This is a genomic window from Embleya scabrispora DSM 41855 (assembly GCF_000372745.1).
GTDB lineage: Bacteria > Actinomycetota > Actinomycetes > Streptomycetales > Streptomycetaceae > Embleya > Embleya scabrispora.
The window spans coordinates 285,942-341,451 of record NZ_KB889664.1 but is presented as its reverse complement, the minus strand read 5'-3'; the positions used below and the strand labels follow the sequence as shown (position 1 = coordinate 341,451).

At 71.6% G+C, this 55,510-nt stretch carries 54 protein-coding genes and 3 pseudogenes (2 of these 57 only partly in view); 21 read left to right on the top strand and 36 right to left on the bottom strand.

The genetic code is table 11. From position 1 onward, the window contains the following. The 7 genes in view from A3IC_RS0118920 to A3IC_RS0118890 are tightly spaced (at most 31 nt apart) and all read right to left on the bottom strand, a layout consistent with a single transcriptional unit that may run on beyond the window. Positions 1–1,033, bottom strand: the 5' portion of a protein-coding gene (locus A3IC_RS0118920; RefSeq protein WP_020551622.1) for a glycerate kinase. It extends 218 nt beyond the left edge of the window; the window shows 1,033 of its 1,251 coding nt (coding positions 1–1,033); its start codon is at positions 1,031–1,033; the stop codon falls past the left edge of the window. Next, complete coding sequence (locus A3IC_RS0118915; RefSeq protein WP_020551621.1) at positions 1,030–2,907, bottom strand: prolyl oligopeptidase family serine peptidase; 1,878 nt, start codon at positions 2,905–2,907, stop codon at positions 1,030–1,032. Before A3IC_RS0118915 ends, A3IC_RS0118920 begins: the two co-directional genes overlap by 4 nt. Beyond that, a complete protein-coding gene (locus tag A3IC_RS0118910; RefSeq protein WP_020551620.1) occupies positions 2,904–3,914 on the bottom strand; it encodes an ABC transporter ATP-binding protein in 1,011 nt (336 codons plus the stop codon). The genes A3IC_RS0118915 and A3IC_RS0118910 overlap by 4 nt, the downstream gene beginning before the upstream one ends. Beyond that, on the bottom strand, positions 3,911–4,909 hold the full coding sequence (locus tag A3IC_RS0118905) for an ABC transporter ATP-binding protein (protein WP_020551619.1): 999 nt from the start codon (positions 4,907–4,909) through the stop codon (positions 3,911–3,913). The genes A3IC_RS0118910 and A3IC_RS0118905 overlap by 4 nt, the downstream gene beginning before the upstream one ends. Beyond that, complete coding sequence (locus A3IC_RS0118900; RefSeq protein WP_020551618.1) at positions 4,909–5,841, bottom strand: ABC transporter permease; 933 nt, start codon at positions 5,839–5,841, stop codon at positions 4,909–4,911. Before A3IC_RS0118900 ends, A3IC_RS0118905 begins: the two co-directional genes overlap by 1 nt. Beyond that, positions 5,838–6,806, bottom strand: coding sequence for an ABC transporter permease (locus A3IC_RS0118895; protein WP_020551617.1), 969 nt, complete (start codon positions 6,804–6,806; stop codon positions 5,838–5,840). The genes A3IC_RS0118900 and A3IC_RS0118895 overlap by 4 nt, the downstream gene beginning before the upstream one ends. A 31-nt stretch (positions 6,807–6,837) precedes the next feature. After that, the gene (locus tag A3IC_RS0118890; RefSeq protein ID WP_079026527.1) at positions 6,838–8,556 is read right to left on the bottom strand and encodes a peptide ABC transporter substrate-binding protein; all 1,719 of its coding nucleotides are present in this window, start codon (positions 8,554–8,556) and stop codon (positions 6,838–6,840) included. 186 nt (positions 8,557–8,742) lie between these two features. Here A3IC_RS0118890 and A3IC_RS0118885 point away from each other — a divergent pair, with 186 nt between their 5' ends. Further along, the gene (locus A3IC_RS0118885) at positions 8,743–9,501 is read left to right on the top strand and encodes a TetR/AcrR family transcriptional regulator (protein ID WP_020551615.1); all 759 of its coding nucleotides are present in this window, start codon (positions 8,743–8,745) and stop codon (positions 9,499–9,501) included. Positions 9,502–9,537: 36 nt separating this feature from the next. Here A3IC_RS0118885 and A3IC_RS0118880 read toward each other — a convergent pair whose 3' ends face one another. Genes A3IC_RS0118880 through A3IC_RS0118870 form a run of 3 tightly spaced genes read right to left on the bottom strand, consistent with a single transcriptional unit; the run spans position 9,538 to position 12,634 of the window. Next, positions 9,538–10,665, bottom strand: a complete 1,128-nt coding sequence (locus A3IC_RS0118880) for a M20 family metallopeptidase (protein WP_020551614.1) — start codon at positions 10,663–10,665, stop codon at positions 9,538–9,540. Beyond that, the gene (locus tag A3IC_RS0118875; protein WP_020551613.1) at positions 10,662–11,570 is read right to left on the bottom strand and encodes an alpha/beta fold hydrolase; all 909 of its coding nucleotides are present in this window, start codon (positions 11,568–11,570) and stop codon (positions 10,662–10,664) included. The genes A3IC_RS0118880 and A3IC_RS0118875 overlap by 4 nt, the downstream gene beginning before the upstream one ends. Further along, positions 11,567–12,634, bottom strand: coding sequence for a tartrate dehydrogenase (locus A3IC_RS0118870; protein WP_020551612.1), 1,068 nt, complete (start codon positions 12,632–12,634; stop codon positions 11,567–11,569). The genes A3IC_RS0118875 and A3IC_RS0118870 overlap by 4 nt, the downstream gene beginning before the upstream one ends. Positions 12,635–12,884: 250 nt before the next feature. Here A3IC_RS0118870 and A3IC_RS0118865 point away from each other — a divergent pair, with 250 nt between their 5' ends. Next, entirely contained in the window at positions 12,885–14,447 is a 1,563-nt protein-coding gene (locus tag A3IC_RS0118865) for an FAD-binding oxidoreductase (RefSeq protein WP_020551611.1), read from the top strand. A gap of 172 nt (positions 14,448–14,619) precedes the next feature. Here the strand turns inward: A3IC_RS0118865 and A3IC_RS0118860 are convergent. Beyond that, positions 14,620–15,186: pseudogene (locus tag A3IC_RS0118860) on the bottom strand (YihY/virulence factor BrkB family protein); the annotation flags it as partial. Between the two features lie 223 nt (positions 15,187–15,409). Between A3IC_RS0118860 and A3IC_RS0118855 the strand changes: the two are divergent. Together A3IC_RS0118855 and A3IC_RS0118850 are read left to right on the top strand one after the other, a co-directional pair. Next, positions 15,410–16,156 carry a hypothetical protein gene (locus A3IC_RS0118855; RefSeq protein WP_158696002.1) on the top strand — a complete coding sequence of 249 codons (747 nt, stop codon included), beginning with the start codon at positions 15,410–15,412 and terminating at the stop codon, positions 16,154–16,156. A 228-nt stretch (positions 16,157–16,384) separates the two neighbouring features. Next, a complete protein-coding gene (locus A3IC_RS0118850; protein WP_026218437.1) occupies positions 16,385–16,918 on the top strand; it encodes a putative immunity protein in 534 nt (177 codons plus the stop codon). A gap of 81 nt (positions 16,919–16,999) precedes the next feature. Here the strand turns inward: A3IC_RS0118850 and A3IC_RS0118845 are convergent, their stop codons facing one another. Further along, the gene (locus A3IC_RS0118845; protein WP_026218436.1) at positions 17,000–17,914 is read right to left on the bottom strand and encodes an SDR family oxidoreductase; all 915 of its coding nucleotides are present in this window, start codon (positions 17,912–17,914) and stop codon (positions 17,000–17,002) included. Positions 17,915–18,179: 265 nt separating this feature from the next. Here A3IC_RS0118845 and A3IC_RS0118840 point away from each other — a divergent pair, with 265 nt between their 5' ends. Both A3IC_RS0118840 and A3IC_RS0118835 read left to right on the top strand, forming a co-directional pair. Continuing rightward, positions 18,180–18,623, top strand: a complete 444-nt coding sequence (locus tag A3IC_RS0118840; protein ID WP_020551606.1) for a hypothetical protein — start codon at positions 18,180–18,182, stop codon at positions 18,621–18,623. A 181-nt stretch (positions 18,624–18,804) separates the two neighbouring features. After that, positions 18,805–19,827 carry a sigma-70 family RNA polymerase sigma factor gene (locus A3IC_RS0118835; RefSeq protein ID WP_079026535.1) on the top strand — a complete coding sequence of 341 codons (1,023 nt, stop codon included), beginning with the start codon at positions 18,805–18,807 and terminating at the stop codon, positions 19,825–19,827. Positions 19,828–19,838: 11 nt separating this feature from the next. Here A3IC_RS0118835 and paaE read toward each other — a convergent pair whose 3' ends face one another. The 10 genes from paaE to paaN form a co-directional block, all read right to left on the bottom strand. Further along, the gene (gene paaE / locus A3IC_RS0118830; protein ID WP_020551604.1) at positions 19,839–20,951 is read right to left on the bottom strand and encodes a 1,2-phenylacetyl-CoA epoxidase subunit PaaE; all 1,113 of its coding nucleotides are present in this window, start codon (positions 20,949–20,951) and stop codon (positions 19,839–19,841) included. Beyond that, complete coding sequence (gene paaD / locus A3IC_RS0118825; RefSeq protein ID WP_020551603.1) at positions 20,951–21,472, bottom strand: 1,2-phenylacetyl-CoA epoxidase subunit PaaD; 522 nt, start codon at positions 21,470–21,472, stop codon at positions 20,951–20,953. Before paaD ends, paaE begins: the two co-directional genes overlap by 1 nt. After that, positions 21,466–22,296, bottom strand: a complete 831-nt coding sequence (gene paaC / locus A3IC_RS0118820; RefSeq protein WP_020551602.1) for a 1,2-phenylacetyl-CoA epoxidase subunit PaaC — start codon at positions 22,294–22,296, stop codon at positions 21,466–21,468. Before paaC ends, paaD begins: the two co-directional genes overlap by 7 nt. A gap of 10 nt (positions 22,297–22,306) precedes the next feature. After that, the gene (paaB, locus tag A3IC_RS0118815; RefSeq protein ID WP_020551601.1) at positions 22,307–22,606 is read right to left on the bottom strand and encodes a 1,2-phenylacetyl-CoA epoxidase subunit PaaB; all 300 of its coding nucleotides are present in this window, start codon (positions 22,604–22,606) and stop codon (positions 22,307–22,309) included. Next, a complete protein-coding gene (gene paaA / locus A3IC_RS55235) occupies positions 22,603–23,592 on the bottom strand; it encodes a 1,2-phenylacetyl-CoA epoxidase subunit PaaA (protein ID WP_020551600.1) in 990 nt (329 codons plus the stop codon). Before paaA ends, paaB begins: the two co-directional genes overlap by 4 nt. 102 nt (positions 23,593–23,694) lie before the next feature. Beyond that, entirely contained in the window at positions 23,695–24,513 is an 819-nt protein-coding gene (locus tag A3IC_RS0118805) for an enoyl-CoA hydratase/isomerase family protein (protein ID WP_020551599.1), read from the bottom strand. Next, positions 24,504–25,376, bottom strand: a complete 873-nt coding sequence (locus A3IC_RS0118800; RefSeq protein ID WP_020551598.1) for a 3-hydroxyacyl-CoA dehydrogenase family protein — start codon at positions 25,374–25,376, stop codon at positions 24,504–24,506. The genes A3IC_RS0118805 and A3IC_RS0118800 overlap by 10 nt, the downstream gene beginning before the upstream one ends. Next, entirely contained in the window at positions 25,373–26,146 is a 774-nt protein-coding gene (locus tag A3IC_RS0118795) for an enoyl-CoA hydratase/isomerase family protein (protein ID WP_020551597.1), read from the bottom strand. The genes A3IC_RS0118800 and A3IC_RS0118795 overlap by 4 nt, the downstream gene beginning before the upstream one ends. Beyond that, complete coding sequence (locus A3IC_RS0118790) at positions 26,143–27,354, bottom strand: thiolase family protein (protein WP_020551596.1); 1,212 nt, start codon at positions 27,352–27,354, stop codon at positions 26,143–26,145. Before A3IC_RS0118790 ends, A3IC_RS0118795 begins: the two co-directional genes overlap by 4 nt. Continuing rightward, entirely contained in the window at positions 27,347–29,062 is a 1,716-nt protein-coding gene (gene paaN, locus A3IC_RS0118785) for a phenylacetic acid degradation protein PaaN (RefSeq protein WP_026218434.1), read from the bottom strand. Before paaN ends, A3IC_RS0118790 begins: the two co-directional genes overlap by 8 nt. A gap of 304 nt (positions 29,063–29,366) precedes the next feature. Here paaN and A3IC_RS0118780 point away from each other — a divergent pair, with 304 nt between their 5' ends. After that, positions 29,367–29,987: a TetR/AcrR family transcriptional regulator gene (locus A3IC_RS0118780; RefSeq protein WP_026218433.1), complete on the top strand. Its 621-nt coding sequence runs from the start codon at positions 29,367–29,369 to the stop codon at positions 29,985–29,987. Between the two features lie 79 nt (positions 29,988–30,066). On the opposite strand, the gene A3IC_RS0118775 is transcribed toward A3IC_RS0118780, so the two are convergent. Next, a complete protein-coding gene (locus A3IC_RS0118775; RefSeq protein ID WP_026218432.1) occupies positions 30,067–30,567 on the bottom strand; it encodes an Lrp/AsnC family transcriptional regulator in 501 nt (166 codons plus the stop codon). 120 nt (positions 30,568–30,687) lie between these two features. Here A3IC_RS0118775 and pdhA point away from each other — a divergent pair, with 120 nt between their 5' ends. The 3 genes from pdhA to A3IC_RS0118760 are packed head-to-tail and all read left to right on the top strand — an operon-like array spanning position 30,688 to position 34,287. Further along, on the top strand, positions 30,688–31,803 hold the full coding sequence (pdhA, locus tag A3IC_RS0118770) for a pyruvate dehydrogenase (acetyl-transferring) E1 component subunit alpha (protein ID WP_052173589.1): 1,116 nt from the start codon (positions 30,688–30,690) through the stop codon (positions 31,801–31,803). Position 31,804: 1 nt separating this feature from the next. Next, positions 31,805–32,821 (top strand): alpha-ketoacid dehydrogenase subunit beta, encoded by a 1,017-nt coding sequence (locus tag A3IC_RS0118765; RefSeq protein WP_020551591.1) that lies wholly within the window; start codon positions 31,805–31,807, stop codon positions 32,819–32,821. After that, positions 32,818–34,287, top strand: a complete 1,470-nt coding sequence (locus A3IC_RS0118760) for a dihydrolipoamide acetyltransferase family protein (protein ID WP_020551590.1) — start codon at positions 32,818–32,820, stop codon at positions 34,285–34,287. Before A3IC_RS0118765 ends, A3IC_RS0118760 begins: the two co-directional genes overlap by 4 nt. Positions 34,288–34,487: 200 nt before the next feature. Here A3IC_RS0118760 and A3IC_RS0118755 read toward each other — a convergent pair whose 3' ends face one another. The 4 genes and pseudogenes from A3IC_RS0118755 to A3IC_RS0118740 form a co-directional block, all read right to left on the bottom strand. Further along, complete coding sequence (locus A3IC_RS0118755) at positions 34,488–35,057, bottom strand: GNAT family N-acetyltransferase (protein WP_063744847.1); 570 nt, start codon at positions 35,055–35,057, stop codon at positions 34,488–34,490. 105 nt (positions 35,058–35,162) lie between these two features. Next, a pseudogene (locus A3IC_RS55230) lies at positions 35,163–35,608 on the bottom strand (isochorismatase family protein). 65 nt (positions 35,609–35,673) lie between these two features. Further along, entirely contained in the window at positions 35,674–36,339 is a 666-nt protein-coding gene (locus A3IC_RS62405; RefSeq protein ID WP_245599347.1) for an NUDIX domain-containing protein, read from the bottom strand. A gap of 106 nt (positions 36,340–36,445) precedes the next feature. Next, positions 36,446–37,141 carry a class I SAM-dependent methyltransferase gene (locus A3IC_RS0118740; protein ID WP_026218429.1) on the bottom strand — a complete coding sequence of 232 codons (696 nt, stop codon included), beginning with the start codon at positions 37,139–37,141 and terminating at the stop codon, positions 36,446–36,448. 233 nt (positions 37,142–37,374) lie between these two features. Between A3IC_RS0118740 and A3IC_RS0118735 the strand changes: the two genes are divergently transcribed. Continuing rightward, positions 37,375–38,439: a DNA alkylation repair protein gene (locus A3IC_RS0118735; protein WP_020551584.1), complete on the top strand. Its 1,065-nt coding sequence runs from the start codon at positions 37,375–37,377 to the stop codon at positions 38,437–38,439. A gap of 186 nt (positions 38,440–38,625) precedes the next feature. Here the strand turns inward: A3IC_RS0118735 and A3IC_RS0118730 are convergent, their stop codons facing one another. From A3IC_RS0118730 to A3IC_RS0118720, 3 genes and pseudogenes are all read right to left on the bottom strand, one after another. Continuing rightward, complete coding sequence (locus A3IC_RS0118730) at positions 38,626–39,282, bottom strand: maleylpyruvate isomerase N-terminal domain-containing protein (protein ID WP_020551583.1); 657 nt, start codon at positions 39,280–39,282, stop codon at positions 38,626–38,628. Between the two features lie 118 nt (positions 39,283–39,400). Further along, positions 39,401–39,622 (bottom strand): hypothetical protein, encoded by a 222-nt coding sequence (locus tag A3IC_RS0118725; protein WP_020551582.1) that lies wholly within the window; start codon positions 39,620–39,622, stop codon positions 39,401–39,403. A gap of 176 nt (positions 39,623–39,798) precedes the next feature. Beyond that, a pseudogene (locus A3IC_RS0118720) lies at positions 39,799–40,557 on the bottom strand (SMI1/KNR4 family protein); the annotation flags it as partial. A gap of 628 nt (positions 40,558–41,185) precedes the next feature. On the opposite strand from A3IC_RS0118720, the gene gcvH reads away from it, so the two are divergent. The 5 genes from gcvH to A3IC_RS0118695 all read left to right on the top strand — a co-directional run bounded on the left by gcvH (position 41,186) and on the right by A3IC_RS0118695 (position 43,807). Next, positions 41,186–41,578: a glycine cleavage system protein GcvH gene (gcvH, locus tag A3IC_RS0118715; protein ID WP_026218428.1), complete on the top strand. Its 393-nt coding sequence runs from the start codon at positions 41,186–41,188 to the stop codon at positions 41,576–41,578. A gap of 208 nt (positions 41,579–41,786) precedes the next feature. Then, a complete protein-coding gene (locus A3IC_RS0118710; RefSeq protein WP_026218427.1) occupies positions 41,787–42,116 on the top strand; it encodes a DUF6087 family protein in 330 nt (109 codons plus the stop codon). A gap of 274 nt (positions 42,117–42,390) precedes the next feature. After that, positions 42,391–42,570 (top strand): ribbon-helix-helix protein, CopG family, encoded by a 180-nt coding sequence (locus A3IC_RS0118705; protein WP_020551578.1) that lies wholly within the window; start codon positions 42,391–42,393, stop codon positions 42,568–42,570. 1 nt (position 42,571) lies between these two features. Continuing rightward, complete coding sequence (locus A3IC_RS0118700; RefSeq protein ID WP_020551577.1) at positions 42,572–42,916, top strand: VOC family protein; 345 nt, start codon at positions 42,572–42,574, stop codon at positions 42,914–42,916. 33 nt (positions 42,917–42,949) lie between these two features. After that, positions 42,950–43,807 (top strand): class I SAM-dependent methyltransferase, encoded by an 858-nt coding sequence (locus A3IC_RS0118695; RefSeq protein ID WP_020551576.1) that lies wholly within the window; start codon positions 42,950–42,952, stop codon positions 43,805–43,807. A gap of 191 nt (positions 43,808–43,998) precedes the next feature. On the opposite strand, the gene A3IC_RS0118690 is transcribed toward A3IC_RS0118695, so the two are convergent. Further along, on the bottom strand, positions 43,999–46,455 hold the full coding sequence (locus tag A3IC_RS0118690; RefSeq protein ID WP_026218426.1) for an ATP-binding protein: 2,457 nt from the start codon (positions 46,453–46,455) through the stop codon (positions 43,999–44,001). Positions 46,456–46,666: 211 nt separating this feature from the next. Between A3IC_RS0118690 and A3IC_RS0118685 the strand changes: the two genes are divergently transcribed. Together A3IC_RS0118685 and A3IC_RS0118680 are read left to right on the top strand one after the other, a co-directional pair. Further along, positions 46,667–47,122, top strand: a complete 456-nt coding sequence (locus tag A3IC_RS0118685) for a carboxymuconolactone decarboxylase family protein (RefSeq protein ID WP_026218425.1) — start codon at positions 46,667–46,669, stop codon at positions 47,120–47,122. A gap of 212 nt (positions 47,123–47,334) precedes the next feature. Continuing rightward, on the top strand, positions 47,335–47,814 hold the full coding sequence (locus A3IC_RS0118680; RefSeq protein WP_020551573.1) for an iron chaperone: 480 nt from the start codon (positions 47,335–47,337) through the stop codon (positions 47,812–47,814). A 210-nt stretch (positions 47,815–48,024) separates the two neighbouring features. Here the strand turns inward: A3IC_RS0118680 and A3IC_RS0118675 are convergent, their stop codons facing one another. From A3IC_RS0118675 to A3IC_RS0118655, 4 genes are all read right to left on the bottom strand, one after another. After that, positions 48,025–48,546 (bottom strand): MarR family winged helix-turn-helix transcriptional regulator, encoded by a 522-nt coding sequence (locus A3IC_RS0118675; protein ID WP_020551572.1) that lies wholly within the window; start codon positions 48,544–48,546, stop codon positions 48,025–48,027. Between the two features lie 41 nt (positions 48,547–48,587). Beyond that, entirely contained in the window at positions 48,588–50,630 is a 2,043-nt protein-coding gene (locus tag A3IC_RS55220) for an MMPL family transporter (protein ID WP_020551571.1), read from the bottom strand. Positions 50,631–51,237: 607 nt separating this feature from the next. Then, entirely contained in the window at positions 51,238–51,564 is a 327-nt protein-coding gene (locus A3IC_RS64975) for a hypothetical protein (RefSeq protein WP_321184153.1), read from the bottom strand. Positions 51,565–51,620: 56 nt separating this feature from the next. Continuing rightward, complete coding sequence (locus A3IC_RS0118655) at positions 51,621–52,472, bottom strand: aldo/keto reductase (protein WP_020551568.1); 852 nt, start codon at positions 52,470–52,472, stop codon at positions 51,621–51,623. A 200-nt stretch (positions 52,473–52,672) separates the two neighbouring features. Between A3IC_RS0118655 and A3IC_RS72555 the strand changes: the two genes are divergently transcribed. Together A3IC_RS72555 and A3IC_RS0118645 are read left to right on the top strand one after the other, a co-directional pair. Then, the gene (locus tag A3IC_RS72555; RefSeq protein WP_020551567.1) at positions 52,673–53,755 is read left to right on the top strand and encodes a helix-turn-helix transcriptional regulator; all 1,083 of its coding nucleotides are present in this window, start codon (positions 52,673–52,675) and stop codon (positions 53,753–53,755) included. Positions 53,756–53,825: 70 nt separating this feature from the next. Then, positions 53,826–54,308 carry a hypothetical protein gene (locus A3IC_RS0118645; protein WP_158696001.1) on the top strand — a complete coding sequence of 161 codons (483 nt, stop codon included), beginning with the start codon at positions 53,826–53,828 and terminating at the stop codon, positions 54,306–54,308. A gap of 49 nt (positions 54,309–54,357) precedes the next feature. Here the strand turns inward: A3IC_RS0118645 and A3IC_RS0118640 are convergent, their stop codons facing one another. Further along, a complete protein-coding gene (locus A3IC_RS0118640; protein ID WP_020551565.1) occupies positions 54,358–54,819 on the bottom strand; it encodes a VOC family protein in 462 nt (153 codons plus the stop codon). A gap of 89 nt (positions 54,820–54,908) precedes the next feature. On the opposite strand from A3IC_RS0118640, the gene A3IC_RS0118635 reads away from it, so the two are divergent. Further along, positions 54,909–55,510: the 5' portion of a helix-turn-helix transcriptional regulator gene (locus A3IC_RS0118635; RefSeq protein ID WP_040876785.1), read on the top strand. It continues 403 nt past the right edge of the window; only the first 602 of its 1,005 coding nucleotides appear in the window; it begins with the start codon at positions 54,909–54,911; its stop codon lies beyond the right edge, outside the window.

Here is a 55,510-nt window from a genome sequence, read left to right as displayed (position 1 = left end):
GGCGGGCGCGGCGGGCAACGCCCAGCGGGGCCTTGCCCTGGAGGGTCTGCAGGTCCAGGGAGCCCTCGCCGGTGACGACCAGGGTGGCCGCGCGCAGCTCCTGTTCGATTCCCACCGCGTCGAGGACGACGTCGACGCCGAGCCGGCGGCGCGCGCCCAGGCAGGCCAGGGCGCCGAAGCCGCTGCCACCGGCGGCCCCCGCGCCCGGCAGCGACGCGACGCGCGCGGCATCCGGGCCCACGGCCGGCACCAGGATCTCGACCAATCGGCTGAGCCCGGCCTCCAGTACGGCGACATCCTCCGGCCCGGCGCCCTTCTGCGGCCCGTACGCGGCCGCGGCCCCGCCGGGTCCCAGCAAGGGTGCGTCGACGTCGGTGGCGAGCAGGAACTCGGTGCCCGCCAGCCGTGCGTCGAGGCCGGACAGGTCGGCGTCGGCGAGGCCGCGCAGGGCCGCGCCACCGTCGGGTATCACGCGCCCGCCGGCGTCGGTGAACCGAGCTCCCAGCGCGCCGAGCAGTCCCACTCCCCCGTCGGTACAGGCACTGCCGCCCAGACCCAGCACGATGGTGCGCGCACCGGTGTCCAGCGCCTTGCGCACGACCTCGCCGGCGCCCCTGCTGCTCGCGGTGAGCGGCGCCGGGATGCCGTCGGGCAGCCGGCCCAGTCCCGAACTCTGGGCGAGTTCCACCACGGCCGTAGTGCCACGTTGGGCAAAGGAGGCGCGGACGGCCCGGCCGGTGGGCCCACCGACGGTGACGACGCGGCGTCGGAAACCGCCCGAGTGGACCAAGGCGTCCACGGTGCCCTCGCCGCCGTCGGCGACGGGCAGACCGGTCACCGACAGACCGGGGCGGGCGCGGCGCAGTCCGGCGGCGAGATGGCGGGCCACCTCCGCGGCGCCGAGCGAGCCCTTGAACTTGTCCGGGGCGAGCAGGACATGCGGCAGGGGTGTGCCTTGCCACCGAGTGCCCGGTTCGGCGGCGGCGCCGCGGACGGGATCGCGTGGTTGCGGGAGGGGACGAGCCTTGGTCATGCCGGGCCTTGTCCGGACGGCGGTTCGACGGGTCCCCGGGACCAGGATTCACCGCGCAGGGCGGCCTGCACCAGGTCCGTCATCCGCTGCTGGTCGTCGATCTCCTGCCGGCGGCTGCTCGTCTCGTGACCGCCACTGAACCAGTCGATCCGGACGTCCCCGCCCGCGCGTTGCAGGGCCTGCGCGTAGGCGTACGCCTGCTTGGGCGGAGTACGGGTGTCGTGGGTGGCCTGCATGATCCATACGGGGGCGCGCACCGATCCCACGTACGTGATCGGCGAGGCGCGCCGGTAGCGGTCCGGGTCGAGGTCGGGGGCGGCTCCGAAGAACGCCTTCCAGGCCGCGCGCAGGGCCGGGTTCATGTCGTCATAGGCGGTCACCCAGTCGGCCATCGGAACGAAGGCCATCGCCCCCGCGAACAGGTGGGGCAGCCGACCCACGGACAGCAGGGACAGGAAGCCGCCGTAGGAGGCACCGGTGATGAAGATTCGCCCGGCGTCGGCGACACCGTCGGCCGTCAGTCGCCGGACCGCCGACTCGATGTCCTCCAGCTCCCGGTCGCCGATGGAGCCGAGAAACCCTTCACGGAACCGGCGGCCGAAGGTGACCGAGCCTCGGTAGTTCAGCGACGCGTACGCCACCCCCGAGGCGACCCATGCCTGTGCCTGCGGATTGTAGGAGTCGACGGAGACCAGGTTCGGGCCACCGTGCAGGTTCAGCACCAGCGGAAGCGGCCCTTCGGCGTGCGGAGGTCGACACACCCACAACTGCAAGGGGGTGCCGTCGGTGGAGTGCACGGTGAGCGAGGTGGCGCGGACGCCCGACGGTACGGGAGTCGGCAAATCGGCCGTCGGGATCCCACCCGTCGAGCAGTCGACGTGAAGGATCGTCAGGGGCTGGTCGAAGCGCTGGTGGAGCAGGCGGATGCGTCCGTCGGCGGCGTAGTGCGAGGCCCACTGGTTCAGGTGGGCCGCGGCCACGTCGGGCTCGAAGTACGCCCCGGCCGGATGGGGGACCGCCGTCAGCGCCCGGCTGCGCAGGTCGAACTCCATCACGTGGTGCAGGCCGTCGTCGACGTGGACCAGCAGGATCCGGGAAGCGTCGTCGGACCAGTCGAGGGCGACCAGGTCGCCGTGCAGATGCGGGGCGTCCACGTCGATCCGGCTGCCGTCGGCGGGGTCCCAGACGCAGGGGCGGGCGAAGCCGGTGCGCTCGGTCGACACGAGCAGGCGACCGTCACCGTCCACCGGGGAGAACCGCACCGCCCGCACGGGTGCCTTCGGCCCGTCGGTGAGGCAGCCCAGGACCTCCCCCGTGCCGGTCGTCACCACGGTCACGGCGAAGCGGCGCACTCCGGGGTTGTGGTCGGTGGTGTCGACACTGGCGATCCGCCCGTCGGCGGAGATCAGCCCGTTCCACGCCTCGTGGGGCGAGGTGAACAGCCGACTGGGCGCCGGCGTCCCGGAACTGTGGACGTGCCAGAGGCTGAAGCCGTCGGGGGCGGCGACGGTGATCACGGCGCCATCGCCGTGCCGGGCGGTGTCGATGCCCCGAAGCGTGTAGGGCGCGAGCGCGGGGGTCAGGTCGCGGCGGTCGGCCCCGTCCACGGAGGTCGCCCACACGTGTCCGACTTCCGAGCCGTTGTCGTCGTGCAGGCTCAACACCCACTCGCCGTCCGCGCTGAGCACCGCCTCGCCCGGGTCGCCGAAGTCGCCCGAAAGCGGCAGGCCGCTCCCTCGCTTCGCGTCCCAGCGGGCGAGGGTCGGGCCCTGCTCGGTGTCCTCGACCACCAGGCAGAGATCGCGCTCGCCTCGCCCGCGTCGCATGGACAGGATCCGGTCGGTGGTGAAGAAGCGGTGCCAGGACACGGTCATGGAGCGATCCTCTCGGGGGTGGTGTCGGCGTCCGGTTGCGGGAGGACTTCGGCGAAGTGACAGGCCGTCAGATGTCCTGCGCCCGTCTCGGTGAGCGGCGGGGTCACTTCCGCGCACACGTTCTGCGCCTTCCAGCAGCGGGTGCGAAAGCGGCAGCCCGAAGGCGGGTCCAGCGGACCGGGTATGTCACCCTCCAGCACGATCCGCCTGCGGGTGCGCTGGATGCGCGGGTCGGGAATCGGCACGGCCGACAACAGCGCCTGGGTGTAGGGGTGCCGTGCCGACTCGAACAGCGAGTCCACCGGGGCGTGTTCGACGATCCGGCCGAGGTACATCACCGCGACCTCGTCGCTGATCTGCCGAACCACGGACAGGTCGTGGGCGATGAACAGGTAGGTCAGCCCGAGCTGCTCCTGGAGGTCCTCCAGCAGGTTGACCACCCCGGCCTGGACGCTGACGTCCAGTGCGCTCACCGGTTCGTCCAGGACGAGTACGTCGGGTTCCACGGCCAGCGCCCGGGCGATGCCGATGCGCTGGCGCTGCCCGCCGGAGAACTGGTGCGGGAAACGGTGGGCGTGTGCCGGATCGAGGCCGACCAGGCCCAGCAGTTCGTGTACCCGCTCGCGTTCGTGCCCCGGGTGCAGGCCGTGGATGCGCAGCGGCTCGGTGAGGATGGCCTGCACGCTCATCTGCGGGTTGAGGGAGGAGTAGGGGTCCTGGAAGACGAGTTGGACCCGTCGTCGGATGCCGGACAGGGCGCGTCGGTTCGCGGTGGTGATGTCGGTTCCGTCGAGCAGGACCCGGCCGCCGGCCGGGGTGACCAGGCGGACCAGGCAGCGGCCGAGGGTGCTCTTGCCGCAGCCGGTCTCACCGACCAGGCCCAGCGTGCGGCCGCGGGCGATGGCGAAGTCCACGCCCGAGACGGCCTGCACGACGGCGGCGTTGCGGCCGCGCCCGGTCCGGTACTCCGCCACCAGCCCGGTGACATCCACTGCGGTCGTGGTCATCGCTTCACGCTCTCGATCTCGTGGAACCGCACGCAGGCCGTCGTGTGGGTGGCGTCGATGGCCAGGGGAGGTGCGTCGACGTCGCCGCAAACCGACGGAACCACATGCGGGCAGCGGGGCTGGAACGGGCATCCGGTGGGACGCTCGCTCGGCAGCGGGGGCTGACCGGGAATCTGCACCAGTCGTTCGGCGCGCCGGTCGATGCGTGGCAGTGCTCCCAAAAGGCCGGTCGTGTACGGGTGGGCAGGATGGTGGAACAGCGAGTCGACCGGGCTTTCCTCGAGCTTGCGTCCGCAGTACATGACCATGACGCGGTCGGCGATGCCGGCGACCACGCCCAGGTCGTGGGTGATCAGCAGGACCGAGGTGTGGGTGCGCTCCTGGACACGTTCGATCACGTCGAGGACCTGCGCCTGCACGGTCACGTCCAGGGCGGTGGTCGGTTCGTCGGCGATCAGCAGGGCGGGGTCGTTGGCGATGCCCATCGCGATCATGACGCGCTGGCGCATGCCGCCGGAGAGTTCGTGCGGGTACTGGTCGACGCGGTCCCGCGGGGAGGCGATGCCCACCAGGTCCAGGAGTTCGACGGTGCGCTCCCGCAGGGCCTGGCTCCCCCGGCTCGCGTCGTGCACGCTGACAGCCTCGGCCACCTGCGCCCCGACGGTCATCATCGGATTGAGCGCGGCGAGCGCGTCCTGGAAGATCACCGCGAGTTGTTTGCCGCGGATCGGCCGCATTTCCCGGTCGGAGAGGTCGAGCAGTTCCCGTCCGCGGAAGAGCACCGATCCCTCGGCGGTCGCGTTGCGCGGGAGCAGGCCCATGATCGCCATGGTGGCGGCGCTCTTGCCGGAGCCCGACTCGCCGACGATGCCCAGGGTCTCGCCGGGGGCCACGTCGAAAGACAGGCGTTCGACCGCGGTCACGGGACCGGAGTCGGTCCGGTAGGTGACGGTGAGGTCGCGCACGGACAGCACGGGGGTGGTGTCGGAGGTCATCACTGCCTTCCTTGGGGGTCGAAGGCGTCGCGCAGGCCGTCGCCGACGAAGTTCACCGCGAGCACGGTGATCAGGATCGCCAGGCCCGGTACGTAGAGCAGGTATGCCTGCGAGGTGCCGATCAGCCCGGCGGCCTGGCTGAGCATGTTGCCCCAGCTCGACTGGGGCGGCTGGATGCCGAACCCGAGGAAGCTGGTGGTGGATTCGAGGATGATGGCGGAGGCGACCGCCAGGGACACGTTGACGGCGATGACACCGGTCAGGTTGGGCAGCAGGTGTCGCACGACGATCCGCGCGTTCGAGGCGCCGATCACCCGGGCCGCCTGGATGAACTCCTTGTTGCGCAGGGTGAGTACCTGCGAGCGCACGACGCGGGCGATCATGGTCCAACCCAGCGCGGACAGGACCAGCACGATGGTCACCGGTGAGGGGCCCAGTGCCTGCAGGGCCAGGGCCAGGACGGCGATGGCGGGCACGATCAGGAACAGGTCGGTCACCCGCATGATCACTTCGTCGGCCCAACCGCCGGCGAATCCGGCGATCGCACCGACGGCCGTGCCCACGACGGTGGACAACAGGGCGACGCAGATGCCGACCGCCAGTGAGACCTGCCCGGCGAACAGCAACTCGCTGAGGTAGTCGCGGCCGAGCGCGTCCGTGCCCAACCAGTGGGCCGAGGAGGGCTGTTGAGCACCCAGCAGGAGGTCCTGTCGGTTGTGCGGGTACGGGGCGATCCAGTGGGCGCCGAAGCAGGCGATCGCCAGCGCGCTCAGGATCACCAGGCCCACCACGGCCAGGCGGTGGCGCAGGAATCGCTCCAGCACGATCCGGCGCCGGGGCTTGTCCTTGGCTGGTGCGGGCTTGGCCGGTGTGGGCGACGGGACGGTCGACGTCGTGGATGCGGCGATCCGAGGTGCGGCGGAGTCGTTCATCGCAGGGCCACCCTCGGGTCCAGGAGCGCGTAGGCCACGTCCGCCAGTAGGTTGAAGACGATCACGGCGACGGCCACCACGAGCATCCACGGGATCAGCACGAACACGTCGCCGGCCAGGATCGAGCTGAGGAAGAGCCGGCCCATGCCGGGGATCGCGTAGATCTGTTCGGTGACGACCAGCCCGCCGACCAGGGCGGCGGAGTCGAGGGCCACGACGGTGACGAACGGGGCGAGCGCGTTGCGCAGGGCGTGCCGGAACAGGATGCGGCGGCGTGGGACACCCTTTGCCCGGGCGGTGCGTACGTAGTCGCCGGCGAGGGCCTCGAGCATGGAGGTCCGAGTGAACCGGGACCAACTGGCGACCAGGCCGATGGTCAGCGTGACGACGGGAAGCGCCAGATGGCGGAAGTAGTCGAGGTTGATCCCGCTCTCGCCCACCGAGTGCAGTCCGACGAAGTACAACGGGGGTTCGCTCAGGCCGAATTGCTGCCTGGGCCACACCGCCAGGAGTTGGATCAGGACCAGGCCGAGCCAGAACGCGGGCATCGCGATGCCCACGTAGGAGAGCCCGGTGAGCACGTAGTCCCCGGCCGAGTACTGGCGGGCCGCGGAGTAGATGCCGATGCCCAGGGCGATCACGGAGGCGAACAGCACTCCCCAGAACATCAGTTGCAGGGTGACTTCGAGCGCGGAACCGATCATCGGCATCACGGCCCCGCTGGTCCTGGTGCTGGTGCCCCAGTCCCCGGTCACGAATGCCTTCATCCACAGCAGGTACTGCTCGGGCGCCGAGCGGTCCAGTCCGAGCAGCTCGGTCTGCCGGCGCACGGCGCCGGGGTCGGTGGACTGGCGCAGTTTGGCGAGCGGGTCGAAGGTGGCGCGGACCGCCCAGAACAGGATGAAGGAGGCGATCACCAGCACGGGCAGCGAGTAGGCCAAACGGCGCACGGTGTATCTCAACATGAGGTGTCCTCGGCGAGGGATCGGGCGCCGGTCATTTCGCCAGTCCCCATTCGGCGAGATTCCAGAACGGGCCCTGGACGGGATTGATGCCGATCGGGCCGCCGACCTTCTTGCCGGTCAGCAGGATGTTGGGGACCGCGCCCAGGGGCAGCGACGGCACGGTGTCGGCGATCAGCCTCTCGGCTTGGCGGGAGGCCTGCAGCCGAGAGGTCTCGTCGACCTCGGTGCCGACCCGGCCGAGCACCGAGTCCAGGCCGGGCACCTGCGCGCGGATGAAGTTGATGCCGGAATTGCCGTTGGCATCGCTGGGGATCGCCGTCGAGCCGAAGGTGGCGTCCAGGGTGGGTTCGGGGAAGGTGTCGGTCAACGTCCACAGTCCCAGTTGGAAATCCCCGGCCGGGGCGACCTTGCCGAACAGGTTCGCGGCGCTGGTGTTCTTGATCGTCATCTTGAAACCGGCCTGCCGCAGTTGCGACTGCAGGATCTGCTCGGTGAGTTCGCGGCTCTGGTTGCCGGCGAGGGAGACGATCGTGAACTGCGCGGCGCGGCCGTCCTTGGACCAGATCCCGTCGCCGTTCTTCGCCCACCCGGCAGCGGTCATGATCTGCTGGACCTTGGCGAGGTCGCGCTGGTAGACCGCGAAGTCCTCGGCCGCGAACGCGGACACCAACGGTGACAGGAAACTCTGCGCGGGCGCGGTCACGCCCAACGAGCCGAAGAGCTTGCGCACGATCGCGCCGCGGTCGATCGAGTGGGCGAGCGCCTGGCGGACCGCAACGGAGTCGAACGGGAACGCGGAGTTGTTCATCCACAGCGCCTGCAGGTTCCCGGTTCGGGTCTCCACCTGCATGTCGGCGCTGCCGCCGAGCGAGTTGATCTGGGCGAGCACGTCGAGCTGCGGCGTCGGATACAGGGCGTCGAGCTGGCCGCTGGCGAACGCCTGGAACTCGGCGGCGGTGTCGGTGGTGAACTGGAACGTCACCTTGTCCAGGTGGGGTTTGCGGCCCCAGTAGCGCTCGTTGGGGACCAGGGTGACGGAGGTGCCCCTGACCCAGGAGGCAATCCTCCAGGGACCGCCACTGAACGTGTAGCCGTTCTTCATCAGCGCGTTGCGGTCCTTGCCCTCCAGCAGGTGCGCCGGCAGTACCCCGTACTCGGCACCGAACAGCTGCCGCCAGTTGGCATAGGGGGACTTGAGGGTGAGGACCGCGGTCCGCGCGTCCGGGGTGGAGATCGAGTCGATGAGGTCGTAGCCGGTCTGGGTGAAGATGTCCTTGCCGTCGCGGATCTGCAGCGCGGTGTACTTCAGGTCGGCCGAGGTGATCGGTTGCCCGTCGGACCAGACGGCGGCGGGGTTGAGTCGGTAGGTGATCGTCTGCCGCCCGTCCACCATCGCGGTGGTGGGCGTGGAGGCCATCAGGTCGGACGCGACCGGGACCCAGTCCTTGCCCTGCGGTGCGACGGTGAAGACCTGCGGGATCGTCTGGGCCTGCATGAGGTAGGTGCCCCAGATGGAGCCGGCGCAGCTGGAGATCCAGTCCGCGCAGTCCGGCTCCTGCTCGGCGCCGATGACCAGGCTCCCGCCCTGCTTGACCGGGACATCGCGAATGGCGGTTCCCGGCGCCAGCGCCGGCGCGCCCGACGTGCATCCGGTGGCCACGAGAACGGCGAGTGCCGCCAGGGCACTTCCGACGGGGGTGCGCAGCTTTCCGGCTCTGGACGGTATCCGGTCGCTTCGTTCATGAATCATGGTGTTCGACCTTCCCTGTACGGGATGTCCCCGGGACTCGATGATCAAGGGTAAAGAGACGTGGACGGCATAGCAATACACCTAGGCTAGGAGTTAGCCAATGAGATTGACTTGAAATGTGGCCATGCCTCCGGCAGGCTCGGTATCACGGCGCCCACCGGCGCCGACTCCCCAGGAAGGATCCGCATGAGCGTCCCGAAGGCCGAGGACACGTCCGGTGCTCCAGGCAAGACCAGCACGGGCCCAGGGCGCCGTCGGCTTCCCCGCGACACCCTGAGCCGGCAGGTCATCCTGGAGGCCGCCGAGCGGGTCGCCGCACGGGACGGGCTCGACTCCTTCACGTTCCAGTCCCTCGCGAAAGAGGTGAACGCCCACCCGACGTCGCTCTACCGGCACTTCCGCGACAAGGACCAGTTGGTCCTGGAGTTGATCGACGACCTTCGGGCGCGTTCCTACGGCGGGCGGCTGGAGGCGACCGACTCCTGGCGCGAGGATCTGCGCACGTTGGCCCGCTACGTCCACGAACACCTGCTGCGCTACCCGCAGTTCGCCGTGCAGATGGCCGCGCGCACCACCCGCAGGCCCACCGAGTTCGCCAACGTCGAGTTCGCCCTGGACGCGCTGCTGCGCGCCGGCCTCGACGAGGAGGACGCGGCCATGTACCTGCGGGTGTTCGGCAACGTGGTCCGCTCGCTCGCCAGCATGGAGGCGGGCATGTCCGCCCTGGACCCGGAGACCCGCGACGGCGACACCCTGGCCTGGCAGTTGGAGTACCGCAGGCTGCCGGCCGAGCAGTACCCGCGTATCGCCGCGATGAGCGGACAGCTCAAGGACATCGGCGACCCGCAGGTCTTCGACACGGCGGTGGACCTGCTCCTCGACGCGATCGAGGCTCGTGCCGAGCAGGCCGGTCGGCGTTCGAAGCCCGCGCCGAAGGGGACGTGAGCCGAACCGGTCGGCGCACGGTCGGTACGACCGCGCTCAGCGGGCGGGCGGAGTGACGGCCGGTGCCCGGATCAGCCCGGCCACCAGCGTCGCGCGCTCCGGAAGGGAGCCCAGGTCCACCCACTCGTGCCGGGCATGCGCGCCGGCACCCGCCGGGCCGAGTCCGTCCAGAGTGGGAACGCCCAGCCCGGCGGTGAAGTTGCCGTCGGAGCCGCCGCCGACCCGGGCCTCCCCGATCGCGGCCAGCCCCTGCTCCCGGGCCAGCCGCTGTGCGGCCAGCAGGAGTTGCACCGACATCCCGCGTTCCAGCGGAGGCCGGTTGATGCCCCCCGCCAGTTCGACTCCGGCCCCCGGCAGCCGAGCGCACAGGACGCTCAGGGCCTCCTCGACCCGCTGCAACTCCTGCCGCTCCCAGGCCCGTACGTCGACCTCGACCCACGCCGACTCGGGCACGGTGTTGGTCGTGGTCCCGGCTCGGCCGACGGTGGGCGTCACCGTCGTGCCCCGACCGGTATCGCCGAGCACGCTGATCGCGAGCACCTGGTGTGCCAACTCCACCAGGGCGTTGACCCCGAGCTCCGGCTCCAGCCCGGCGTGGGCCGCGCGTCCGCGCACGCCCAGCCGATACAGCGCCACGCCCTTGCGAGCCGTCTTGAGGGCCCCGTCCAGACCGGGCTCCAGCACCAGCACCGCGCGGCAGCCGGCCGCCGCCTCCTCGACCAACGCGCGCGAGGTGGGTGAGCCCCGCTCCTCGTCGCCGGTGACCAGCATCCGCACGTCGTCGGCGCCGCCGGTCAACTCCAGCGCGTCCAGCGCCGTCACCAGGCCCGCCTTCATGTCGAACACCCCCGGCCCGGTCGCCCGGCCGTCCACCGCGGTGAACGGGCGCTCGGCCAGTGTGCCCAGCGGCCAGACGGTGTCGGCATGGCCGAGCAGCAACACCGGAGCCCTGGCCGGGTCGCTCACCCGCTCGTGCACGTACAGGTGCGGCACCCCGTCCCTGACCACGCGTTCGGCCCTGCCCAGCAGGCCGTTCGACCACGAGGCCAGCAACTCGTAGAGCGCGTCCAGCCCCGGTACGTGGCCGGACGGCGTCTCCAACTCGACCAGTTGCCGCAGCCGACGCAGGGAGCGGGCGGTGTCGACGTCGCGGGAAGTGTTCAACGGGACTCTCCCGATTCGGTGTGCCTACAGAACGCGGCCAGGGCGTGCGCCACCTCGTGGGGCGCCTCCTCGCACAGGTAGTGGTCGGCGGCGATCGCTGCCGCGTCGACGTGGCTCGCATGGGACGTCCAGACGCGCGGCACGTCGAAGTTGCGCCCCACGTAGCTGTGCGTCCCCCACAGTGCGAGCAGTGGCGCCTCGACCCGGCGACCCTGATCGCGGTCCCACCGGTCGTGCACCAGGTCGATGCCGGCCGCGGCCCGGTAATCGGCGCACGAGGCGCGGACCGTGGCGGGGTCGAAGCAGCGCGCGTACTCGGCCATCGCCGCCTCGTCGAGGGCCCGTCCGCCGGCGTGGCGACCGGCGAACCGGCTGCGCAGCCATGCCTCGGTGTCCGCCAGGATCAGCCGCTCGGGCAGCTCGGACTCCAGCGAGAGGAAGAACCAGTGGAAGTAGTCGGAGGCCATCGCCCGGTCCACGTTCTCGAACATGTGCAGCGTCGGCACGACGTCCAGGACCGCCACGGCCCGCACTCGCTCGGGAGAGTCCAGCGCCATCCGGTGGGCCACCCGCGCGCCCCGGTCGTGACCGACCACCGCGAAGCGCGGGAAGCCCAGCGACTCCATGAGCGACACCTGGTCGGCCGCCATGACCCGCTTGCTGTAGGGGTCGTGGGACGGGGTGTCGCCGGGTTTGTCGCTGTCTCCGTAGCCGCGCAGGTCCGCCAGGACGACAGTGTGGCCCGCCGCGACAAGTTCGGGGGCGACCCGGTGCCACATGGCCGAGGTCTGCGGGTAGCCGTGGAGCAGCAGGATCGCAGGACCCTCGCCCCCGACGAGTGCGTTGATCCGGACACCGTCGCGGGACGACTCCACGCGCCGCAGGCCCGGCAGAAGCGGGTTCACGCCATCGTCCCGGGCCGGCGCAGCTCCTCGATGAAGGCGTCGCACACCTGATCCGTCGACAGCGTGCCGCCGAGGTCCGGGGTGACCGAACCGGCGGCGATCACCCGGTCCATCGCCTGGACGAGTCGCCCGGCCGCCGCCGCCTCGCCCAGATGCTCCAGCATCAGGGCGCAGGACCAGATCTGGCCGATCGGGTTGGCCGTACCGGTGCCGACGATGTCGGGCGCGGAGCCGTGGATCGGCTCGAACATCGAGGGCCCGCGCCGAGTGGGGTCGATGTTGCCGCACGGCGCGACGCCGATGCTCCCGGCCAGAGCGGCGGTCAGGTCGCTGAGGATGTCGCCGAAGAGGTTGGAGGCCACGATCACGTCGAAGCGCGTGGGGTCCAGGACGAGCAGCGCGGCCAGGGCGTCGACGTGGTACGACGTCAACTCGACGTCGGGGAAGTCGGCGGCGACCTCGGCCACCACCTCGTCCCAGAACGGCATGGTGTGCACGATGCCGTTCGACTTGGTGGCCGAGGCCAGCCGGCCCGAGCGGGTGCGGGCCAGCCCGAAGGCGTAGCGGGCGATCCGCTCGACGCCCAGTCGCGTGAAGACGGCCTCCTGCACCGCGAGTTCGTGGGGACGGCCACGGTAGAGCCGGCCGCCGATCTCGCCGTACTCGCCCTCGGTGTTCTCCCGCACCACCACCAGGTCGAACGCTCGCTCGTCGCGCAACGGCCCGCGGACCCCGCGCAGCGAACGCACCGGTCGCAGCGAGACGAACTGGTCGAACTCCCGCCTGATCGGGATCAGCAGCCCCCACAGGGACACATGGTCGGGTACTTCCGGCGTGCCGACCGCGCCGAGCAGGATCGCGTCGGCACCGCGCAGCTGTTCGATGCCGTCGACCGGCATCATCGCGCCGGTCTCGGCGTGGAACGCGCACCCCCAGGGGTGTTCCGTCCACAGCAGTTCGAATCCGTGTGTCGCGGACAGTGCGTCGAGGACCCGCCGAGCGGCCGGCACGGTCTCCCGACCGATGCCGTCGCCGGGGATCGCCGCGATCCGATACGTGCGCACCTGAGCTCCCGTCATCCGTTAGCAACGCACCTAGCCTATGAGATAGCCACGATGAATTGCTATAGCCGGACGGATGTCGCTCGCGTCGGCGAGGACGGGGGCGTTCGCGTGGACCGCGCGGGCGAGAGTTCGCGTCCACCGATGGGCGCAAGCCAGCGCGCCGTCGGGCGATCACCGGGTGACGATGGCACCGATGCAGGGCTGCGTGGCCGGCACGCGGTGCGCATGGGTCGCCAGGAGATGTGAGCACATGACGATCGATCGACGGCGGTTTCTGGCTGCGCTGGGCGTCGGCGGCGCGACGGTGGTGACGGCAGGAGGGCTGGCCCGGGGCGTGGCATCGATCCTGCCGGCGTTCGACAAGCGGCCGACGCGAGGCATCGCCGGACAGCGGGTACCCGGGTCGCCGGCCGCGCCGCCGGACTGGTCGGCGTTGAGGGCACGGCTGGAGGGACGGCTGCTGTTGCCGGAGGACCAGGGGTACGGCGTGGCCCGGCTCGGATACAACGAGCTGTACGACGACCAACTGCCGGCGGCGGTGGCTCGCTGTGCCTCCGCGGCGGATGTACAGAGTTGCCTGGACGCGGCGCGTGGGCACGGGGTGCCGATCGCCGCGCGCAGCGGAGGGCACAGCTACCTCGGCTACAGCGTGCCCGACGCCGGACTGGTGATGGACCTGCGGCCGATGGCGCAGGTCCAAGTGCGGTCCGACGGGACGGTGCGCGTCGGGGCGGGAGCCCGGTTGATCGAGGTCTACGCGGCGCTGGCACAGGCCGGGCGACTGATGCCGGCCGGCTCCTGCCCGACGGTGGGGGTCAGCGGGCTGGCCCTGGGCGGCGGGATCGGGGTGCTGACCCGCAAGTACGGACTGACCTGCGATCGGCTGGTCTCGGCCGAGGTGGTCACCGCCGACTCGCGGGTGCTCACCGCCTCCGAGTACTCCGAGCCGGATCTGTACTGGGCACTCCGCGGCGGGGGCGGCGGCAACTTCGGCGTGGTCACCCGGTTCACCTTCCGTACCGAGCCCGCGCCCGCGCTCACCGTCTTCTCGCTGCGCTTCCCGGCCGGCTCGGCCGCCTCGGTCGTCGGGGCCTGGCAGGAGTGGGTCGCGGACGCGCCGCCGGAGCTGTGGTCGAACTGCGTGGTCTCCGGCGGCACGCCGCCCACCTGCCGGGTGGGCGGCTGCTACGTCGGGGCCGCGGGCGGGCTGAATCCGCTTCTGGATCGGCTGATCGCCGCCGCCTCGACGCAGCCGACCGCGCGCACCGTGCTGGGCAAGAGCTATCTGGACACGATGAAGTACATGGCCGGCTGTGCGAACGACACCATCGCGCAGTGCCACCCGACATTCGAGGGCGGGCGGCTGCCGCGAGCGGCCTTCGTCGCCGTCTCCCGGGTGCTGACCGCTCCACTGGACGCGCAGGGGGTGGTGCGGCTGATGGCCGGACGCGCCGGGATGGACCTGCTGCTGGACTCGATGGGCGGCGCGGTCTCGCGACTCGCCCCCGACGCGACGGCCTTTCCACACCGCTCGGCGCTCGCCACCGCGCAGATCTACGCGAGCACCACACTCGCCGGGAAGGCGGCGGCCACGGCCGCGGTGGACGCGGTCCGGGACGGGCTCGCAAAACTCGGCGCGGCGGGCGCGTACGTCAATTACATCGACGCGAACCTGCCGAACTGGGGTACCGCCTACTACGGCGAGAACCTGTCACGACTGAAGGCGGTGTCGCGACACTACGACCCGGACCGGGTGTTCGCGTTCCCCCAGTCGGTGGCGCGGGCCACGGCGTCGGCGTCATCGGCCCGTTGAAGGTCCATCGAGGTCGCCGGGGCCGGCCCGGCCCGCCCCGGCCCGCTTCGGTGCGTGTGCCCGGTAGGGTCCGCGCACGCGAGCGGGGCAGTGCGCCGGGACCTCGGGTGCCGGGACCTCAGGCACCTGGATCCGGTTGCACCGGTTCGGTCAAGTGGGCGCGGACGGCCTCGAGTTGGGCGGCGGCTCCGACCATGTCGCGGCCGGCCACGGTCAACACGACGCCGAGGCCGATCGGGACGCCCACCACCATGGTCATCACCGCGGCGCGGCCGTACTTGCGGACGAACGGACGGTCACGCTCGACGCCGTAGATCCGGTTCGCGCCCCGCTCGATCTGGCTCATCGCCGTCGCGACGTTGACCAGCGAGAACACCAGCCCCAGGGTCAGTGCGACCGCGCTGCCCTCACCCGCGTCGCGCAGGGTCTCCCGCACCACGGTCGAACTCGGGCCCGTGGACAGCCGACCGAGCGCGGTGGAGACGAACCGGCCGAATTTGTCGGTGTACAGGACCCGCGAGAGTCCGACGACGGCGATCACCAACGGGACCACGGACAGCACCGTCTGCAGTGCGAGCGCGCGGGAATGGGTGAACCCGTCCGCGTACCGAAAGCGGACGAACGCGTTCCTGACCAACTTCCATCCGCCGTACCGGCGCAGCGTCGCCCACGCCTCGTCCGCGGACAGTTCCTCGCCCCTCATGTCCCGCGTCTGCGGAACCTTTATCGCTGTGCCCATGGACGGCTTCTGCCCGACGGTCGCGAATGCAGCACTCGACGCGGAGGGGATTCGGTCGCCGGGTCCAACGCGCCGCAACGGTGGCCGCGAAGCAGCATGAGGAGCATCGCGAACGTCGTGCCGCGGCCGCCCCGCGCGCACGCGTCGAGGGCACCCCTGGATCATGTATGTGGTCACGGTCGGTGGGGTCGGGGCAGAATGGATCGGGGCTTCGATGGCACGCGTGGGTCGGGCTGTGCGGGTGGCGGCGGCGGCGACGGGAATGGCGCTGATGACGGGGTGTTCGGCGGCCGTGGACCTGGCCGATGCGACCTCCGCGAATCTGTCGGGACTGGGCGACGAGGCGCTGCACGAGCGGATGACCAAGGCAGTGGACGGTGTTCGCTACGTCCGGGTCTCCGATGTTCGGGGCGGCCCCAGGAACGGAAGCGTCGATGTGCATCTGGACATGCGGACCGGCGACTTCACGAGCAGCGGGAACGGGGCGGGCCATCCCATCGAGATGATCAGCGTCGGTGGGGACCTCTACGTCAAGGCTTCGCGCGCCTATTGGCAGCGGCACCTCGGGCCCGACCGGGCCGACCTCGTGGCCGCGTTGGACGGCAAGTACGGGCGGGCGGCGGCCGACGACCCGGTGCGTTCGAAGATGGCGAAGACGGTCGGGTCGGTCAATCCCCGCAAGTTCGTGAACGAACTGGCGGACGCCGACCGGCGTGCGGACACCTTTGTCGAGGGTCGTCACATGGTGGTGATCGCGGAGAGCGAAGCGGACGATGCCGCGCGGATATATATCCCGGCCGACGGCCCGGCGTTGCCCTTCCGGGCGATCTCCAACGATGCCGCGCCGGACGACGGAGCCATCACGTTGACCTGGACGGAGTACGACCGCCCCGTCGACATCAAGGCGCCTGCGCGCGATCTCGTCGTCGAACTCCCCAACCTCGGCATGGCGCCCGGCCCCGCGCTGTGACCGGCGACCGTCCGTGAGGACAATCGGCACACCCGGTATCCCGATCATCATCGGCGGCACCGGCCGAGCCGTCGCCAGCTGCGGCTGCGCTTCCTGATCGGATGAACCCACCCCCCGGCACGGCGCGGGGGGCGTGGGGGTCGGATCCGCGCGTGGGCGAACACGCCCTGGGCGCGGCGGGGGTGGGATACGGCTCGATCTTTTTGGGGGTTGCGGCAGGATGGGGGCGTGCCGAGCGAGTCAGAGACGATAGAACTGAGCGAAGACGAACTTCGTGGGATCGCGGGCTATGCCGCCGATTGTGCGCGCAGGGTGCTGGCGATCTTCGAACAGAGCGTTCCCGTCGATGCGCGCCCACGCGACGCCATCGCCGCGGCGGACGCCTTTGCCGCGGGCGGCCGGCGCACGGGGGCTCTGCGGCAGAGCGCGTGGGCCGCGTACAAGGCGGCACAGGAAGTCTCCGCACCCGCAGCGGTCGACGCTGCGCGAGCGGCGAGCCACGCGGCCGCCGCCGCGTTCCTGCATCCCAAGGCGAGCGCTCATCAGGTGAAGCACATTCTCGGTGCGGCGGCGCATGCGGCGAGGGCGCAGGAGCAGGCATCCGAGGAAGGCGGCCGGGCCGCCGCCGAAACCCTGGACTGGGCGCGGTGCCACGCACCGGCAGCGGTCACCGCGGTGCTCGCCCGGCTGCCCGCCGCGCCCTCCGGGGGCGGGCGCGTGGGCGAGTTCATTCGCGACCTCGACTCCGCCCTCCGCGCCTGACGGCGATCGATCCGGTCACCCGCCTGCGGCATCGAGCCGGCGCCGCCGGTCGGCGTCGGCGGCGGGCTCGGCGGGGCGTGGTCAGCGGTAGCCGGTGGTGTCGGCGGGCTTGCCGGCGTCCTGGACTTCGACGATGTAGCGCCATGCGTCGGGGCGGCTGCCGTCGAGGTCGGTGAAGCCGTACTCGTGCGCGAGTCGTCCGCTGGAGAGGGACCGGCCGTTCCAGCGGGCCCGTTCGGGATCCGCGGCCAGGGCCGCGACGGCTCGTCCGACGTAGGCCGGGCTCTCCGAGATGGCGAAGTGTGGCTCCTTGCCGAGTGCGTCGCGCCAGGTGTCCTCGGTGACGCCGAACAGGTCGAGCATGATCTCCGAGCGCATCCAGCCCGGGGTCAGCGACAGTGCGGTTGCGCCGTGTTCGGCGAGTTCCTTCGACTGCGCGAAGGCGAGGCGGTTCACCGAGGTCTTGGCGAGGTCGTAGAAGAGCGAGATGCGGTAGTTCTCGGCGTTGTACTGCGCGGTGCCGTCGGTGATCTCGACGACGAGGGCGCCCGGTTCGCGGATCATCACAGGGATCGCGTGGTGGCTGGTGATGATGTGGGTGTCGATCGCCAGGCGCAGGATGCGCAGGCCCTTGTCGAGCGAGTGCTCCCACAGTTTCTCGTCCCACCCGAAGAGCAGTTCGCCGCCCCAGATGTTGTTCACCAGCACGTCGAGGCGGCCGTGGTCACGGTCGATGCGCGCGATGAGGGCGGCGACCTGCCGCGGATCCAAGTGGTCCACCTGCACGGCGATGCCGCGTCCGCCCGCCGCGGTGACGCGTTCGGCGGTCTCTTCGATCGTCTCGTCCCGGTCGATCTCGGAACGCTCGGCCCGCGTACTGCGGCCGGTCACATACACGGTGGCCCCCGCCGCGCCCAACTGCGTGGCGATTCCCCGCCCGGCGCCGCGCGTCGCGCCCGCGACCAGTGCCACCTTGCCCGTCAATGTGTTGGTCATGCGGACGATCATGCCGACGATCCCTGACGGGGTGTGTCAGGGATGTTTCCGTCCCGGCCTCGCCCGTGGCGATTTCGGCCGCTATTCGCCATCTGTTACCGGAAGTGATACCTCCGGGACTCCGTGTAACGCAGATCACGTCCGCGTTCACCCTTCGAGGTCGCAGAGCGACCCATCGTCATGTAATGATGTGCCATGTGAGATGTGAAATGTCACACCTCACCAGTCCCACCCGACCCCGGGTGCCACGACATCGGAGGCTTCCATGAAGTTCATGACGACCGCGGCAGCGATAGGCATAGCCGGCCTGAGCGTCATCGCGACCGCACCGGTCGCGACCGCCGACCCCGCCCCGACCACCGTGACGTGCGGCCCCTCCGGACTCCAGTCCGGTCTCTCGACCAAGGTCTGCGCGGAGGTCACCGGCGACAACGTCCGACTCTTCGGCCAGGTCGGCCTGGCGGGTCCCCCCTCCCCCGGCAGTCCGCCGCAGCAGCCGCAGCCGCTGAACCTGCGCCTGTCCGGCAACGTGGCCGGCGTCTCGCTCGGTGCGGTCAACCAGGACGCGATCTTCCACTACACGACGATCAAGGTCTCCGGCGTGGGTGGCACCGTGGCGTGCGGTTCGAACGTGCACGGCAGCTTCAGCGTGGAGTCGTACCAGTGGCCGGCCAGGCCGGTCACCCTCGATCTCGTGATCCCCTGCTGACCACGGGCCGGATCGCCGCGCACGGCGGGGCCACCGTGACCCGCTAGCCGGCGGCGCAACGAGGGCGCGCGACAAGGGGCCTCGGACTCCGCGGACAAACCGCGGAGTCCGGGGCCCCTGCGTGCGGGGTGTACGGTCACGCCGTGCGGCCGGCGATGAGTTCGCGCGCCGGGCCCGGTACATATACCGAGGGGTCCGCACACACAGGGAGAACACACGCGCCGTGACGACATCGACCGAGCACGACTTCGCCACCAGGACCGACCCGTTCCGGCGGGAGTTGTTGGCGCACTGTTACCGCATGCTCGCCTCGGTCCACGACGCCGAGGACCTGGTCCAGGAGACCTACCTGCGGGCCTGGCGGGCTTGGGACCGGTACGACCGGGAGCGCGCCTCGCTGCGCACCTGGCTCTACCGCATCGCCACCAACGCCTGTCTGAACGCGTTGGAGAGCCGCGTCCGCAGGCCGTTGCCATCCGGGCTCGGCGCCCCCGGCCAGGATCCCGAACAGCCGCTGGTCCACGGCGGCGAGGTGCCCTGGCTCCAGCCCTTCCCCGACACACGGCTCGGTACGGACGGCCGGGACCCGGCCGACGTCGTCGCCGAACGGGCCGACCTGCGGCTGGCGTTCGTGGCCGCCGTGCAACTGCTGCCCGCCCGACAGCGCGCCGTATTGCTCCTGCGCGACGTGCTGGCCTTCTCCGCCGCCGAGGTCGCCGCCCTTCTGGACACCACGACGCCGGCGGTCAACAGCGCCCTGCAGCGCGCCCGGGGACGGCTGGCCGAGGCCGGCGCGCAGCCCACCGGGGAACTCGCCGACCCGCAAGCCCGCGCCCTGGTCGACCGGTACGTCAGCGCGTTCGAGAACGCCGACATCGACGCGCTGAAGCGGCTGTTGACCGACGACGCGATCCTGGAGATGCCGCCGTTCCTGAACTGGTACGCCGGGCGCGAGCACTACGCCCGCTTCATCGCCCGCGTCTTCGCCCTGCGCGGTACCGACTGGCGCATGCTCCCGACGGCCGCCAACGGCCAACCGGCGGTGGCGGCCTACGTCCGCGACCGGGACGGCACGTACCGGCTGCACACCCTGCAGGTCTTCACCGTCACCGCCGCGGGCATCACCCGCACCACCGTCTTCCAGGACGCAGCCGTGTTCGCCCTGTTCGGCCTGCCCGAACTTGTCGACGCGGCGCCCCGATGACAACGGGTCCCTCAGCTGTCGAAGTCGACGGTCAGGGTGTCGGAGGCCGGGTACGTCTGGCAGGTCAGGACGTAGCCTGCCTCGGTCTCCGCCGGGTCCAGGGCATAGTTGCGGCGCATGTCGGCGTCGCCGTCGCGGACGAGGGCGCGGCAGGTGCCGCACACGCCGCCCTTGCACGCGAAGGGCACGTCCGGGCGCAGGCGAGCGGCGGCGTCCAGGACGGTGGCGTCGCGCGGCAGGTCGGCGACGGTGGAGCGGCCGTCCAGGACGACGGTCACCCGGCTGACCGGTCCCTGCGCCTTCGCGTCCTCGCGCCGGACCGCCGGCGGCGGTGTGTCGTCGGCGAAGAACAGTTCCTGGTGGACGCGGTCGTCGGGCACGCCGAGGGCGGCCAGGGCGCGCCGGGCGTCGCGGATCATGCCGTGCGGGCCGCACAGCCACCAGTGGTCGGCGTGCTCGGCGACGACCAGGCCGTCGATCAGGGTGCGGAGGCGGTCGTGGTCGAGGCGGCCCGAGAGCAGGTCGACCTCACGCGGTTCGCGGGAGAGCACGTGGGCGAGTTCGAAGCGCGCGGGGTGCAGGTCCTTGAGATCGGCCAGGTCGTCGGCGAACATCACCGTGTCCGTACGGCGGTTGCCGTACAGGAGGGTGGCGCGCGAGCGGTCGTGGGCGGCGAGCACCGATTCGGCGATGGACATCATCGGGGTGATGCCGGAGCCCGCGGCGATCAGTACGTGATGTCCGGGCATGGACACATCGGCGGTGAAGCTACCCGTCGGCGCCATCACCTCGACGCTGTCGCCGGGCCGGACGTCGTGGACGAGCCAGGAGGAGAAGAGTCCTCCGGGCACGACGCGCACGCCGATCCGCGGCCGGGCGCCGGCCGCGGAGCAGATGGAGTAGGAACGGCGTTCGTCGGTTCCGTCGATCTCGCGGCGCAGGGTGAGCGACTGGCCGGGGACGAAGGCGAACGTGTCGGCCAGGTCGTCGGGCACATCGAACGCGAGCGCGGCGGCGTCCTCGCACAGGCGGTCGACCGCCGCGACACGCAGTCGGTGGAAACGCGGGCGGTGGCGGGAGGGCGGCGGCGAGGTGGTGGAGATCGTGTCCGTCGGGTCCTGCATCAGATCTCCTTCATGTGCTCGAACGGCTCGCGGCACGCCAGGCAACGGCGCAGCGCCCGGCAGGAGGTGGCGGCGAATCGGGAGGTCTCCTCGGTGTCCGCCGAGCCGCAGTGCGGGCAGGGTACGCGGCGGCGGGTGGGCAGGAGGTCCAGTGGGGTGGGGCCGGTGGTGGGGCGGGGGGCAGTGCCCGGCGGGGCGATCCCGTAGCGGGCGAGCTTGCGGCGCCCGGCGGGGGTGATCCAGTCGGTGGTCCACGGCGGGTCCAGGACGGTGCGGATCTCGACGCGGGCGAATCCGGCCGCGTGCAGGCGTGCGGCGACCTCGGCGCGCATCTCGGCCATGGCCGGGCAGCCGGAGTAGGTGGGGGTCAGGCCGGCGACGACGGTTCCGTCCGCGGTGATGACGACATCGCGCAGCACGCCGAGGTCGGCCAGGGTGAGCGCGGGCAGTTCCGGGTCGGGGACCTGTGCCGCGATCTCTCGGGCGCGTCGGACGTCCGGTGCGGTGGCCGCCGTCACCATGTCGCCCCCGGGTGTGCGCGGGCCACGCCCTGCAACTCGGCCAGGAGCGGAGCCAGATGCTCGGTGTGCTCCCCGTTCCTGCCGTGTCCGGGCAGGGGTGGGACGACGGCGGGCGGCGCCAGTCCGGCGGTGTCGAGCACCTGTGCCAGGACCGTCCCGACCTCCTCCCGGGCGTCGTGGGCCGCGTACAACTCGGGCAGCCAGGGGACGACTCGGGCGAGCGCGGCGTGCATGCGGCGGTGTGATTCCTCGGTGCCGTCGCCGAGCCGCACCGTCCACTCGGCTGCGTACTGCCGGTGGTACGTCAGTTCCTTGACGCCTTTGGCGGCGATGGCGGCGAGCACCGGGTCGGGGGACGCGGCGAGCCGGGTGAGGTGCGCGAGCCGCCAGGTGGACAGGAGCAGGAGGCGGGCGATCGTGAACGCGAAATCGCCGTTGGGGAGTTCGGCCAGGCGTACGTTGCGGAAGTCGGCCGCGTCGCGGAGGTAGGCGTAGGCGTCCTCGTCGCGGCCGCTGCCGTCGACCTGGCCGCAGCGCGCGTACAGCAGGCGGGCCTGGCCGAGCAGGTCGAGGGCGATGTTGGCGAGCGCCAGTTCCTCTTCGAGTTCGGGGGCGCGGGTGGTCCATTCGGCCAGGCGCTGGGCGCCGATCAGCGCGTCGTCGGCCAGGGCCAGGCAGTTCGCGGCGAGTTCGGCGGCGTCGACGTGCGCGGGCAGCGTGGTGTCGACGCCGTGCAGGGGGTCCTCGAAGCCGGTGCCGAAGGCCCAGCGGGCGTCGCCGCCGTCCCCGTCGGCGAGCGACGGGTGGAGGTGGTCGTCGTGCATGACCTGCTCCTCAGATGTGGGGGACGTCGTCGGGGATGTCGTAGAAGGTGGGGTGGCGGTACACCTTGTCGGCGTTGGGGGCGAAGAACGGGTCCTTCTCGTCGCGGGTGGAGGCGGTGATGTGTCGCGAGCGCACCACCCAGATGCTCACGCCCTCGTTGCGGCGCGTGTACAGGTCGCGCGCGTGGGTCAGGGCCATCCGGTCGTCGGCGGCGTGCAGGGAGCCGACGTGCACGTGATTGAGGCCGCGCTTGCCGCGCACGAACACCTCGTAGAGCGGCCAGTCGGCCGGGGCCGGGGTGTCGTTCATGCCGCTGCTCCTGTCCGGTTGGTGTGCTTGGCCGCGTGGGCGGTCGCTGCTTCGCGTACCCAGGCGCCGTCGTCGTGGGCCGTCCGGCGTCGCCGGACGCGTGAGCTGTTGCACGGGCCGTCGCCGCTGATCACGCGCCGGAGTTCGGCCCAGTCGGGGGTGCCGAAGTCGTGGTGTCCGCGGTCGGGGTTCCAGGTCAGCCGCGGGTCCGGCAGGGTCACGCCCAGCAGGCGCGCCTGGGGCACGGTCATGTCGACGAAGCGTTGGCGCAGCTCGTCGTTGCCGTGGCGTTTGATCTTCCAGGCCATGGACTGGGCGGAATTGGGCGAGTCGTCGTCGGGCGGCCCGAACATCATCAGGGAGGGCCACCACCAGCGGTCGACGGCGTCCTGGACCATCGCACGTTGTGCGTCGGTGCCGCGCATCATCGTGCTCAGCAGTTCGTACGCCTGGCGTTGGTGGAAGGACTCCTCCTTGCAGACGCGGACCATCGCGCGTGCGTAGGGCCCGTAGGAACTGCGGCACAGCGGCACCTGGTTGCAGATGGCGGCGCCGTCCACGAACCAGCCGATGACGCCGACGTCCGCGTAGCTCAGGGTCGGGTAGTTGAAGATGGACGAGTACTTCTGGCGGCCGTCGATCAGGCGCGCGGTCAGGTCGGCGCGGTCGGCGCCGAGGGTTTCGGCCGCGGAGTACAGGTACAGTCCGTGGCCGGCCTCGTCCTGGACCTTGGCGAGCAGGATCGCCTTGCGGCGCAGGGACGGGGCGCGGGTGATCCACTCCGCTTCGGGTTGCATGCCGATGATCTCGGAGTGCGCGTGCTGGGCGATCTGTCGGATGAGTGTCCTGCGGTAGCCCTCGGGCATCCAGTCGCGGGGTTCGATCCGGTGGTCCTTGGCCAGGGTGGCCTCGAAGTGGTGGGCGAGTTCGGGCGGTGCGTCGTCGGCGGGTGGTGTGGTGGGGGGTGGTGTGGTGGGTGTGGCCATTGAGGAATCCCTACCGACCGTTCGTTCGGTCTATGGTGTGGCGACGTCGAGCCCGCTCGGGACCCGGGAGTGTGTGTCGGTTCGGCGCGCGGGGACGGTGGGTCAGTGTCCGTGGAAGGTGGGCCGGTCGCCCGCCAGGAAAGCGCGCACCGCCGCCCGGTGGTCCTCGGTGCGGCCGAGCCGCTCCTGCGCCGCCGCCTCCCGCTGGAGCATGTCTGCCACGTCGGCGGTGTCCGCGTGCCGAAGCAGCGCCTTGACCTCGGCGTAGGCGGCGGTGGGGCCACCGGCCAGGCGTCGGGCCAGGGCCAGACCCTCGGCGGCCGCGGCGCCGTCCGGAACGACCCGATGCACGAGGCCGTAACGGCGGGCGGCCTCGGCGTCGAGGCGTTCGTCGAGGAGCATCAGGGCCGCCGCCCGCGAGGGGCCGACGGCGCGGGCCAGCGCGCCGCTGACCCCGGTGTCGGCGGCCAGGCCGATCCCGGTGAAGGCGGTCGAGAAGCGGGCGCTCTCGGCCGCGACCCGCAGGTCGGCGCACAGCGCCAGGCCGAGCCCGGCGCCCACGCACGCACCCTCGACGGCGGCGACCACCGGTTGCGGCAGTGCGTGCAGTGCGCTCACCAGCGGGTTGTACTCCTCGCGCACGATCGCGAAGGCGGACGCGGGGTCGTGCTCCAGCGCGCGGGCGTGTTCCTTGAGGTCCTGGCCGACGCAGAAGTGCCGCCCCTGCGCGGTGAACAGGACCGCGCGGACCGCCTCGTCGCCGCGCACCCGGCGCACGGCGGCCAGCAGCGCGGTTCGCAGCGCCGCGTCGAGGGCGTTCCCGGCAGCGGGACGCCGCAGTTCGAGCACGGCGACGTCGCCGTCGAGGCGGTATCCGACGCCCGCGCCGTCCGGGGCGGTGTCGGTGGCGGTCACGGCCATGCGTAGAACCCCTGTCCGGTCTTGCGGCCCAACTCGCCGCGGGCGACCTTGTCGCGCAGCAACCGGGGCGGGGCGAAGCGCGCGCCCAGAGTCGCGTGCAGGTGCTCGGCGATGGCCAGCCGCACGTCGAGGCCGACCAGGTCGGTCAGGCGCAGCGGGCCCATCGGGTGCCGGTAGCCCAGCCGCATGGCGTCGTCGATGGCCTCGGGGGCGGCGACGCCCTCCTCGACCATGCGGATCGCCTCCAGTCCCAGTGCCAGGCCCAGGCGGCTGCTGGCGAATCCGGGTGAATCGTTGACGACGACGTCCTGCTTGCCGAGGGCGTGCGTCCAGTCCAGCGCGCGGGCGAGGACGTCGGCGGTGGTGTCCGGAGCGCGGACGAGTTCGACGAGCCCGGAGGCGGGCACGGGGTTGAAGAAGTGCATGCCCAGGAAGCGGCCCGGTCGGGTCAGGGCCGCGGCGAGGTCCGTGACGGACAGCGAGCTGGTGTTGGTGGCCAGCACCGTCGTGGCGCCGACGGCGCGCTCGGCGGCGGCCAGCAGGCGGGCCTTGAGGGCGGCGTCCTCGGGCACGGCCTCCACGATCAAGTCGGCGTGCGCGGGCAGGAGTTCGAGCCCGTCGACCGTGCTGACCCGGGCGAGTACGTGCGCGGCCGGTTCGGTGGCACCACCGCGTTCGGCGGCGCGTTCCAGGCCGGCGGCGATGCGCTCGAGGGCCGCGGCGGCGGCCCGGGCGTCGCTCTCGGCGATGGTCACCGACGAGCCCGCGGCCGCGAAGCACTGGGCGATGCCGGCTCCCATGCGTCCGCCGCCGATGACGCCGACCACCGCGGGCGGGGCCGGTGGCGCGGGGGTGGGGCTCATGTACGGCTCCTTGCGTCCAGGAAGCGGGTCATCCGGTCCTTCTTGTCCGCGGTCTCGAAGAGCACGGCCTGGGCCAGGTCGTCGGCGATCGGGTGGGCGCCGGGAGCGTCGACGACGAGTTTGGTCAGCCGCAGGGCGATCGCGGAGGAGCGCGCCATGCGGTCCAGCAGCGCGTGTGCCCGGTCGAGCAGTTCGTCGGCCGGCACGACGTCGATGACCAGTCCCGCGGCCAGGGCCGCGCGGGCGTCGAGGCGGTGTCCGGCGAGCAGGATCTGCTTGGCGACGGATTCGCCGACCAGTTGGGGCAGCCGCCAGCAGGCGCCGGCGGCGGCGAGGATGCCCAGGCCGGGTTCGGGGTTGCCGAAGACCGCGTCGGGGCCGGCGATGCGCAGGTCGCAGGCGTAGGCCAGTTCGGCGCCGCCGCCCAGGGCCCAGCCGTCGACGGCGGCGACGGTGGGCATCGGCAGGCGGCGCACACGTTCGAACAGGCGGCTGTTGATGCCCTGCAGGGCCTGGTCGCGACCGCGCTCACGCAGTTCGGCGATGTCGGCGCCGGCGGCGAAGACGCCGCCGTGGCCGGTGAGCAGGAGCAGTCTGGGGTCGCGTTCCAGCAGCTCGCACACGGCGTGCAGTTCGGTGATCATGCGCGCGTCGATGGCGTTGCGTTCGCGGGGGCGATGCAGCGTGACCACGACGCGGTCCGCGCGCTCCTCGATTCGCAACGTGCGGTACTCCTGGGCCCGGTCGGCTGTCGGGCGGGTCGTGCTCATGTGCGCTCCACGAGCATCGCGACACCCTGGCCGACGCCCACGCACAGGGTGGCCAGGCCGCGCCGGGCGTTCTCGCGTTCCAGGCGGCCGAGCAGGGTCAGCACGATGCGGGCGCCGGAGCAGCCGAGCGGGTGACCCAGGGCAATCGCGCCGCCGTCCGCGTTGACGGTGTCCTCGTCCAGGCCCAGGCGGCCGATCACGGCCAGGGCCTGGGCGGCGAACGCCTCGTTGAGCTCGGTGGCTTCCAGGTCGCCGATCCGCCATCCGGCGCGGGCGAGCGCCTTTTCGGTGGCGGGGACCGGGCCCAGGCCCATCAGGTGGGGTTGCACGCCGGCCGAGGCGGCGGCGACGATCCGCGCCCGCGGGGTGAGGCCGTGCCGCCGCACGGCCGCCTCGCTCGCCAGGACCAGGGCGGCGGCGCCGTCGGACAGGGGTGAGGCGGAGCCGGCGGTGACGATGCCGCCCTCGCGGAAGCTCGTGCGCAGGCCGGCGAGTTTGTCCAGCGTGGTGGTCGGGCGTGGGCCCTCGTCCCGGGTGACCACGTCCGTTCCGACCGGCACGGGCACGATCTCGCGGTCGAAGCGGCCCTTCTCCTGGGCGGCGACCGCGCGTTGGTGACTGCGCAGGGCGAAGGCGTCGGAGCGGGCGCGGGTGATGTGGTCGAGGGCGGCGACCTCCTCGGCGGTCTCACCCATCGACAGGGTGGTCCGGCCGGCGCCGGGAGTCGCGGCCCGGTCGGCGGCGGTGAAGCGGGGGTTGGTGAAGCGCCAGCCCAGGGAGGTGTCGTGCACCGCCCCGGGCTTGGCCCAGGGGGTTCCGGGCTTGTCCATCACCCACGGCGCGCGGGTCATGGACTCGACGCCGCCGGCGACGACGAGGTCGGCCTCGCCGGCACGGATGGTGTGGGCGGCGGAGGCGAGGGCGGTCAGGCCCGAGGCGCACAGGCGGTTGACGGTGTAGCCGGGCACGGTGTGCGGAAGGCCGGCCAGGAGCACGGCCATTCGGGCCACGTCGCGGTTGTCCTCGCCGGCCTGGTTCGCGGCGCCGAGGATCACCTCGTCGACGGCGTCGGCGGGAATGCCGGCTCGGCGTACGGCCTCGCCCACCACGAGTGCGGCCAGGTCGTCGGGTCGGATCGTGGCCAGGGCACCGCCGTAGCGGCCCTGGGGGGTGCGGGCGCCGTCGACGATGTAGACGGGGTCAGGCACCGACCGACTCCTTCCCGGCGGCGGCGGGGCGGCGGGATTGCAGGGTGGCGAAGCGGGCGGTGACGAACGCCGGGTCGGACAGTGTCGCGCTGGCGGCCGGGTTGGCGGCGCTGCCGTGGAAGTCGCTGAAGGCGGCGGACTGGTTGACGAACACGCCGCCGGTGAGGTTCTCCGACAGGTGCACGCCCACCTCCAGGGCGGACTCGCGGGCCGCCTCCAGCACGCGCTCGTCCGTGGAGTGCACGGCGGCGGTAAGGGCGCCGTGGGTGCCGACGCTCTCGCGCAGGATCCGCAGGCTGTGGTCGGTGGAGTCGGTGGCGACGACGAAGGAGACGGGCCCGAACCACTCGCGCGTGTAGGTCTTGTGGTCGGTGTCCGCGTCGAGGCGGGCCACCAGCGGAGTGCGCACGATCGCCTGCGGGTGCTCGGGGTGGGCGACAGGGGTGGAGGCGTGCACGACGCGGCCGAGGGCGCCGGCCTCTTCCAGGGTGTGGCGCACGCCGTCGTTGACGATCGCGCCGAGGGTGTGCACGGCGCGGGCGGGGTCGGCGAGCAGGCGGTCCAGTGCGGCGCCGAGGTCGGCGGCGAACTCGTCGGCGCTGCGGGGGCCCTGGTCGGTGGCGATGCCTTCGCGCGGGACGAGCAGGTTCTGCGGGGTGGTGCACATCTGGCCGCTGTACAGGGACAGCGAGAAGGCGAGGTTGCCCAGCAGGCCGCGGTAGTCGTCGGTGGAGTCCAGGACGACGGTGTTCAGGCCGGCCTTCTCGGTGTACACGGCGGCCTGGCGGGCGTTGGCCTCGATCCAGTCGCCGAAGGTGGTCGAGCCGGTGAAGTCGACGATGCGCACGTCGGGGTGCAGCGCGAGGGTGGCGGCGCTGCGGCCGTCGGGTGCCTCGGCGGCGAGCAGCACCACGTCGGGGGAGAATCCGGCTTCGGCGAGCACCTCGCGGGCGATGCGCACGGTGATCGCCAGCGGAAGCACCGCGCCGGGGTGGGGCTTGACCACGACCGGGTTGCCGGTGACCAGGCTGGCGAACAGGCCGGGGTAGCCGTTCCAGGTCGGGAAGGTGTTGCAGGCGATCAGCAGCGACACCCCGCGTCCGACGGGGGTGAACGTCTTGTCCAGTTCCAGGGGTTCACCCTTGCGCTGGGGCTTGCTCCAGCGGGCCGTGGCGGGGTGGCGCTTTTGTTCCGCCCAGGCGTAGGCGACCGCTTCCAGGCCCCGGTCCTGGGCGTGCGGGCCGCCGGCCTGGAAGGCCATCACGAACGGCTGCCCGGTGGTGTGCTGCACGGCATGCGCGATCTCGAAGGTCGCCGCGTTGAGGCGGGCCAGGATCTCGGCGGCGACGCCGGCGCGGGTGTCCGGGTCGGCGGCGCGCCAGGGGCCGGCGGCGGCCTTGGCGGCGGCCACGGCCCGGTCCGGGTCGACGCGCGGATAGGAGATGCCCAGCGGGCGGCCGTACGGGGAGATCTCGCCCGCGAGCACACGGCCGTCGCCGGGGTGGTCGGGCAGGCCGAAGGGGCGGCCGAGTTGCTCGTTGAACGCCGCCTCGCCGAGGGCGGGGGCCTGCTCGCCGTAGATCGAGGTGCTCGGCGACTCGGGGTAGGGCGTCCAGTGGTCGCGGTGCGCGGTGGCCCGCACCGCCTGCTCCAGCAGCGCGCGATGGCGCGCGAAGAAGTCGGGGCGCTCGGAGTTCACGTCGGGCATGCGATCCACCTCATGACATGCAGCGGTGATGCTGGATTATTCGGCCTGCGGCAGATTACCGAATGTTCGGTCGGTTAACAAGCGGTGCACGACACGGACGTACGCGTAAGCCCCGTCCCGGCACGAGCCCGGACGGGGCGCGGGGCCGCCGCGCGCGTGATCGTCCGGGGCGTCGGGGACGGCGTGGGCATCGGCGTCGACGTCACGGCCGTCGACCCCGACACGTGGGAACGCTCGCCGGGCAGACTGCGCCGAGGGAGCATCCGCGGCGATCGTGACCTGCGGCTCCTGACACAATGTCCCGGTGAGCAGTACACCCGTGCACAGGAACACCGGCCGCGTGGGCCGCCCCGGCTACGACCGCGACTCGCTGCTGCGGGTGGCGGTGGCCGTGTTCAACGAGCGCGGCTACGACGGCACCGGCATGGAGGAGTTGGCCAAGCGCCTGGGCCTGAGCAAGTCGAGCATCTACCACCACGTCTCGGGCAAGGAGGAACTGCTCGGCCTGGCCCTGGGACGCGCTCTGGACGCCCTGTTCGCGGTCTTGGACGAGGTCCCCGATCGCGACGTCACGGCCACCGCGCGCCTGGAGCACGTGGTGCACCGCAGCGTCGAGGTCCTGGCCGCCGAACTGCCTTACGTCACCTTGTTGTTGCGCGTGCGCGGCAACAGCGCCGTCGAACGGCACGCACTGGACAAGCGCCGCGAATTCGACCGTCGCGTCGCCGAATTGGTGACCCTCGCCGCGGCCGAGGGCGGCGTACGCGCCGACGTCGACCCACACCTGACCAGCCGACTGCTGTTCGGCACCGTCAACTCCCTGGTCGAGTGGTACCGCCCCGACGGGGATCTGCCGGTGTCCGCGCTGGCCGGCGCCTTGACCACGGTCCTTTTCGACGGGCTGCGCGCCACCCCCGGGAACTGACCCGAACGCCCTCGCGGCGGCCGGCGGCGCGACGCGGACCCGAGTCCGCGCCCACCGCGGCCACCTTGGCCGCCCGCGCTCACGCCTCCCAGGCGGCCCCGCGTCCGGGCGCCTCCTCGAAGACCAGCCAGGTGCGGGTGGAGCGCACGTTGGGGATGCTCTGGATCTGCTCCAGGACCACTTCGCGCAGCGCGGTGTTGTCGGGCGTGCGCACCAGGGCCAGCACGTCGTAGTCGCCGCCGACCAGGGCGAAGTGCTCGATGTAGGGAACCTCGCGCAGGCGTTCGCAGACCGCGCGCCAGGCGTTCTGCTCAATGGTGACGGTGACGTACGCGGTCGTGCCCAGACCCACGCGCTTCGGGTTCAATCGCGCGGTGAAACCGGAGATCGTGCCGTCCTCGACCATGCGGCCGATGCGGGCGTAGGCGTTGGCGCGGGAGATGTGCACACGTTCGGCGAGGGCGCGCACGGATATCCGTCCGTCCTCGACCAGTTCGGCGAGGATCGCGCGATCGGTGGCGTCCGGCGCGCCGGCCAAACGTCCCGACTCGGCCCCCGTCGGGACTTCTTCCTCGGACATTTGGCTCCCTTGAGCGAGTGATCGTGCCAGTTTATCGCACGATTGCGGAAATCCTTGTACAGAACTTCGCCCGGATGGAACATTCACCTGTCAAACGTCCAACGAAAGCGAGCATCCTCGATGTCTCCGATATCCGCGACGGCCCTGCGCCGGGCGATGCAGAGCTTCCTTCCCTCGCTCGTCCCGGTGCGCTTCGTCGCCGAGGACGGCACGACCGCGCCGGAGCCCGCCGGATACACCGCACCGGACGAGGCGCAACTGCGCGAGGCCTACCGGCGCATGGTGATCGGGCGGCGGTTCGACACCCAGGCCACCGCGCTCACCAAGCAGGGCCGGCTCGCCGTGTACCCCTCCAGTCGCGGCCAGGAGGCGTGCCAGATCGCCGGGGTGCTCGCGTTGCGTGAGGACGACTGGCTGTTCCCGACCTACCGCGATTCGGTGGCCCTGGTCTCCCGCGGGGTCGACCCGGTCGAGGTGTTGACGCTGCTGCGCGGGGACTGGCACTGCGGCTACGACCCGGTGGCCACCCGGGTGGCGCCGCAGTGCACACCGCTGGCCACCCAGGTCCTGCACGCCACCGGCATGGCCGAGGCGATGCGGCGCCGGGGCGAGGACCGGGTGGCGATGGCGTTCATCGGCGACGGCGGCACCAGCGAGGGCGACTTCCACGAGGCGCTCAACTTCGCGGCGGTCTTCCGTGCGCCGGTGGTGTTCTTCGTACAGAACAACAAGTACGCCATCTCGGTGCCGCTCGCTCGACAGAGCGCCGCACCGGCGCTGGCCTACAAGGGTGTCGGATACGGCGTGCGCTCCGAACAGGTGGACGGCAACGACCTGGTGGCGGTGCTGGCCGTGCTGACCGCGGCGGTCGACCATGCCCGCGCCGGGAACGGCCCGTTCCTGGTGGAGGCGCACACCTACCGCATGGACGCGCACACCAACGCCGACGACGCGACGCGCTACCGCGACGCGGCCGAGGTGGAGGCGTGGCGTACGGCCGATCCGCTGACCCGCCTGGAGGCCCACCTGCGCGGACGCGGCGTGCTCACGGACGAGGACGTCGCGGCCGACCGGGAGGCCGCCGAGGCGTTCGCGGCGGATCTGCGCGCTCGGATGAACACCGACCAGCAGGTCGATCCGCTCGAACTGTTCGACCACGTCTTCGCCGAGCCCACCCCCCAACTGCGCGAGCAACGTGCCCTGCTCGCCGCCGAATCCACCGCCCAGGAGGTCTGAGATGGCGACCCTCACGATGGCGCAGGCCCTGAACACGGCCCTGCGCGACGCGTTGACGGCGGACGAGCGGGTGCTGATCTTCGGCGAGGACGTCGGTCCGCTCGGCGGCGTCTTCCGCATCACCGACGGCCTGACCCGCGACTTCGGCGAGGAACGCTGCTTCGACACCCCGCTCGCCGAGGCCGGCATCGTCGGCCTGGCCGTGGGGATGGCGATGGGCGGCTTCCGGCCCGTGGTGGAGATGCAGTTCGACGCCTTCGCCTACCCCGCCTTCGAACAGATCGCGTCACACGTCGCGAAGTTGCGCAACCGCACCCGCGGCCGGCTCTCGCTGCCGATGGTGATCCGCATCCCGTACGCGGGCGGCATCGGCGGCGTCGAACACCACTGCGACTCGAGCGAGGCGTACTACGCGCACACCCCCGGGTTGAAGGTGGTCACCCCGGCGACGCCCGAGGACGCCTACTGGCTGCTGCGCGACGCGATCGAGGACCCCGATCCGGTGGTGTTCCTCGAACCCAAGAAGCTGTACTGGGCCAAGGAAGAGGTCGACCTCGCCCCGCGCGGTGCCCGGGAGTTCGGTCGCGCGGTCGTGCGCCGCGCGGGCTCGGACGCGACGCTGGTGGCGTACGGCCCGTCGGTGCCGGTGGCGTTGGAGGCCGCGGCGGCCGCGGCGCTGGAGGGCCGCAGCCTGGAGGTGGTGGACCTGCGCACGCTCGTGCCCTTCGACGACGACACGGTGGCCGCGTCGGTGCGCCGTACGGGACGCTGCGTGGTGATACAGGAGGCACAGGGCTTCGCGGGCGTCGGCGCCGAGATCGCGGCCCGGGTGCAGGAGCGCTGCTTCCACTCGCTGGCCGCGCCGGTGTTGCGGGTGGCCGGATTCGACATCCCCTACCCGCCGCCGAAGTTGGAGCACGCGCACCTGCCGGGTGTGGATCGCGTCTTGGACGCCGTGGACCGGCTGCAGTTCGACGACACGCCCGACGTGCGGCACCTGGTCAAGGGGGCGGCGTGAGTACCGGAACGCTCCAAGCACAGGTCTTCCTCCTGCCCGATCTGGGCGAGGGTTTGACCGAGGCCGAGATCGTCGAGTGGAAGGTCGCCGTCGGCGACACGGTGGAGGTCGACCACATCGTGGTCGAGGTCGAGACCGCCAAGGCCGCCGTCGAGGTGCCCGTGCCGTACGCCGGCACGGTGTTGAGCCTGCACGCCGAGGCCGGCACGGCGCTCGCGGTGGGCCGGCCGCTGATCACCGTCGGCGCCGCGTCCACGGGAACTCCGGTGGATCCCGGTACCGCGGACGCGGGTACCACGAACTCCGGTACTCCCGCCGATCGCTATCGCGAGGAGGAGCAGGCGGGCTCCGGCAACGTCCTGATCGGCTACGGCACCGGGCACGCGCCCGTCTCGCGGCGTCGCCGTCGAGGGCCGACATCACCCGTCGCCGGGGCACACGACCCGCGGGCCGGGGCTACCACGGCGGGGCAGGTCGTACGCGCCGCCTGTGCCGACGCGGCGGCGCAGGCGGGCCGGACCGACGCCGAGCCCGGGCAGGGCGTACGCGTCGCCGACGACGACGCGCGGCCGGCGGCGCAAGCGGGCGGGGCCGGCGCGCGCCTGGTGATCTCCCCGCTGGTGCGCAGGTTGGCTCGCGACCACGGCATCGACGTGGCCCGCCTGGCGCCCGGCGGAGCCGACGGCATCATCCGCCGCCTCGACGTGGAGCAGGCCATCGCCGGGGAACGGCAGGCGGTTTCGGCCACGGCGGGCGCGTCCGTCGACGTCCCGGGCGTGGAGCGCATCCCGCTGCGCGGCATCCGTCGCGCGGTCGCGCACAAGCTCGCGCGCAGCCGTGCCGAGATCCCGGACGCCACGACCTGGGTGGACGTGGACGCCACCGCGCTGCTGGCGGCCAAGGACGTGCTCCAGGCGGCGCATCCGGAGCAGCGCATCGGCCTGCTGGCGCTCCTGACCCGGATCTGCGTCGCGGGCCTGCGCCGCTTCCCGGCGCTGAACTCCAGCGTGGACACCGCCCGAGCGGAGATCGTGCGCTTTTCGCACGTGAACGTGGGCTTCGCCGCGCAGACCGAACGCGGTCTGGTCGTGCCCGTGGTGCGCGACGCACACACGCTGACGACCACGCAGCTCGCGACCGAGCTGGCTCGGTTGACCGCGCTGGCCCGCGCCGGCGCGCTGCCGCCCGAGGCGTTGACCGGAGGCACGTTCACGCTCAACAACTACGGCGTGTTCGGCGTGGACGGCTCCACCCCGATCATCAACCACCCCGAGGCCGCGCTGCTGGGGGTGGGCCGCATCATCGACAAGCCGTGGGTCGTCGACGGCGCGCTCACCGTGCGCAAGGTCACCCAGTTGTCGTTGAGCTTCGACCACCGCGTGTGCGACGGCGGCGTGGCGGGCGGCTTCCTGCGTTACGTGGCGGACTGTGTCGAGCGGCCGACGACGCTGTTGGCCGACCTGTGAGCGCTTCCCGTCCCGGGGGCGGCGCGCCGCCGCCGGGACGGGGCCTGCGTTACCGGAACCCGCCGGGCCGCGGTCGACGCCCGCGCCCGGGGTGGCGCGGCGACACCGTCCGGTCCACCGCAAGCGCCGAATCGGCCGAGGGCACCAACTTATTGGGCCGTTTCGAAGGCAAGTGAGCCGAACTCGCCGGGTTCGGATGTTCAGGTGCGGCCGGTGCCGTCGACAGGCGGTGTGGGGCGGTTCAGCCGCCAGGTCACCTCGATCCCGATGCCCGAGGGAGCCACGGGCGGCGTTGCCTGTTCACGCCGGATTTCGGTGAAGCCCAACCGGCGCGGTATGGCGGCGCTGGAGGTGTTGGCCAGGTCGTGCGCGATTTCCAGGTACTCCACGTCCGCCAGGGTGAACATCTCGGCGACCAGGGCCGCGGTCGCTCGTGTGGCGATGCCCTGACCCGTGGCGGCAGGGTGCAGCCAATAGCCCATGCGCCGGCCCTGGGGTTCGGCCCCGCGGGAGGTCTGGCACATGCCGATGAGAGAGCCGTCTTTGACGATGGCGTAGTTGTACACGTCACCGTTTGCCCACTTCGACTCGAACATCGCGAGGAGGTCGCCCGTTTTCTCCTTGGTGTGCCCGGCGACCCACGGCTCCCAGGGGCGCAGGTGGTCTCGGGATTCCTCGATCAACTCGCTTGCCGCAGCGAAGTCCTGCTGCCCCCGCCAGCGTCGCAGGACGAAGTCTTCGCATTCGATGATCTGCCTCGGTCGCGCCATGACGGCCATGATCGTTCGCGAAACGGCTCTCGGCAACGGGGTACGGAAGAGACCGCCGGCCATCCACCCGGCGGGGCGGCGGCGTTGGTATCGCGTCGGGTCGGGTCAGGTGTAGTCGGCCGTGGTGTGCACCGCACCGAAGCGGGGGAAGGTCCTTTCCACAGCGAAGTCGTGTTCGTCGGCCGCGAATCCGGACATCGCGTCGGCGACGAACTCCACGTCGTAGTCGTGGTCGCTCGCGGCCCGCGCCGTGGACTCCACTCCCATGGTGGTGACCAGCCCGGCGAGTACCACCGTGTCCACGTCCCGCTCGCGCAGCCGCTCGTGTAGGTCGTGCCGTGGAAGGCGCCGACGGTCTGCTTGACGATCACGATGTCGCCGGGGTGGACGAGGCCGTCGGCGAAGCCGCTGCCCGGCGGCTGTTCGCCCACATCGGGTCTGTCGACGCGTACGAGCGCCACGGGGCGCTGCTCGGCCCGGAACGCATCGGCCAACCGGCGGCACCGCGCGAGTACTTCCTCGCCGGAGTGCGGTGCGACGGGCAAGGCCACGATGCGGGGCACCGGATCGATCGGGATCAGTGCAGCGGTCACGGGGTGATCGTAGGCCCGGGTCACTAGAGTTCGCCGGAGCGGCCCCGGGGGGACGATACCCCTCGCGCCGGCGGGTCGCGGCCGAGCCGGCCACGAAGAGGTGGCGAAACCGGGTCGGTCGGACCTCGGCCGTCACCTCGTCCCCGATCGCTTCCGCCGATGGGGAGCAGACGTCGGGTGGTGGGACCCTCGTCGTGGATGGCGTCCTCCGGGTGCTGGAGATGGAGGGCGTAGGGGGTGCCCGCGTGAATGGCGTCCAGACCGGCGCGGGTGTAGGCGACGAGATCGGCGGGCAGGTCGTCGGGGTCCGCCCAGACGAGTTCTTCGTGTTTGTGCGGTTCGGCGTTGCGTACGGTGTCGATCGCGTCGAAGTCGCGGGCTCCCGGCCATCCTGCGGCAGTGAAGAACCAGCCGATGCGCAACGGCCCTCGGGGTGGGCGGTGTTGGAGGACCAGGTCGCATCGGAGCGTGTGCGGGTGCAGGACGACGCCGGTCTCCTCGGCGACTTCGCGGACGGCGGCGGTGACGACGTCCTCACCCGGCTCGACTTTGCCGGAGGGCAGGCACAGCAGGCCGGGTGCGTACGGGGAGGTCGCGGCCCGGCGCAGAAGCAGGATCCGGGGGCCGCGGTGGAGCAACACGTGTACGTCGACCGGGAATCCGACCTCGAGACGGGTTTCCTGTGTCATCCGGGACATCCCTTCGGGGTCGGTGCGTCGGGACGTGTGCTCCCGTCGGCGCGCCGCGGCGGCGGGTGGTGACCGACCGCCGACCGGGGGCCGGCTGCGCCGGCCGTCACGCCTCGCCGTCAGCGCGGCCATCCGGGTCGCCGTCATTCGGAGCCGGAGGGCGTACGGCGGTGCCGAGAATGTGGGCGGACGCAGGCGTCGGGACCCGGGTGGCCGGGAACACGAGGCGGTCCGACTCGGTGACCGCGAAGCCGGCCCGGCGGATCGCGGCTTCGGTGTCGCGTCCGGTATGACAGCCCCCGCACAGCAGCGGCCACACCGTCGCGTCCACCACCCGCTGTACCCGACGCATCCGCGCGCCGCGCGCCCGCACGTGCTCGAAGAACCGCAGTTGCCCGCCCGGCCGCAACACCCGGTACGCCTCGGCGAGGGCTGTATGCGGGTTCGGCACCGAGCACAGCGTCAGGCAGAACACCACGGCGTCGAACGCCTCGTCCTCCAAGGGGAGCCCCTCCGCCGAGCCGTCGCGAACGTTCACCGGCACCGCGGCGCGCCGGGCGGCCTCGGTCGCCAACGCCCGCAGCCGCGGCTCCGGTTCGACTGCCGTCACGTGCGCCACCGACGGCGGGTAGTGCGCGAAGTTCGCGCCGTGCCCCGCGCCGATCTCCAGCACCTCACCGGTCAGGCCCCGCAACAGTCGGCTGCGATGCTCGCCGATGCCTGCCCTCTCCAGCCCCGGGCCCGCCACATGCGCGTAGAACCGCGCGAACACCGGCCTGCGTACCGTTTGCGACCTCGGCATCGCCCGGCCACCACCTTCCTCGCGGCCGTACGGCCACTGCGCTGATACAGCAGGTGGAACATAGCGAACTCCATGCACCATAACGGTGACGGCGCCGCCGACGCCGCCGGTCGTGCCGAACCCGGTGCCGGTTCGGTGCACAACCCGTCCGGTGGGCGGAGTCGCCGCCGTCGGGTCTCGGATCACGCCGACGGATCCGGCCGGTGTCGGACCGGTCTGGCATCGTCGGCCGCATGGCCCAACCGCTCAAGGACATGATCAACGCGACCTCCGTCGCCGCCCTGGCCGACGGCGTCGCCGCCGCCCGCGACGTCTTCCCCCGCGACCGCTTCGTCGCCCGCGCGCTCGACGGGTTGGACGGTCTGGAGCTCAAGGCCCGCGTCGGCCACGTGGCCCGGGCCCTGCACGCGACGCTCGACCTGCCCTTTCCGCAGGCCGCCGCGGTCCTGCGGGAGGCGACGGCGCACACCGGCCTGGACATGTGGAGCGGTTGGCCCGCCACCGACTACGTCGCGGTCCACGGGGTCGAGCACCTCGACGAGGCCATGTCCACACTCGCCGTGATCACCCCCTACGCCACGGCCGAGTTCGCGGTGCGCCCCTACCTCGACCGCTACCGGGACATCGCGCTGAAGATCATCCGGGACTGGGCCGACGACGCGGACGAGCACCTGCGCCGCCTCGCGTCCGAGGGCACCCGGCCGCGCCTGCCGTGGGGTGGGCGGGTGCGCTGGCTGATGGCCCCCGGTCCGACGCTGCCGATTCTGGAACGGCTGCGCGACGACCCGAGCGAGTACGTACGCCGCTCGGTCTCCAACCACATCAACGACATCGCCAAGGACCATCCCGAAACGGCGCTGGCCGTGCTCGGTCGCTGGCGCGCCGAGGGCGGCGAGCACACCGACCGCGTGGTGCGCCACGCCGCCCGCGGTCTCCTGCGAGCCGGGCATCCCGAAGCGCTCGGCCTGGTCGGTGCGGCGCACGGCAGCGGCACGGTGGAATCGCTCGTGGTCGCGGACACCGTCGTGACCGGTGACCGCCTCCCGTTCACCGTCACCGTGCGCGCCGACGGCCCCGGGCCGCTACTGCTGAAGTACGCGGTCTGCCGCGACGGTTCCCGCCGGGTGTTCCATCTGGCCGAGCGGGTCGCGCAGGGCGCCGGGGACACGTTCGTGCTCGCCAGGTCACACTCCTTCCGCCCGGTGACCACGCGCACCGAACCGCCCGGCCACCGCGACCTGCAGATCGTCGTCAACGGCGAGGTTCGCGCAACGGCCCCCTTCACCCTGCTCCCCTGACGTACGCCGCCCCGGGCGCATGGCGCTCCTGCTGTGCGCACCGCTCCCGGGCCGCGACGCTCGACCTCGCCGCCGGCCGATGGGCAACACCTGCCCTACCGACGCGGGGCCTGCGTGGCGCACCCGGGTGTCGGCACCTCGCTCGATGCGCCCCGGTCGGGCCGGAGAGCACGCCGCGCGGGGTGATCAGCCGAGGACGAGCGGGAGCTGTGCGGCCACCTCGCCGAGTTCGGCCTGCTCAGCGTCGGTCGGGGCACGTCGGCCGGTGCCGACCAGCAGTACGTCCGTGTCGGCGAACGACGCGGGGAAGGCGGCTCCGGCGATCTTCTCCAGCATCTCGCGCGTACGGGCAAGGCCCTCCGCGGGTGGCTCGGCGGCGTCCGGAAGGTGCGCGATCAGGTCGAGGTGGTGCAGCGTCCACTCCAGGACGTACGCGTCGAGGTAGTCGCCCGCGGTGAGGACCTGGTCCTGTGTACCGACCCGCAGGCCCGGATCGGCGAGTTCGGCGGCGCGACCGGCGGCGGAACCGACGTCGTCCAGATGGAACTTGAGCAGCCGCGGCTCCTGGTACGCGGCGGCCAGTCGCACGATCAGCGCGTCGAGCGGATCCTCCCCCGTCGGCGGCGTCTGCGCGACGTTCCAGTAGGTCACCGCGTCGCGGGTCGGTTCCTCCTCGACCGGGGTCACGAGGGTGATCAGGACGTCCTGGGCATCGATGACCAGGTGGCACACCAGATCCCGCACAAGCCAGCCGGCACAGCCGGACGGCCGGGCGAAGTCCTCGTCTTGGAGGTCGGCGACCGCCGCGCGCAACGCCGTCCACGAACGTGAGAAGAGATCCACGGCCGCAAGCTAGCAGCGCACCGCCCCCACGGCGACGCAATTCCCCGCCGGTCAAAGCGCACCGCTCCCGCAGCGTCACCGTCGACGAGTGCACCGCCCCCGGTCGAGGGCGACGCTCTCAGCGGTCCGCTGCTCCGTCGTCGTTCCAACGGGGGTCCTCTCGCCATGCCTCTTCGCGCTCGCGCGCCGTGTCCATCGCGTGAGCGGCCGCATCGCGGGTCTCGTACGGACCGAGGCGGTCGGCGGCCCGACACTCGGGGCCTTCTTCGACCGTGCCGTGCTTCAGGCAGTAGTACCACTCGCCCGCCTGACCGGCGGTCCTTCGCTTGAACAGAGCCATACTCGCCACCTGCCCAGTCGCTGATGCGGTAAATCGTGTGACAACCCGAGAGAAGTTTCGTGCCGAGCAGCACACTTGCCGCCGGACGACAAGCGGCGGGCCCACGACGGACGGGTCGCCGGCACCTCCGGTGGAAGGCGTGCTCCCGTGGTGCGCCGCGTCGGCCGCCCCGCCGGCTACGCGACGGGGCCGAGTTCGCCCTCGACAACGGTTCGGGTGATCCGAGGCCGGTCCCACAGGGCCAGGAGTTCGTTGGCGAGGATCATGATGGGCAACGGGTCCTGATCGCCGCGTACTTCGATGGCGGCGGCCGACAGGCTGCGCGGGACGGCTCCGGCGTCGAGCAGGACACGCCACTCCTGCGGCCCGAGTTCCAGGAACTCCAGGCCGGTCAGCTCGGCGATCTCGAGCGGGTCGGCGAGCGTACCGGGGTAGGCGGTGAGGGTCCGCAGGCGCGGCAGCCCGATGACGGGAGCGAGGCTGAGCGGCTCGTCGTCCCATACTCCGATGGACAGGACCTCCAGGTCGGCGTGGGCGGCGGCTTCGACGCTCTTCAAGTTCCCGGTGTTGACCCGGGCCACGGCCGGCGGGCCATCGTGGTGACGGTGGCCGCGCCGTCCGCTGGGCCGCTCCGACACCAGGTCGAGCAGGCAGTCGGCAAGCAGTTCGGCGCCGATGTCCTGCTCGTGGTCGAGCATGACGATCTGTCCGACATGGCCGCGCGGGCCCGGCGTCAAGTCGACCGCGAGCCGGTCCCCACCTCCGTTGTCCCCGAAGGCGATCCACCCGGGCGAGCCGACCAGGCCCTGTACCGCGGCGTCGGGCGCGGTGACGGCCGCCGTCATTGCCGCGAACTCCCAGCGACAATAGCGCGACGTCGCGTCGGCGACGTACAGGTCGTCCAAGAAGAAGAGTTCGCAGCCCACCGCCGCGAAGTCGTGTATCGAGGAAGCGGAAGGGGAGCGCTGCCGAGCGATCATGTGCAGACCCCACGCGCGACCACCGACGCCGCACGCCACCCGGTCCGGGCCCTGGAGATTCGCGAGCCCGGACCGCGTCCACCGACGCCGGTGTGCGGTGTGCCGTGTGTTCGGGCGAGTCGCGCAACTTCGGCGGCGGCGACCGGTTCGGGACGACCGCGGGGTGTCGCACACGTCGCGCAAGCCCCCGTACTCCCGTCGTGCGCATACTACGTCGGGCGATTCTGCCGCTCTCTGGGCCCGCCCGGAAGCCCGCACGCGCGCGTGTGGCCGCCATTTCCGCCGCCGCGGTGACGATCGATTCCCCGACGAACGCCACCGCATGGAGCAACAGTCGGTAGCCGGGCGGCGAAACGCACCGGTGCTCGCCGCGTGCGGTGTCGCGGTACGCGGTCGAGGGCGAGTGCGGTGGCCGTGCCGAGGCTGCGGCGAACATCGATCCGGTGCCGGGAAAGGGACGCCGAGGCTCGGCAACCCACCCGTTCGGGTGAATATCCCACCGAATTCGGGGCGTCTATAGCATGCTCGGCGACGGTTGCCGATCGGTGACGAGACCTCGGCCACGACCTCCGGAGGCGCATCCGTGAATCCCGAAGACCTCAAGTACACCAAGGACCACGAGTGGGTGCGATCGCTCGACGGCAGGCGGGTCGCGATCGGGATCACGGACTTCGCACAGAAACAGCTCGGCGACGTCGTCTACGTGGAACTGCCGTCGGTGGACGACCGGCGCGAGGCGAGCGAACCGTTCGGCTCGGTGGAGTCCGTCAAGGCGGTGACCGAGGTCTACATGCCGCTGACCGGCACGATCGCCGCCGTCAACACCGACCTCGACGACTCGCCGGAGAACGTCAACACCGACCCCTACGGCGACGGATGGATGATCGAGGTCACCCTCGCCGAGGGCGAAAACATGACGAACCTGCTCACGGCCCACGAATACGACGAGTACATCAAGGCCGAGTCCGCCGACTGATCGCCCCGGCCGCGCAAGGCCCCGGCGCAGCCGACGTCCAGGTGGGTGCTCGGCCCCGCGAAGGGCCCTTTGTGGTCGGGTCACCAGGGGCGGGCGCACCGGTCGCCGTGTTCTGCCAACCGAGCGGATTTCGCCCGATCAGGACTCGGGACGTCGGCTGCCTGGCTACGGTTCTCGCGAGAGTCCCGCGAACAGCCATGGAGTGCACGTGAGCGAAGACGAATCCCTCGAACGATGGGCCGCTCGTCGCGAGATGCGGCTGCGCCCGGTCGGCGAACGCCGGGCGGTCCACCTCGTCGGGCCGCCACGAGCGCCGCACGTCGACCGTGAGGCGCCGCGCGTCGTACTCGAATGGGACGGATACCAGTGGGTCACGCTCGCGGTCGTGGCGAACTACATCGAGGCCGCCCGCCTGCTCTACCCGGACGCCCACGAAACGGCACTCGGCAGCGACGACCGGTCGGGGCCGCGGTCCGGGTCGTCCGAGCGCCGAACCCGACCCGTCCCGGGCACCGGCAGGCATCGCAGGACTCACTGACCGCGGCGGTCCTGTGGACGTACTGAACTCCGCCGTGGCCGCCGCCCTTCCGCAACGCGAGTAGAGGCGCTGCGGCCTGCCGGGAAGGGCGAGCCAAAAGAGCGACACGGCTCGCTTCCGCCGACGCGCGCCCGGCAATCGACCGACTCCGCCCGGTTCACCGGACGGTCGACACATCCGCGTCACCGGCTCGGGATGCCGGCGCCGAACCCCCGAAAGCCATGGGTGGTTCATCTGCCGGCATCTAGGTTATTAGTTTGCTAGCATCGCTCCCGTGGGCGACGAGGATGTGAAGCAGTTCAACGTGTACCTGCCGATCGGATTGATCAAGCAGGTCAAGCACCGTGCCATCGAGTCGGAGCTGTCGCTGTCGGCGCTGGTCGCCGCCGCGCTGCGCGCCTACCTCGACGACACCCCTACCGCACGAGAGCCATCGTCCGAGAAGGAGAGTTGACATGACCACCGAAGGCATCGAGGCCGTGTTCCTGGAAACACACAACTGGGGCAAGGCGGCCAAGTTCTTCCAGGGGCTGGGATACGAACTGGAGTTCTCGACGGATCACAACTCCGGCCAACTCCGCAACGGTGACGGCCCGTACGTGTTCATCGCCGAGGTCCCCCGGGACAAGGAACCCGAGATGCGGCTCGTCCTGAAGGTGCCGGATGCGGATGCGTTCAGCCCCGCCGCCGGCACCGAGGGCGTCACGCCGTTCGAGGACACCCACTACGGGACCCGGGAAATGACCGTCCGTGACCCCGACGGGCGTCTGTGGAGCCTTCAGGCCCCGGCCCGGCAGTGATTTCCGGTACTCCGGAGAGGAAGGGAGCGCGTGATGATCGACGAACAGACCGCGGCGCCGGACAGCACGGCGGTGCGGACGGCTCTGTGGCGGGCCCTGCACGTCCGGATCGACTCGCCGCCGTACGTCCTGGAGGACGAGGTCGGCCTGCAACTGGCCGAGCCCGGCGACGACTGGCATCGCCGCGGGGACATGGACCCGAGCCTGACCGCGTGGTTCCGGGCGGCGATCGTGGCCCGGGCCCGCTTCATCGAGGACCTGGTGGTCGAACAGGCCGGCCGCGGCGTCGGCCAGTACGTCATCCTCGGAGCGGGCCTGGACACCTTCGCCCAGCGCAGGCCGGAGATCGCCTCCCGGCTGCGCGTGTTCGAGGTCGATCGACCCGAACCGCAGGCATGGAAGCGCCGACGACTGGCCGAGCTCGGCTTCGGCGTCCCGGACTGGTTGCGGCTGGTACCGGTCGACTTCGAGGCCGGCGGGTCGTGGTGGGATCGGCTGACGGGCGCCGGCTTCGACGCCGACCGGCCGGCGGTGGTGACCTCCACGGGCGTCGCCCTGTACCTGACCAAGGAGGCGAACGCCGCCACGCTGCGCCGACTGGCCCGGCTTGCCCCGGGATCCACGCTGGCCATGACGTTCCAGTTGCCACCGGAACTGCTCGACGCGGACAAGCGCGCCGGATTCGAGGTGGCGGTGAAGGGGGCCAGGGAGTCCGGGACGCCGTTCGTCAGCTTCTTCGCCCCGGAGGAGATGTTGGCGCTGGCCCGCGAGGCCGGATTCGCGGAAGCCCGGCACGTATCGGCGTCCGATCTCAACGAGCGCTACTTCGCCGACCGCCCGGACGGCCTTCGCACGTCGAGCGGGGAGGAACTGCTGGTGGCGACCACCTGATCGACCTGGACCTCTCCTCGCCCCGCCCCGCCTGCGCCTTCGGTCGTCGACGTCCGTCCGGAGGCGACGGCGGGGCGAAGGCGGGGCGGGGACGAAGGCGGGCGGGGCGGGGGCCGGCACGAGCTTCGACGCGGCGAGGCCACGCGCTGCTCCGTGTCCCGTCCGGGAACTGCCGGAGCTGTCGGAGCCGATCAGTGGGCCTCGGGACCCAGGTCCCGCAGCACGGCCTGTCCCGCCGCGCGGTATCCGGCGGCCGCGATCGGATCCGTCTCGTCGAGCAGGAGGGCGATCCCCTCGTGGGCCCGGGCCTCCTCGTGCCGATATCCCAGGGTCGGGGCCGACTCCAACGCCTGCCGGTGCAGCCGCAGGGCCTCGTCGGGCAGGCCCGCGAGCCGACAGGTCTCGGCGTAGTCGTTGAGGAAGCGGATCTTCCAATGCTCCTCGAACAGCTCGTCCAGCAGCGCGAACGCCTCCCGGTGAGCGGCCAGCGCCTCCTCGTGGCGGCCCATCCGCCGCAGCGCGACGCCCAGGCAGTTCAGGCACCACGCCTCGTTGTTGAGGTGCCCGTCCGCACGGGCCAGCGCCAGCGCCTGGTGCAGCTGCTTCGCCGCCTCGTCGGGTTCCTCACCGGAGATGGCCACGCCGAGGGTGATCCGGGCGGTCAGCGTGGGCGGCCAGGCGGGGTCGGCGTGCGGCATCTCCAGTACGTCCCGGGCGCGTTGCGCCGCTTCCTCGCGGTGTCCCAGTTGCAGCATCGCCCATGCCTCGGACGCGGCCGCGTGCGCCGCGCCGGTCGGGCAACCGGCCGCCTCGTACGCCATCCTCGCCGTCCGGAAGAGTTCGAGCGGCTCCTCGACGTATCCCTGATCCCACCTCAGATAGCCGCGGCGCATGGCCAGTTCGGCCTGCGCCCCGATGGCCCCGGCCTGGGACAGCGGTGGTTCCGCGGCCTCGTACGCGGCGCCGGCCTCGGCCATCCGGCCCGCGTTGTAGCGCGCGAATCCGAGGTCGCTCTGCGCCACGGCCAGGTGCAGCGGGTCGTCCAGGCGCTGCGCGGCGGCCAGTGAGCGCTCGAAGAGGTGGTTGAGATGCGTCGTGCCGCACCGTCGCGCGAAGTACGCCCGCATGAAGCGCGGCAGTTCGCACGCGTGCGCGTCGGCCCCGGTCGCGTCCGCGATCTCGAACGCGGCCAGCAGGTTCTCGTACTCCGCGACGAGCCAGGCGAAGGCCGCGTTCTTGTCCGCGAATCGGGGTAGTTCGGCGGGGGGTCGGCCTGCGGAGACCGGCCGCCCGGGCGACAGGAAGGCCAGCGCCTCGTCGGCGGCGGCGGTGGCGTGTACGTAGTAGTCGAGCATCCGCCCCAGCGCGCGTTCCCGCGCGATCGCCGAGTCCTGCTGCGGGCCGGCCCGGCGTGCGTGCTCGCGCACCAGGTCGTGCAATCGGTAACGGCCCACGGTCGGCTGCTGGACCAGGTGGGCGTCGAGGAGGTCTTCGAGCGTCGCCTGTGCGCTGCCCAGCGGCACGTCCGCCACGGCAGCGACCACGTACTCGTCGAAGGACGACCCGGGCAGCAGGCCCAGCATCCGGAACAGGCGGGCCTGGTCCCCGGGCAACTGCCGCACCGACATGGCGAACGCGGCGTCGAACTCGCCGGTTCCCTGCGACAGTCGGTCGACCAGTACGCCCACGGTCCAGCCCGGCCGGTGCCGCAGCCGGGCGGCGGCCAGTCGCAGGGCCAGCGGCAGATGGCCGCACAGCCGCAACACCTCGGCGGCGGACTCCGGTTCGCGCGCCAGTCGACCGTCCGAGCCACCGGGGTCGCCACTCGCCCGGGCCAGGAGTTCGGCGCTCTCCTGCGGGCTGAGCACGTCCAGCGACACCGGGGGCACCTCGTCCAGGCCCAGGAGTCGATTGCGGCTGGTGATCAGCGCGACGGAGGAGCCGGCGCCGGGCAGCAGCGGGCGGACCTGGTCGGCGTCGACCGCATTGTCCAGGACCACGACGGCGCTGCGACGGGCCAGTTCCGACCGCCAGCAGGCGGCCAGTTGTGCGACGCCTTCCTGTGGGACCCGCTCGGACGGGACGTCGAGCGCGGCGAGCAGCATGCGCAACGCGGAGCCGGGGTCGAGCGGGTCCTGGCCTTCGGTGAAGCCGTGCAGGTCCACGTAGAGCTGGGCGTCGGGGTATCGGGCGGCGAGCCGGTGGGCGGCATGTACGGCCAGGGAGGTCTTGCCGACGCCCGCCATGCCGTCGACGGCGACCACGCGGTGGCTGTCCACGGCGGCGAGCACCGCGGCGAGCGGGGCCTGACGACCGGTGAAGTCGGGTACGTCGCGCGGCAGGTCGTTACGGGGCGTCGGCTGGACCTGGCGGCCGGCCTTGGGGGGCGCCGGCAGCGGGTTCGAGGAGCGTTCCCACAGGGGGCGCAGCGGGCGGGGGTCGCGCTTGACGAGGCGGCACAGTGCGATCACCGCGGGCCACGGCGGCACCGTTCGGCCGCTGAGGTAGCGCGAGAGCGACGAGGAGCTGAGGCCGGTATCCCGTGCCAGGGCCCGCACGCCGAGCCCGGACAATTCCTGGAGCAGGCGCAGCCTGGCCGCCAGTTCGTCCGGCGGCTCGACCTGCGCCGGCTGCGATCGCACATCCATCGGATCCCGCCTTCCTCGCCCTGTACTGTCCCGCGCCGGCGAAATCTCTCCGGGGCGCGTTGTCGCTGTTCACAGCCGTTCCGGCTGTCCCACGGCGTGCCATCGAGGTCGTCGTGGCACGCCGGTTCGGCTGTGATGGATGCACACCCCGGGCAGGCCGGGCTCCGCTCCGGAAGACCGGAAGAGAAGACCAGAAGAGGAGCACACCGAGATGCGGTCTCGTATGCGCAACCCCGCCGTGGTGCTGTCCGACGCGATGCAGCCTATTCAGGAGATATTCGCGGTCGCGCACTCAGGTGGGGTGGACGGGCAGACGCTGGAGCTGGTGCACCTGCGGGTCAGCCAGATCAACGGCTGCAGCGCGTGTGTGAACGCAGGTGCCGAGGCGGCCCTGGAGGCCGGCGTGAGCAGTGAGCGGCTGGCAGCGGTCGCCGCGTGGCGGGAGGCCCCGTACTTCAGCGCCCGCGAACGTGCGGCGCTCGCGCTGGCCGAGGCCGCGACGCGGCTGGCCGACCGGCCCGACTCGGTGAGCGACGAACTCTGGGACGCGGCCGCCACCTACTTCGACGAGAAGCAGCTGGCCGCGATCGTCCTGATGATCGGCGTCACCAACATGTTCAACCGGCTCAACGCCACGACCCGCCAGATCGCCGGCGCGCGGGGATGACCGGCACGGGCGCGGATCCGATGCTTCCCGGGTAACGGCCAACGACCCGTGCGGGTCGGGCTCGGCGGGGCCGCGTCCGACACGACTTCCGGGCTTCCGGGCTTCCGGGCTTCCGGGCTTCCGGGCTTCCGGGCACGACGACACATCGAGTACGAACATCGAACACTGATACACCCGACACACATCTCCCGGACCTACCGATGGGAACCGCCATGAGCAGCACGAAGAAGTCCACCGCGCGCGCCACCGCGACCGAGAAGTCGTTCGAGGGATTCACGGCCGACGAACGCGCCGCGATGAAGGAACACGCCAAGGAGCTGAAGGCGTCCGCGCGCGGTGGATCGAAGGCGGCCAAGGCGGCGGAGGCGGAAGCCGCCGTCGTCGCGAAGATCGCCGAGATGCAGGATTCCGACCGGGTCATGGCCGAGCGGCTGCACGCCGTCATCAAGGCGAGCGCACCGGATCTGGCGCCGAAGCTGTGGTACGGCATGCCCGCGTACGCGAGGGACGGCAAGGTTCTCTGCTTCTTCCAGAGCGCGCAGAAGTTCAACGCGAGGTACGCGACCTTGGGCTTCAGCGACCAGGCGAACCTCGACGACGGCGCGATGTGGGCGACTTCCTACGCCCTCAAGGAACTCACCGCCGCCGACGAGGCGCGGATCGCCGAGCTCGTGAAGAAGGCGGTGGGCTGAGGCCCGAGGACACCGCCGCCCCGCACCCGGATCGGGCCGGACACCACGTGCCTTGTCCGGCCCGCCTCGGACCGAAGTCATCGGGGCCGAGGGGCGGTCCGGCTCGACCGGGAGCAGGACGCGGCGATGGCGGCGTGGTCGACACCCGCGCCGCTACGGCCGGCCGCCCCCACCTCGCCGACCTGGGCGCTTCGGGAACGGGCGCGAGGGTCAGGGCCGGATCGCGTCGTCGTACGCCTTGACGACCCGGTCCAGGAAGGCCGCCACCGTCGCCCGTTCCTGCTCGGACAGGGATTCGACGGCCTCGTTCACGCCGCGGACGATCGGCGAGACATGCTCGAACGCGGACGCCTCCCAGTCTTCCGCGGGTGACACGACGACCTTGCGGCGGTCGGTGGGATGCGGCGCCCGGCTTGCGTGCCCGCCCGCCACGAGCCGGTCGATGACCAGCGTGGTCGCCGCGGTCGAGGCGTCCAACCGGCGGGCCAGGTCGGTCGGGGTGGCCGGTCCGTTCGCCACGAGGTGGTCCATGACGGCCAGTCCGGCGGCGTCCACGCGCATCTCGCGACCCAGGTAGCGCTCGAACCTCTGCTGACGCAGGGTCAGGGTGCGCAGGCGGTCGCGGATGTCGTCGTACCCGCCCCCGGCCCGGCGTGCGGTTGCGTCCTTGCCGGCAGGGTCCGGACGCTGATCCCTCGCGGCCCCGCCGGCGGCGGCTCGTCTGGCATTCATGAGGCACAGGCTACTCTCGATATTGCCAATATGATTGGTAGTCAGGTGCGTGCAGACCCAAGGCTCGACATCGCCCCGGACTCCCCGAACTCCCCGGGCTCCCCCGTGCCGGCCGATTCCTCCGGGCGTCCCGGCCACCAGAAGCGCTTGCCGGCCAGCAGGACGAGCGCGGGCACCAGCACGGTGCGGACGATCAACGTGTCCAGCAGTACGCCCGCGCCCACGACGACCCCGATCTGGGTCAGGGTGATCAGCGGCAACACGCCGAGGACCGCGAACACCGCGGCCAGCAGGATGCCCGCGCTGGTGATGACGCCACCGGTCGACGCCAGGGCCCGCAGGATCGCCGCCCGGGTGTCGTGGCCGGCGACGGTGTCCTCGCGCGCCCGGGCGATCAGGAAGATGTTGTAGTCGACGCCGAGCGCCACCAGGAACAGGAACGACAGCAGCGGCACGTTGTCGTCCAGCGCGGGGAAGTCGTAGACGGTGCGGAACACCACCTCGGCCGCGCCCAGGGCGGAGAAGTAGGTCGCCACCACCGTCAGCACGAGCAGGACCGGTGCGACCAGGGCCCGGAGCAACAGCACCAGGACACCGAACACGATGGCCAGGACCAGCGGCACCACGACGCGGGTGTCACGGCCGGTGGCCTTGGCGACGTCGTACTCGCCCGCGGTCGTTCCGCCGACCAGGGTGTGGGCGTCCGGGACGGCGGCGAGGGACTTGCGCAGTAGGACGAGCGTGGCGTCGGACCGGCCGCTGCCGGGGGCCGAGTCCAGGATCACGTCGGTGACCGCGTACCGCCCGGAGGTGGCGCCGGGCTGCACCGACGAAACGCCCTCGACGCCTTCCGCCGTCTTCGCGACCGCCGGCCCGGTGGCAGCCGAGGACACCACGGTGAGCGGCTGGGTGGCCCCGGCCGGGCGTACCGACTCCAGTGTCTTCGCACCCCGGACACTCTCGGGCGTGCTGCGGAACGTCTCGTTCTGCGACAGGCCCACGGACGTGCCGAACAGTCCGCACGCCAGCGCCGCGAGGACCGCCGTCGCACCCGCGGACACGAGTACCGGACGCGCCGAGACGACCCGGCCCAACTTGGCCCACACCCCGTCCCGATCCGCCGCGACCGGGTCGCCGACCCGGGGGATCAGCGGCCAGAACAGCCAACGGCCCGGCAGCACCAGGGCCGCGGGCAACACGACCAGACCGAAGAACATCGCGATGACGATCCCACAGGCACCCGCGAAACCGAGTCCGCGGTTGACGGTCAGTTCAGCGGCCAGGAGGGTCAGCAGGCTCAGCACCACGGTGCTGCCGCTCGCCAGTACGGCGGGGGCGACACCGCGCAGCGCGCGACGCATCGCGGTGAAGCGGTGCTCCTCCACCCGCAGTTCGTCGCGATAGCGCGATACCAGCAGCAGGGCGTAGTTGGTGCCGGCTCCGAACACGAGCACCGACAGGATGCCCGCGGCCGAACTGTCCACCGCGACACCGACCTTCGGCGCGAGTGCGCCGACGACGACGGTGGCCAGGCGGTCGCCGATCGCCACGACTATCAACGGCACCAGCCAGAGCACGGGACTGCGGTAGGTGATCAGCAGCAACACCGCGACGACCAGCACGGTCACCAGCAGCAGGGTGACGTCCGCGCCGTCGAACACCCTGGTCAGGTCCGCGGAAACCGCCGGGCCACCGGTGACCTGGGCTCGCAGCGGCTTGTCCACGCCCTCGGCGGCAACCTCGCGTACCCGGGTGACGACCCGATCGTTGTCCTTGCCCTCCAGCTTGTCGGAGACCGGTACCGGCACGGTGGCCACAGCGCCTTTGGGATCGAACATCGCCTCGGCCGGAACACCGTCGAGGCCGACGGCACCCAGCGGCGCGGCCCGACCGGTGATCACCGCTCGGTCGACCTCGGTGAGCACGCTGCCGTCGGTGCGGCTGTAGACGACGAGCATCGGGGTCCGGCCGCCGCCGGCCATCCCGTCGACGATCTTCGCTGCCTTGGCGGACTGGGAGGACGCGGGCAGGTTGGCCCGGTCCGCGCCGGGGGTGTTCGCCTCCGAGGGGCCGAACGCGAACACGGCACCGACGAAGACCAGCGTCAGGAGCAGGACCGCAACGGCAAGCGCACGCGGACGCGAGCGCGAGCGCGGGCCTGGGACGCGCGGCGGAGATCCGGCGGGGGTCGGAAGCCTCGGGGGCTGCTTCGGGGGTTTCATCAATACCTCACGAGATTGCTAACTTCATTAGTAATCTCACTGTCCCAGACCCGCCGACGCGACGCAACCGACCGACCTCCGAACACAGAGCGCCGACAACCACGCCGCGGCTCCGGGCGCGCGGCGCCGACGCCTTCGCCCAGCACGGAACGGGACCCAGGGCATGGGCGCGAACGAGGGCGCGGCCGAGGGCGCACGGAGGGAACCGGGGCGCGTCATCGCGCCGTTGGACGACAGGCTCGTACGGCGCACGGCTCGCGACCGTCGCGGCAACCCGCTGTGTCCATGGGCCACCCGGACCCGGTGGTGGCAGATGCGCCCGTGAGCGGTTGCCGACCTGCTCAGCCCCGGGGCGCAGGACCCGCCGGCCGAAGTCGGCGCGGCGGACTCTGCTCGGCCGCCTTGCCGCGCAGGTTTTACGCAGCGGCACGTCGGCGGTCAGCCGGTCCATGGCTGGGCCGTCAGGCCATCAGGCCGGTGCCACGGCGTCCCGGCCGAGATGACGGGCGAAGAAGCGGACCGCGCTGTCGGCCTCGAACCTGGGCAACTCCTGGTGGCTGCCCGAGTTGGCGTGCAGCGTCCTTTCCTTCGAGGCGAAGGCGTCGAAGGTGACGACGATGAAGCCGCCGTCGGCCACGAGGCGGTGGGCACGGCCCACCATCCCCGGCGCCTTCGTGTGCATGCCGCCGCCGTGCCCGATCAGCACCAGGGGCGCGCGCTCAAAGCCCGAAGCGCGAGCAAAGACGGGGTCGGGATCGGGAGCGGGCGACCAGAGCACACCGGTGACCTCACCCACGGTGAAGTCACCATGTTCCCGGCCGACCCGGCCTTTCCCCGCCGTCCGCGCCGGGGTCAGGCGTCCAGGCGCCGCTTGGCGAGCCAGGTGACGATCTCGGGGTCCCGATGGTCGAAGAACAGCGAGGCTCCGGTATCCAGGGCGGCGATGGCCGCCATCTGGTCGTCGGTGAGCTCGAAGTCGAAAACGTCGAGATTCTCCGCCATCCGCGCGGCGCGCACCGACTTCGGGATCGCGACGACGCCACGCTGGGTCAACCAGCGCAGCACGACCTGCGCCACGGACTTGCCGTGCTTCTCCGCGATCTCGCTCAGGAGCGGGTGCGTGAACAGGTTGTTCCTGCCCTCGGCAAAGCCGCCCCACGACTGGATCTGCACTCCGTGCCCACGCATGAGCTCCTGGTCGGCGGTGCGCTGGAAGAACGGGTGGGTCTCGATCTGATCGACCGCAGGTGTGACGTCGTTGTTGACGATGAGGTCGACCAGTCGGTCGAGATGGAAGTTGGCGACGCCGATCGCCTTGGCCCGGCCCTCACGGGTGAGGTCTTCCATGGCACGCCACTGGCCGTAGACGTCGCCGTAGGGCTGGTGCATCAGGTAGAGGTCGAGGTAGTCCAGCCCGAGCTTGGTCAGGGACGTCTCGAAGGCCCTCCGGGTGTTCTCCTGCGCCGGCGCGTCCTGGATCCACAGCTTGGTGGTGACGAACAGTTCCTCGCGAGTGACGCCGCTGTTCCTGATGGCGCGGCCGACGGCTTCCTCGTTGCCGTAGGCGGCGGCGGTGTCGAGCAGCCGGTATCCGACGGCCAGGGCCTCGGAGACGGCCTGCTCGGTCTGCTCCGGCGGGATCTGGTACACACCGAAGCCGAGGATCGGCATCTCGACGCCGTTGTTCAGGGTGACGTTACGCATCGGATCTTCCTTCCGGCCGGATGGGATGAGCGGGATACACGCCGTATACGCGACGAAGCAATGAACGCGATGAACGGGTGAGCACGAGAGAGTCGGTGATCAGTGTGTCCACTTCGCGCCGTTTCACCCTTGACGGCAGACCGGGTTCTTCGGGGTGATGAAGCGCGCCCCCACGGCGCCGCCGAGCAGGTCGGCGCGATGTGACACCGGATCCATGGCGCCCGACCCCCGGAAAGCACGGCCGACATGCCCTCGTAGCGATCGACGAGGCGTCGACGGTCCCGTACGTTCCCGGCTGGTCCGCGACCCGCGCCCAGGTGGCCCTGTGGCGCGGCGCCGCAACGGAGGCGGTGCAGTGGTGCGCGCGGGAACGACACGCGTTCACGCCCGACTTGCTGCTCACCCACGCGGCCGCGCTGCGCCTCGCCGGCGATGCGCCGACTGCGCGGCTCAGGTTGGCGCAGGCCGAGGCGTCTCCGACCCTCGCCGCGATGCCACAACTCGGGTCCGCGGCGTCGGCGGAGCGAGCCCACTTGATCGCGCTCGAAGATCCGACGGCGGCGGTCACGCTGCATCGTGATGCGTTGCGCGTCCGGCTCCGGCACGGCCTGGTCCTCGGCTGCATCGACAGCCTGGAGGCGCCGGCAGCGCTGACCGGCACACCCGAACGGGCGGGCCTGTTGCTGGGCGCGGCGGACCGATCCCGCCGGGACACCGGCTACTTCGCCGCACGACCGCCTCTGCCGGATGGACCCGAGTTCGCCACGGCGCTGGACCGAGGCCGTGCGCTGTCCCTGGACCAGGCGGCGGAGCGAGCACTTCGAGACAACCGCCGCGGCACACGGCCGACGACGGGCTGGGCCGGTCTCACCCCGGCCGAACGCGCGGTGGCCGGGTTGGCGGTCCGCGGGCTCAGCAACCCCCGGATCGCCGCCGAGCTGTTCATCGGCCGCGGCACGGTCAAGACCCACCTCGCCCATGCCTACGCCAAGCTCGGGGTGGCCAACCGCACCGAACTGGCCCGCGATTTCGCGACACACACCGGCGACGCTCCCGGATCGAGTCCTCGACGACGGGAGGTGCCCGCCTGCCCCGCCCGCGGCGCGGGCCGGGAGCAGCCGTGCCGAACCGGCTCTCGACGTCATCCCTCGGGAGCGTCCCCCGGTGTCGAACCCGCACCGGGAAAGGTCCGCCGACGAGCAGGGGGCGGCGAGTCGAGGCTTTTCCCTGCGGTGGCGGTGATTCCGGTTTCGTACGATGGCGTCGATGGGGGCGCCGCATGAGGGTCTCGGCGGCGGACTACGCGACGGGGGTCCGGTGGGTCAGGTGGGTCGCAACAAAGGCAATCGCACAGTGACGGCCGACGGTGTCTTGTGGCAACCGCGGCTGGGCTGGGACATGTTGATCCCCCTCGTCCCGGTGACAGTGGGCATCATCCCGGCGTTCGTCGACGTCGGCTGGGTGCGCTACGTGATCATCGCCTCGGTCGTCGTCTTCCTCTCCCTGTTCGCCTACTTTCTGCGGCAGAAGCTGATCATCGGCAAGCAAGGACCGGCGCTGCTGGGACTGTTCGGCACCCGCCGATCGGCCTGGGCGGACATCGCGCACATCGAGATCCGCCCGCACTTCGACGACAGCTGCTACGTCACACTGCGCTGTACGATGCGCAACGGCTCGCGTCGCCGCCACATCCTCTCCTACCTGGCCTTCGAAGCCGTCCGGGAACTGGTCGGCGACCTGCGAACCTACGCCGAACCACACGGAATCCAGGTCTCCGTCACGGGCAGCGCGGTGGACAGGCGTACAGCCGGCGAACCCGTCGACGCCGACACCTGACCCTCGACCGCTCCGACGACGAGGCGGCCGTGGGCACAGGCGAGCCGGGTCAGTCCAGGCAGAACTCGTTGTCCTCGGGGTCGGTCATCATGATGTGACCGGCACTCAACGGTGGAGCCGGCTCCTCGCGATGGACTCGCGTCGCCCCCAACGCGACGAGCCGTGCGCACTCGGCCTCCAGTGCCGCCATCCGCTCCTCCCCCTGCAAACCGGGAGCCGCACGCACGTCCAGGTGCACACGATTCTTGGCGACCTTGCCCTCCGGCACCTGCTGGAAGAAGACCCGCGGACCCTGCCCCTTCGGATCCTCGATCGCCGAGCGCGTGTTCCACTGCTCCTCCGGAACGCCGATCCGCGCCAGGAAGTCGTCCCACAGGGACAGCGGATCGACCGCCTCGGGCACGTCGACTCCGGGCGGCCCGGGGTGGACGTAGCCGAGCGCGTCTCGCCAGAAGTACGACAGCGCCCGCGGATCGCGGGCATCGAAGGTGACCTGGATGTGGCGGCTCATCGATGTGCTCCGTTCGTAGTGGGTTCCGAACCCACCCTGACCCCCCATGCGGACAGTATCGGTCCGCTATCTCTGCCAGGGTGAACGACATGAACGCGGGAGGCAGCAGCGACGAGCGGCGCACGACGGAGCGAGTCCTCACCCTTCTCGGCCTGTTGCAACGGCGCCGGGCCTGGACCGGCCCCGAACTCGCCGACCGACTCGGCGTCACCGCACGCACGGTGCGGCGCGACGTCGAACGACTGCGCACACTCGGCTATCCGGTACACGCCGACCCGGGCGTGGGCGGTGGCTACCGACTCGGCGCGGGCACGGACCTGCCACCACTGCTCCTCGACGACGAGGAGGCGATCGCCACCGTCGTCTCGCTCGTCGCCGGCGCCGCCGGCGCGGTTCCCGGCACCGGCGACGCCGCGCTGCGGGCCCTGACCAAACTCGACCGCGTGCTGCCCACCCGGCTACGACACGAGGTACGCGCGCTCTCCACCGCGGTCGCCTCCTTCGGCTCCGGCCCCGCGCCGATCGACCCCCAGGTGCTCATCACACTGGCCGGGGCCTGTCGCGACGAGGTCGAGGCCGGCTTCGACTACCCGTCCGGGAACGAGGTACGACGGCGACGGGTCGAGCCCTACCGCCTGGTCGCCTCCGACCGCCGCTGGTACCTCCTCGCCTACGACCTCGACCGCGACGA

Coding starts and splice junctions, on each gene's coding strand:
- A3IC_RS0118725 (WP_020551582.1), bottom strand. CDS start 39,622: ATGGCTCTGTTCAAGCGAAGGACCGCCGGTCAGGCGGGCGAGTGGTAC.
- paaA (WP_020551600.1), bottom strand. CDS start 23,592: ATGGCCACACCCACCACACCACCCCCCACCACACCACCCGCCGACGAC.
- A3IC_RS0118795 (WP_020551597.1), bottom strand. CDS start 26,146: ATGAGCACGACCCGCCCGACAGCCGACCGGGCCCAGGAGTACCGCACG.
- A3IC_RS0118900 (WP_020551618.1), bottom strand. CDS start 5,841: ATGAACGACTCCGCCGCACCTCGGATCGCCGCATCCACGACGTCGACC.
- A3IC_RS0118775 (WP_026218432.1), bottom strand. CDS start 30,567: ATGTCCGAGGAAGAAGTCCCGACGGGGGCCGAGTCGGGACGTTTGGCC.
- A3IC_RS0118680 (WP_020551573.1), top strand. CDS start 47,335: ATGAGCAGCACGAAGAAGTCCACCGCGCGCGCCACCGCGACCGAGAAG.
- A3IC_RS0118890 (WP_079026527.1), bottom strand. CDS start 8,556: ATGATTCATGAACGAAGCGACCGGATACCGTCCAGAGCCGGAAAGCTG.
- A3IC_RS0118800 (WP_020551598.1), bottom strand. CDS start 25,376: ATGAGCCCCACCCCCGCGCCACCGGCCCCGCCCGCGGTGGTCGGCGTC.
- A3IC_RS0118685 (WP_026218425.1), top strand. CDS start 46,667: ATGCGGTCTCGTATGCGCAACCCCGCCGTGGTGCTGTCCGACGCGATG.
- paaE (WP_020551604.1), bottom strand. CDS start 20,951: ATGCAGGACCCGACGGACACGATCTCCACCACCTCGCCGCCGCCCTCC.
- A3IC_RS0118910 (WP_020551620.1), bottom strand. CDS start 3,914: ATGACCACGACCGCAGTGGATGTCACCGGGCTGGTGGCGGAGTACCGG.
- A3IC_RS0118845 (WP_026218436.1), bottom strand. CDS start 17,914: ATGACCAACACATTGACGGGCAAGGTGGCACTGGTCGCGGGCGCGACG.
- A3IC_RS0118905 (WP_020551619.1), bottom strand. CDS start 4,909: ATGACCTCCGACACCACCCCCGTGCTGTCCGTGCGCGACCTCACCGTC.
- pdhA (WP_052173589.1), top strand. CDS start 30,688: ATGTCTCCGATATCCGCGACGGCCCTGCGCCGGGCGATGCAGAGCTTC.
- A3IC_RS0118805 (WP_020551599.1), bottom strand. CDS start 24,513: ATGGCCGTGACCGCCACCGACACCGCCCCGGACGGCGCGGGCGTCGGA.
- A3IC_RS0118885 (WP_020551615.1), top strand. CDS start 8,743: ATGAGCGTCCCGAAGGCCGAGGACACGTCCGGTGCTCCAGGCAAGACC.
- A3IC_RS0118755 (WP_063744847.1), bottom strand. CDS start 35,057: ATGGCGCGACCGAGGCAGATCATCGAATGCGAAGACTTCGTCCTGCGA.
- A3IC_RS0118690 (WP_026218426.1), bottom strand. CDS start 46,455: ATGGATGTGCGATCGCAGCCGGCGCAGGTCGAGCCGCCGGACGAACTG.
- paaD (WP_020551603.1), bottom strand. CDS start 21,472: ATGGTGACGGCGGCCACCGCACCGGACGTCCGACGCGCCCGAGAGATC.
- A3IC_RS0118865 (WP_020551611.1), top strand. CDS start 12,885: ATGACGATCGATCGACGGCGGTTTCTGGCTGCGCTGGGCGTCGGCGGC.
- A3IC_RS0118765 (WP_020551591.1), top strand. CDS start 31,805: ATGGCGACCCTCACGATGGCGCAGGCCCTGAACACGGCCCTGCGCGAC.
- paaN (WP_026218434.1), bottom strand. CDS start 29,062: ATGCCCGACGTGAACTCCGAGCGCCCCGACTTCTTCGCGCGCCATCGC.
- A3IC_RS0118675 (WP_020551572.1), bottom strand. CDS start 48,546: ATGAATGCCAGACGAGCCGCCGCCGGCGGGGCCGCGAGGGATCAGCGT.
- paaC (WP_020551602.1), bottom strand. CDS start 22,296: ATGCACGACGACCACCTCCACCCGTCGCTCGCCGACGGGGACGGCGGC.
- A3IC_RS0118915 (WP_020551621.1), bottom strand. CDS start 2,907: ATGACCGTGTCCTGGCACCGCTTCTTCACCACCGACCGGATCCTGTCC.
- A3IC_RS0118695 (WP_020551576.1), top strand. CDS start 42,950: ATGATCGACGAACAGACCGCGGCGCCGGACAGCACGGCGGTGCGGACG.
- A3IC_RS0118840 (WP_020551606.1), top strand. CDS start 18,180: ATGAAGTTCATGACGACCGCGGCAGCGATAGGCATAGCCGGCCTGAGC.
- A3IC_RS62405 (WP_245599347.1), bottom strand. CDS start 36,339: ATGACACAGGAAACCCGTCTCGAGGTCGGATTCCCGGTCGACGTACAC.
- A3IC_RS0118740 (WP_026218429.1), bottom strand. CDS start 37,141: ATGCCGAGGTCGCAAACGGTACGCAGGCCGGTGTTCGCGCGGTTCTAC.
- A3IC_RS0118655 (WP_020551568.1), bottom strand. CDS start 52,472: ATGCGTAACGTCACCCTGAACAACGGCGTCGAGATGCCGATCCTCGGC.
- A3IC_RS0118735 (WP_020551584.1), top strand. CDS start 37,375: ATGGCCCAACCGCTCAAGGACATGATCAACGCGACCTCCGTCGCCGCC.
- A3IC_RS0118895 (WP_020551617.1), bottom strand. CDS start 6,806: ATGTTGAGATACACCGTGCGCCGTTTGGCCTACTCGCTGCCCGTGCTG.
- A3IC_RS0118700 (WP_020551577.1), top strand. CDS start 42,572: ATGACCACCGAAGGCATCGAGGCCGTGTTCCTGGAAACACACAACTGG.
- A3IC_RS0118640 (WP_020551565.1), bottom strand. CDS start 54,819: ATGAGCCGCCACATCCAGGTCACCTTCGATGCCCGCGATCCGCGGGCG.
- paaB (WP_020551601.1), bottom strand. CDS start 22,606: ATGAACGACACCCCGGCCCCGGCCGACTGGCCGCTCTACGAGGTGTTC.